Consider the following 49173-nt stretch of genomic DNA (forward strand, 5'->3'; position numbering starts at 1 on the left):
ATTTCGTGGGGATTCGTCAGACTCAGGTTCGCTTTTTTATTGGCAAAAAATACTGATTTGTATAGACAAACCGGACTATGTTGCCATTATAGGGCGCATTTGAATCCCCCATGAGTAATGATGACATCATGGCGGTTATTTGAATCGGGATGGCATATTTATTTAAAGAAAGACTAAAGAGGGTTTTATGAATTCCAAGATACTAATTAAGATAGTTTTTTGTTTGGGTTTAGTCAGTCTGGCAGGGTGTTTACGCACACCTGAATGGACACTATTTTATTATGCAGACGAAGCCCAAAAGCCTCAAAACCCAATAAACACAGATTATATAGCTGGTTATTATGACACCCTTGAACAATGTCAGTTAAAAGGGGACGGCATGTTACGTCTAAGCGGTAAAAGCTATGTTGCAATGGACAATAGCGCCCTTGAAAATGCGACTGCGATTCCAGTCGCCATCGAGAAAGGATATCAATGTGAACAGCTATGTGAAGTTAATGACGATAATGTCATTATCTGTAAATAGGCTGCCCTAGGGAAAGGCTTAATGCAGTTTAAACAAGATTTTTTTGAGCAACTAGAAGGGTTTTATTCGCAAGTTTACCCTTTGCCGATCAGTAATCCACACTGGTTAGCATGGAGTGATGATGCAGCAAAACTCATCGGGTTATCAGAGCCTAATGATGAGCTGCTAATGCAGTTATCAGCGAATCATGCCGTGCCCGGTGCCAGTTATTATGCCCAGGTTTATAGTGGTCATCAGTTTGGTGGCTATTCTCCTCGTTTAGGTGATGGTCGTTCAATTATTCTTGGAGAAGCATTCACAACCAAGCCAACAGGTGAACATAGCCTTGCTTGGGATGTTGCACTAAAAGGTGCAGGGCCAACACCATACTCCCGTCATGGTGATGGTAGAGCAGTAATGCGTTCGGCGGTGCGAGAGTTTTTAGCCTCAGAAGCATTGGCGGCGCTGTCGGTGCCGACAACTCGGGCACTCGCCGTTATCGGTTCAGATTTACCTGTATGGCGAGAGTCGCAAGAAACCGCAGCGATTACAGTCAGATTAGCTAAAACTCATATTCGATTTGGTCATTTTGAGTATTTTTGCCATAGCAATGAAGGTGGTAAGGATAAATTAATCAAGCTGCTTAACTTTACCATTGCTCAGCATTACCCGCATTTATCTCAGGACTATCAAGGTTACAAAGCCTGGTTTACTCAAGTTGTTAAAGATACAGCGGTGTTAATTGGACATTGGCAAGCCGTTGGTTTTGCTCATGGGGTGCTGAATACCGACAATATGTCGATTCTTGGTGACAGTTTTGACTTTGGTCCGTTTGCTTTTTTAGACACCTTTAAAGAAGACTTTATTTGCAACCACTCTGATCCGGAAGGGCGTTACGCCTTTGGCCAGCAGCCTGGTATTGGCCTTTGGAATCTGCAGCGTTTGGCGCAAGCATTAACCCCGGTGATAGAATCCGATGACCTCGTTGCAGCGCTTAATACTTATCAAGCGGAATTAGTGCAGCAATATTTATTACTGATGCGGGCTAAAATGGGTCTTGGACTCGGTGATTTAGCTGCAAACACAGTGGATAAAAGTACATCGAAATTAGCAGAGTTACAGGCAGCACAAGATAAAGCTGATTTAGACTTTATTGGCCGATTTTGCGCGGTTATGCAACATAATATGTTGGACTATACCCATACTTTTCGTGCACTTGGTCAGCTAGATATTGGGTGTAATAATCCTAATATTGCTGATGACATTATTGACCGACCTCAATTTGATACTTGGTTTAAAGATTACCAACAACGCGTTGTTGCAGGTAATAATGGCAAGATGGTCGAGATAGCCGCATGGCAAACAGACCGAAATAGCGTTAATCCAAAGTACATTTTGCGAAATTATTTAGCCCAAGAGGCCATTGTAGCGGTCGAAGAAGGTGATAATAGTAAGCTCGTTGAGCTGCACCAATTACTGACAACCCCTTATGCAGAGCATACAGATAAACAACATTATGCTGAGCGTCCTCCGCAATGGGGACAAGGTTTAATCATGTCTTGCAGTAGTTAATTATCATTACTTGTATAATAGTTAGTCATCGTTATTTGTATAATGGTTACGGTCATTGATAGTCATTAGTCGCCAATGGGCGCATGTAAATCAGCCCAATAAATCAGTTTACCAGCACACTTAAGGAAGATTATGAACTCAGGTTCATTTGAGAAAAAAGCGCCAAATTCAGTGGCAATTAAAAATGCCCAATTAGATGACGAAGCATTGAGTATCTTGATCTCTGCCAATATTGATTTTGAACGGTTCGAGGCGTTTGCAGACCCTTTAGCTTTGGCGTTAGATTGTGAGGTGCGTGAGCGCCAATGGGGCGCAGACCGCCACCAATGGCTACTAAATTTTGAAGGTAGTCAGCTATGGCTAAACTATGAGTTTTACGGTGATATTTGTTGGATATCCACAGAGACCCAAGCTGATTTGGAAGTGCTAGAGTATCTAATGACTTTGCTCGCGCCGCTGATAACGTCTCCGAATTCATCAATATGTACAGCACAAGATGCATCAAATAAGGCAAAGGACGATTTATGAGTAATCGCATAGAAGAGTCAGTCCCGCAGGTCACACTCACGCCAAACCAGCAGGATGCATCGTTTCATTACCAGGCGCTTACCCCTGATTTAATCCTCGATGCGATTGAAAGCCTTGGTGTATTCCCTGAAACCGGTTTGTTAGCGCTCAATAGTTACGAAAACCGTGTTTACCAGTTTCGATGTGATCGCGGTAATCGTTATGTGGTGAAGTTCTATCGTCCACATCGTTGGAGTGAGGCGCAAATTCAAGAAGAACATGATTATGCATTAGCGCTGGCAGCAGAAGATATCCCTATCGCAGTGCCATCAATCATCAATGGCAAAACATTGCACCATTATCAAGGTTATAAATTTACTTTGTTTCCTTCTATTGGTGGCCGTGCATTTGAAGTCGATAATTTAGATCAACTTGAATCTGTCGGACGTTTTATTGGCCGCATTCATCAATATGCGAGTAAGCAGCCTTTTCAATATCGAGAGCCACTTTCAAGCAAAATACTGGGCGATGATGCGCTGGCCTTTTTACAAGACTCTGGACAAGTTTCAGAAGGGATTAGCCAACAATTTTTTACTGTTGCTGAACAAGTACTGGATAAAGCCAAGGGCATTATTTCAGCCCATTCGTTTCCTACGATTCGTCTGCATGGGGATCTTCATGCCAGTAATATTTTGTGGACCCCAGATGGTCCAGGTTTTGTTGATTTAGATGATGCGCGCCAAGGTCCTGCTGTGCAAGATATTTGGATGATGCTGACAGGTGACCGACAGCAACGCTTATTACAGTTAGATGTGTTACTTGAAGGCTATCAGGAATTTTATGATTTTGACCAACGTGAGCTTAAGCTCGTTGAGCCTTTGCGCGCCTTAAGAATGCTGCATTACAACGCTTGGCTAACTAAAAGATGGCAAGATCCTGCATTTCCAATGAACTTTCCGTGGTTTGGTGATATCAAATACTGGGAACAACAAACGTTGGCATTTAAAGAGCAGTTAGCTGCGTTAGATGAAGCCCCTTTGAGTTTGATGGGATATTAGGCTTCTAAGATTCAATTGTAGATTGTTACAAATGATCTTGATAAGGTCTTGAGATACGAAGATAACCTACATTATGATACGGTTTAAGAAATTATAAATTTAGCTATGCATATTGGCTATATCGCTAATGGCATAAAACAGATGGCAAGTTTTAAATATTTTATTGTAAACAATATATTTTAAAGATTGCACACTAAAGGAAGCAAAATGAAAAAAGCACTATTAATGGCAGCAGCACTACTTTTAGCCCCAATGGCTGCAACTGCTGCAGATTATAAAGAAGGTGTGCATTACACCGTGATTAACGAAGGCCCAGCAACATCTAAGCCTGAAATCACCGAGTTTTTCTCATTCTTCTGTGGTCACTGTTATAACTTTTCAAAAACAGTGGTACCAAAAATTGAATCTACTTTGCCAGAAGGTGTGACATTCAACCAAGCGCACGTTGAGTTTATTGGCCGTGAAATGGGTACTGAAATGTCACGTGCATTTGCTATTGCTCATCAGTTAAACGTTGAAAAGAAAATTGAACATGCCATTTTCGTTGCGATTCATGACACCAAACAACGTTTCACCAGCCTAAAAGACATCCGTATGCTATTTATCGCCAACGGTGTTGATGGTAAAGATTTCGATGCGGCTGCAAATTCATTTATGGTGAATGCACAAATGTCTAAAATGAAGCGTGACACTGAGAATGCTAAATTATCAGGTGTACCAGCGTTAGTTGTTAACGGTAAATACCGTGTTGAGACGGGTTCAATCAAGTCTTACGATGAGTTATTAGAGATTGCTTACTACTTAACGTCTAAAGATAAGTAGTCGGTATTTTATTGGCGCGTTAATCGTCGATAACCAGCTAACGAAAGGAGCCTATAACGGCTCCTTTTTTATTGAGGCATTATTCATGAAGAGTGTGTAATGTGCTGAAAAAAAGCAAAAAAAAACCGTAGGTTTTAAAAATAGGATTTTAAAACGATACGGTGATGAGCCAATTGGCTCTTTATTTACCCTGAGTAACGTGGTTACTCTATCAAAGCGTCAAAAAAATGGCAAGTGTCATTTTTGTGTTGTTTTTAAATATCGATGATTTAATGGAAATAGTGTGGGTTATTTCATAGAAATTTAGATAAAAAATGTTTAATTTAATGAAACTCTGAAGGGCTTTATACTGTCCAATATAAGCCAATAAAGATAACAACCAAGCTTAGGAGTTCTCATGAGACGTTTCCCGGTTTATGCACCAAAGCTCATTGTAAAACACGCTAGAATTTTTGTGACAGGAGTGATTTGGGTTAAAGATTTAGGTTGTATTGAATTTAATCGTGGCCGTTTTGTGATGCCGAAAAAAAGCCTGCCAAAAGTGAAGCAGGCTGTTTCAGAACTTAATGAGCTACTTGCAGCTCAGCACCATGAAGCAAGTGCCGTTTAGCTTTCGCTGTTAAGCAAACCAACAAGACCGTTTACTTTGTCGTTCCATGAGTTTAGGTCTTGTTGCAGTTGTTGATTAGACTCAGTCAACTGAACATTCTTTTGCTTCTCTTCTTCAAGCTCCATTTTTAGTAGCTCAGCATTTTCAAGAGTAGCCTGGATTTTGGCTTCCAGTTGGGACAATAATTCAAGGCTCATATCGGGAGTCCTAATAGTTTCTGGATGGAATGCTGATTCTAGCAGTGACTGGGGTTTAAGGAATAGACAAATCTGTTAAGTGGTTAAAAAAAGTACCACTTTTACTACTATTTTCTAAGCTTTTATCATCCACTGGTTTATTTGCCCTGTTTTTTGTATTCAGACTGCAACAATTTACTTTTGTTGGGGGATTGTTCAGGGAAACCTTTTTAGCGTTATTCAATTTATTCCCTGTCTTTAATACGATATTGATTATTGTGCACTTCAATTGACGGTTAAATTTACTCCACATTGTCCATTTGCTTGACATTGCAACTGATGATTCATAGTCTGCAATCTCTGTTTTCAAGGTGGTATCAAATGGACATCAAATATAATTTAAAATCGTCACGCCGTACTGAGCAATTTCAACCTGAAGGTAATGTTGGCTTTGGTAATCTCAGAACTGATCATATGTTTTTAATGGACTATCGAGATGGCCAATGGTGCGACCCTCGCATCGAACCGTATGCTCCTTTTGAAATTGCCCCTGGTGCAATTTCACTGCATTACGGACAATCAATTTTTGAAGGCGCCAAAGCCTTTATGCATGATGATGGTGAAATCTATACTTTTAGATTAAATAAAAATGCCGAACGCTTAAACACCTCTGCAGACATCTTATGTATTCCTAACCTTGATGAAGATAAACAACTTGAAGCAATTAATGCATTAATCGATGTGGACCGTTTATGGTTCCCAATGCAAGACGGTGCATGTTTATATATTCGTCCATTTATTTTTGCAACAGAAGATAGATTGTCGGTTAGCCCTAGCTTGAATTTCACCTTCTGTGTCATTTTAAGCCCAAGTGGTGCTTATTATGCCGATGGCGTGAGCAAAGCGATTCGTTTGCTTATCAGTAAAAAATTCCATCGTGCGGTTTCTGGTGGTACTGGCGCATCTAAAGCCGCAGGTAACTACGCAGCGTCTTTACGTGCAGGCCAAGCGGCAGCTGAGTATGGTGCAGCGCAGGTGTTATACCTTGACGCTAACAACCAGCAGATTGAAGAAGTGGGCGCGATGAACCATTTCCATGTGTTAAAAGACGGTACGGTTGTTATTCCAACCTTCACCGACACGATCCTTAAGTCTATTACGTCTCAATCAATGCTTGAACTTGGGCATATCTTAGGTTGTGAAGTTCGCCAAGAAACGATCATGCTTGATAAGTTCATCGCCGATATTGAAGCGGGTGAAATTGTTGAAGCTGGCGGCTTTGGCACCGCAGCGGTAGTATCGCCTGTAGGATCATATATCTTTGAAGATGGCCGTGTTGTTACTGTTGGTGACGGCGAAGTGGGCCCGAGTATTAAACGTATTTACCAAATTTTCACTGAGTTACAAAATGGCCAACTTGAAGGCCCTGAAGGTTGGGTTAAACGCGTTGAGCGTGTTGCACCATAACTAGTTACAAGGTCATTAATAGCAGAGTTTGAGTCGCGAATAGCTAGCTCTTGGCATAACAAAAATGCGACCTCCTTACGTTATATTGATAACGTTATTTAGGAGGTCGTTTTTTATTGTGCGTATTCAAAGACGAATGATGGCAATAGGCACTAATGAATTCTTATCTCATTATGGCTTATTGCTCGCTGACGATATCCGTACTTTTTTCAAGCTTATCTTGCTTTAATTTCTTTAAGCAATCATCAGCTGTTAGCGGCTTACTTAATAGGAAACCCTGCACTTGATCGCAGCCTTCATATTTTAAGAAGTCGAGCTGCTCTTGAGTTTCAACACCTTCAGCGACAACATTAAGCTCTAAACTGTGGGCGAGGGTAATGATTGCGCTGGTAATTGCGGCATCATCGGGATCTTCAATAATATCACGGACGAATTCTCTATCGACTTTAAGGGTATCGATAGGGAAACGTTTTAAATAACTTAAGCTTGAATAGCCTGTACCAAAATCATCAATGGCAATAGTAAGCCCCAAGGCTTTTAACTGTGATAATACTTTCACAGAATCTTGTGGATTCCCCATAATCATCGACTCTGTTAGCTCAAGCTCTAGGGCACTTGCTGGTAGGCCAGATACCGCTAATGCCACTTCAATGGTTGAAATAATATCGGCTTTAAGCTGCCTTGCTGATAAGTTCACCGCAACCGAAATATCGTCGAAACCTAATTGATGCCAACTAGCTAGCTGGTTACATGCTTCATCAATTGCCCAGTGACCAATGGCATTAATCATCCCTGTTTCTTCAGCAAGCGGTATAAACTCAACAGGTGAGATAAAGCCTAGAGTCGGACTATTCCAGCGCAGTAGAGCTTCGACACCTAAAATGCGCTTGGTCTTGATATCGTATTTAGGTTGATAGACTAAATAAAGCTCATTATTTTGAATCGCCTCTTTAAGCCCTGCTTCGAGTTCAACGTGGCGTGTTGCGTATTGGTTTAACTCTTCGGTGTAGAATTGGAAGTTATTACGCCCCAAAGATTTAGCGTGATACATGGCTGTATCGGCATACTTAATTAACGAGGTGCTGTCATCTGCATCATTGGGGAACAGGCTAATCCCAATCGATGGAGACACAGTCATGTTTTTACCATCTAATAAAAAGGGTGCTTTAAAGGCATTAAGTACTTTTTCTGCAATGATGGTGGCAGCTTTGAGTTTGGCGACACCTTCAAGAATAATGGTAAATTCATCACCACCTAAACGGGCTACAGTATCACCATCGCGAATGGCGTTCTGTAGTCTTGATGCCACGGCTTTTAATAGTAAATCACCCACGTGATGACCCATAGAGTCATTGATATGTTTAAAGCGGTCTAAATCAAGGAATAGCAGCGCCACAATCGACTTAGAACGATGTGCTTTGGTGATTGCTTGATTTAATCTGTCCTGGAATAGGGTTCGGTTTGGTAAACCCGTTAACGGATCAAAGTTAGCTAAAATCCGTAGATCTTCTTCGGCTTTTTTACGCGATGTTATATCGGTGAACACAGCTACAAAGTGACTGGTTTCCCCTTTATTATCGATGACTTGGTTGATTTCAAGCCAAGCGAGAATGCCTTTTTTATCTTTGGTGCGGATGTTAATTTCACCGGCCCAGTGCTTTTTGCGCAGTAGTTGTAATTCAACATTATGGTAAAATTCTCTAGAACGTTTGCCATGAGCCAAATACAAAAAGTGTTTACCTGCAATGGCGTCATGATCAAAGCCTGTGATACGGCTAAACGCAGGATTGACTGTACGAACTCGATAATCTAGTTCACCGACGACTACCGCCTCATTCATACTGTGCAGTACTTGAGTAGACAGTTTAAGCTCGTTCTCGGTTTCTTTTCTGACCGTGATATCTTTATGGGTACCGGCCATTCTGACTGGACGTTCTTGTTGGTCCCACTCAACGACTTTTCCGCGATCAATCAACCAAACCCATTTTCCAGGTTGTTTTTCGACTCGGTATTCTGCTTCAAAAAACTCAATTTCGCCGTCTAAATGCTGATTGAGAATTTTGGCGACTCTGACTTTATCTTCTGGATGGATGTTATTAATCAATGCCTGGGTTTCGTCGCCTAGCATTAATGGCGGAACCATATCGGTGCGATAGACTTTATTTTCGCGAATGTTCCAATCCCACATGCCATCGCCTGAAGCCCAAAGTGCGAGTTTAAGTCGCTCTTCAGAGGCGCGAATACTCATTTCAAACTCACGTTGCTTTTCACGTTTGAGTTGTTTTAAGTAAACGATAAAGGTCAATATCAACATGATGGCAATACCATAGATGACGTAGGCGCCTTTACTGAGATATAAAGGTGGAACAACAGTAAACTTAATGCTTAATGGGGTTTGTTGATAGTTGTTGTCTGTTAACGTAAAACGAACTAATAGCTCATAATCTTTAGGTGAAAGATTGGAAAAGGCAATCTCATTGGTTTGATGTAAATCGACCCAGTTATCATTTTGGCCAAGCAGTTTATAGCTAAACTGGTGGAATCCAGGGTAATTAAATTCTAATGCACTGACATCAAATCGAATGATTTTGTCCTCATACGGCATAAATAGCTCTGGGGGAGACATGAGATCATATAATTGATGACGTTCTTCACCAAAGCTATAACTGGTGAGTGCTAACTTGGTATCTGGCCTAATGGCTGGCACATTTTCTGGCATGAACTGGTTTAGGCCGTTAATGCCGCCAAACCATAATTCTCCATCAGGATCTTTAAATTTAACACCACCGTTAAACTCATTGGCCTGTACGCCATCAAATTCATTAAAAGTGGTTAAGTCATGGCCTGCTAGGCGGATTAGCCCTGAATTTGTACTAAGCCATAAGTCGTGATTGTCATCTTCAAGAATGGCATAAATCGTATGCTGTTTTATTTGTTCATTTAGGGCTTGGAAATGGATAGAGCCATCTGCTGTTTCGATAATTTTATCGACGCCGCTATGAGTCGCCATCAGAAATTGATCATCACTGGTGACAATAAAATCTCTAATTCTGTTATCACTTAAGGTGGTGTCATCTGCGGGTTGACGCATTTTTAAGGTCAATTGCTGTTGGTCTGGCTTTAAGCGCACTAAGCCCGCCATAGTGCCTATCCATAAGCTGTCATTATGATATTTAAGTGACAGAATCGTTTGTTTATTCGGAGAGTAGTCAGGTTGGAAATCAAACTGATACTGATGTAATACACCTTCACCCGGTAAAACGAAATACAAGCCGTTGTTACTACCTATCCACAGGCGTTGCTGGTCATCTAAGGCTAAACTACGGATATGTAGAGTATTTGGTATTAAATGGTCAAATGCTGGGAGAAAGGTTAATTGCTGGTCAGTGCTTAATCTTGCTAAGCCATGGCTAGTGCCAAACCATAAATTACCATCTTGAGTTTGGGTGATAGCATGAACAGTTAGGCTTAGCTCATTTTCATTAAGGTTGAGCGCTTTAGCAAACAAATCATTGTAGTAATAAAATTGGCCTTGTTGTTCATCAAAGCTCTTAAGGCCAGCACTTTCAGTTCCTATCCATAAGCGTTGTTGTTTATCACGAAAAATAGCGCGGATCATATTGGCCATTTTCGGCTTTGACGGATGCATTTCGTATATATGATTGAAATAGATTTGATTCAGGTTGAGCTTGTTAATGCCTGAATAACGCGTGCCGAGCCACAGAGTACCATCATGGGCGAGCATGATGCTCTGCAAGTTATTCTCACTAATGGATTTACGGCTGTTAGGGTCATATTTATGGACTCTACTGCGCCATTGATTATCGATGTAATCCAGTTGAGTTAAGCCAGAATTAGCCCCAATTGCCCAAACTTGGCTACTGCTACTAATGACGAAATCTTTTATTTCATTAAATATTGTCGGCTGTTCATTAACCCAGATTGTTGTTTTAGCATGGGTCTCTAAATCGTATCGGATAAGTTTGTTCTCAATGGCTAACCAAACTGAGCCATCAAGTTTGTTATTCTGGATACTGTTTACTCTTAATTCAGACGGGATATCGAGTCGAATAATGGTGTTGCTATCAATAGCAAAAGTGCCGCTTTTTTCTGTGCCAACGAAAATGTATTTATCATCAACATTTGCGACACTGGTAATGTGCGGTTCCACATTATTACTGAGGCTTATTCTGGTTATTTTGTTGGATTTTAGCGATAAAGTGTATAAACCCGTTTTAGTACCGATCCATAAATAGTCACCAATAAGGGTGATTTTTGACACCCGTAAATCCGCTAAGCCCTGTTCGACACCATAATTGGTAAATTGGCCTGTTGTAAGGTCTAAACGGCTTAGCCCTTGGGAGTAGGTAGCAACCCATAAATTATCATCAGCGGACTGCAGTATATCTGTGATGTAATTTCCTACGATACTATTCGGGTTGTTGCTGTCATTCAGAAAAACATCAAATTGAATGCCGTTGTAACTGTGCAGACCATCTTGGGTACCCACCCACAGCATGCCGGCTTTATCCATGAATAATTTTGTGACTGAATTTTGGTTCAACTCATTAGAGGCTTCAAACTGTTCAAAAGACAGTAAGTGGTTATCGTTCTGGGGAGTGAAGGCAAAAACGGAAGCCGACATTGAGGTAAATAAAACCCAAATGAACAAGCATGCTCTCAACGTTTTGGATAAAGGTAAATTCAATCTGCACCTATTGTTATGGGTATGAGCATTGATAAAGCATCATGCTGGGCTGCATTTTGTTAGTTTTGGCAAACTCTTTTAACAATGATAGTAAGGCAGTCGCAAAATGGATCATTATCAAGTCAAATGTAAGTACCACGTTAACGGTATTTACAGCCAATAACCTCCATATTACGTAGCTATGTGTTTTATTTCAAATTAGATTTCAGTTTTTGATTCTAGTGAATGTTGTAAAATGGCGTAGTGATTAACAATGAGAAGAAGTGAGCCTGTAAAAACGAAAAAACACGCTATTTAGCGTGTTTTAAAATGAGATTAATGACTACTTTTTGTCTGTTGTATCAGCTATGTACTGTTTGAATATCTCGTCTAGTTGCTGATCTTTTTCTAGCCAAACATTATTGAGCCAGCGCTGAAACTCAACCCGTGTTTCAGCCTGCGAGAAATACACTTCTGAATCTACTACCGGGACAGGTAGTTGCTCAACTCGCACTACAATTCTTTTTACTCGACCAGACATGACTTGATAAAGCACACCTTCCTTTGCTTTGGCGTCCGCATCTGGATAGGCCAATGTCATATTGAGTAGACCAGTAAATTGCTCGCCCATTGCTGACAGGGTAAAAGCAATCCCGCCAGCTTTAGGGCGCAAAAGATGACGATAAGGTGATTGTTGACGACGATGCTTATCAAGCGTAAAACGGCTGCCTTCTACATAATTAATGATAGATGTAGGTGTGTTTTTAAACTTTTCGCAGGCTTTACGCGTTGTTTCTAAATCTTTGCCTTTTAATTTGGGATTCTTTTTAAGCTTCGCAGGACTAGTACGGTTCATAAATGGCATGCCAAGAGCCCAACAGCCTAAGCCTAAAAAGGGCACAAAAATAAGCTCTCTTTTTAAGAAAAACTTCAGCATTGGAATATTGTTTCGCAAGATATAAGTTTGCGCAGCAATATCAAAACCACTGACATGGTTACTGATAAGCAAATACCAACCATTTTGGTCTAACCCATCTAAACCTTGAATGTCCCACTCGACTTTAGCGATTAATGCCAAAATGCCGCCATTACATGTAGCCCAAGCCCACATAAAACGATTCATCAAGCTCAATAGTGCTTTACTAGGTCCTTGAAAAGGGATGAACAATTTAATGATGCCGCCAATACTGATTAAGCCTGCCCATAGAACAGTATTAATAATCAATAAGCAGGTACTAATGAAAAAAATAATTGGACCGGGTAAAAAATTTAGCATGGAGCTAAATACCTCTATTTATTGTTTTCAGCCATTGAGCTGATTTTATTGTCTTTTTCTAACCAGAGTTGATTCAATTGATTTTGAAACTCAATTTTAAACTCTCGGTCTTTACTGTAATCACCGCGCATAGCATCGGGGATATCTGTCACTTGAATATCAACATGCACTTCATCTAGGTCGTTGCAAATATACTCCCAATAAGAAGGTGTTTTACCTGGATAGTAAATGGTGACATTAACTAATTTATTAATTTGGCTGCCCATGGCATCAAGCGCAAAAGCCATTCCACCCGCTTTCGGTTTGAGTAGATGCTCAAACGGCGAGCTTTGCTTTTTATGTTTACCAGGATGGAACCGCGTCCCTTCAACAAAATTCATCACACTCACAGGCTTGTGCTTAAATTTTTCACAAGACTTACGGGTGATTTCGGTATCTTTGCCTTTCAGTTTAGGGTTTCTCTTTAACTGCGCTGTTGAATAGCGACGCATAAATGGGAAGTCTAATGCCCACCAAGCTAAACCCAAAATTGGGACATAAATGAGCTGTTGTTTTAAGAAAAACTTTAAAAATGGAATTTTTCTATTAAACACTCGCTGTAAAATTAAGATATCTACCCAAGATTGGTGATTGGCAATCACCATGTACCATTCTTTTTCTGAGAATTGGTTATCACCAGTCAACTTAATCTTCGTTGGATGAAAAATGGCTTCTATAATCCCATTCACACTGATCCAAGCGCTGGCGCAATTATCCAAAATATAGCTGCAAACCTTACGAATGAATATAATTGGCAAGACCTTGAATATACTGAAAATAAGTATAGGTGTTACCCAGAAGATAGTGTTTATGACATAGCAAATAAATGCTACAGATCCTTTAATTTTTGCGAACAGCGGCATCTAGCTCTCCTGTAAATGGAGGCTTATGTTACTCCGTGATAAGCATATCCTCAATCAGCAGAACAATAATATCGCATTTTTTACTAAAAAATTACCTGTCAGATAATCGGTATCGGGCTGAATTATCCGCTTTTTAATAATTTTTATCTCGGCACGGGCTTTTTATTGCTGGCTTAAACGATTCATCAGTCGATCCATTGCGCGATACCCCAGTGCTTGAGCAATATGACGTCGTTCTGTGGTGTTTGATTGTTGCAGATCGGCAATAGTGCGAGCGACTCTTTGTATACGATGAAAACTTCGCACAGATAAACCCAGTTGTTGAACACTTTGGTCGAGGAACTCTAAATCAGCCTGACTCATGGATAAATGTTGCTTCAACAAGGCTGGTGATAGCTCACTGTTAAGCATGCCTGCACGGGCAAACTGTCGTTGCCTAGCAAGATTAACGCGCTTGGCAATGCTTTCACTGCTCTCAGCTGTTTTTTGCGGTTGAGTCAGTGTGCCTGCAGGCAGTTTCGGAACTTCAATGGTTAAATCAAATCGATCTAAAAACGGGCCTGACAAACGGGATAAATAACGTTGAATTTGATCGGGAGTTGAACGTGCATTTTCAATATCACCACAAGGACTTGGGTTCATGGCTGCAATCAGTTGAAATCGACTCGAAAATTTAACCTTGGCTGCCGCGCGTGAAATAACGACTTCGCCAGACTCCATAGGTTCTCGCAGACAATCGAGTACTTTACGCGGAAACTCGGCTATTTCGTCTAAAAACAATACGCCTCTGTGGGCTAGTGAAATTTCACCTGGTTTAGGAATACTGCCGCCACCCACTAAAGAAATGGAAGAGCAAGTATGATGCGGTGCGCGAAACGGTCTTTCTAAAAAGGCATTAGGTTTTATGTTAAGCCCTGCAACGGAATGAATAGCTGCGACATCAATCGCTTCTTCATAGCTGAGCTTAGGTAGTAACGGAATAATACGATTGGCAAGCATACTCTTGCCAGTTCCTGGCGGCCCTAAAAATAAGGTGTTGTGTCCACCTGCAGCGGCGATTTCTAATCCTTGTTTAGCTTGATACTGGCCGATGACTTCACTTAAACACAATTCTGGTCCAGTGCTTAGCTCTTCAAACCATTGCGGCTGCTGATCCACTAAAGGCAGTTTAGCTTGGCCATGCATAAAAGATGCAAGGTGTTGTAAATGAGCGACAAAGTGAGTTTGTTGATAACCGACTAATTCAGCCTCTCTGCGGTTTTCTATGGGGATAAAGAGCTGATGCTGCTGATTTTTAGCGGCAATAATGGCAGGCAAAATCCCAATACAAGGACGCACTTCACCTGACAGGGCTAACTCACCAATGAATTCACTATGGGCTAACTTATCTGATGGCACTTGACCTGAAGCCGCTAAAATCCCTATTGCAATTGGGAGATCATAACGACCGCCTTGCTTGGGGAGATCTGCAGGGGCAAGGTTAACCGTAATGCGCTGCATTGGAAATTCAAAGCCTGCATTAATCAATGCACTACGAACACGCTCGCGAGCTTCTTTAACTGAGGTTTCAGGTAATCCAACTAAGTTAAATGCGGGTAATCCATTACTTAAATGCACTTCTACAGTGACTTTAGGGGCTTCAACCCCGCAGCAGGCACGGGTGATGACACAGGCAATCGCCATAAACAAATCCTTTTGTTTGCTAATTTTAACTAAAATAATCCATTAATCGCAGTTAAGTGTAGCAGCTAAAATGAAACATAGATTTGCGCAGGCTTTGTGCTAACGGTTTGTGCTAAAGAATTTCACTTCAGAATATAAGATGTCGTTATTATTAAATATGAGCTCACTAGTATTTAGCTATCATTGATTTTGTGAATATTTCTTTAATTCAGCCATGCGATCTTCAAGGTTAGGATGAGTACTGGCCCAGTCGGGAATATCTATTTGATGCTTTGATTGTAGTAGTTTGTATAGAGATACCAGCGAGTCAGTATTTTGATACCAGTTATGTAAGTGCTCGGCTGCAAAGTTATCGGCCTCGTGTTCGTGGTGACGCGAGTAGCTTAAACTGGTGCCTAATACCGTTACACTCATTAAGGTGTCGGCAATACCACTGGCTTCACCTACGATCATCGCAGCAGCTATCGATAAGATGGAGGATTGCACTATGCTGGTCATAATGTGTCTATGTCGAATATGGCCTAACTCATGCAAAAGCACAGCTTGAAGTTGACTATCGTTGTCTGCAAGTTCAATCATTTCGTCGGTAAGAATGATATGGCCGCCAGCCATGGCAAATGCATTAGCGCCCTCTTTGCTTGAGAAAATAAGTAACTGTGGTGGTTGTGAAAATAATTCTGCTTGTTGGGGGAGTTTGTTTACTGTGTCGCTAAATAGTAGTTGAAGTTCAGCTTGGCGGTCGCTAGTTAAACTTGACTCGCTAAATCCCATTTCTTCCACCAGTGACAAACTGTAGTCGCCGACTTGCTTTTCAACAGAGTGAGGTACCATATTGGCAATCAATTTTGACGCTGTTGGAACACCATAAACAATCGTACTGTAAGTCACTATAACGGTGACGATACAAGCTACAACAATTAAGCCTAAATGTTGTTCAAGCTTATTAATGACAGAGGGTTTACTGTGCTTAGTGAGCCATTGATTTAAATGCTGGCTTTGACTGGCTACAAATACGTGGCCGCTATTAAAGGTAATATTACGTGGTGTATTTCCAAGTGCTGCAGAGATTTCTGTGGTTTCAAGTTGATGTTGACCGCTAAAAGGTTCACTACTCACCGTTAGCATTCCATTTGCCCCTAATACCATTGAAGCTGGGTATTTGGTGGCATTTTTAGGTGCCAGAATGTGGCCGTCTATTTGTTCTATCACAGCATTCTCAACATGGTTTTTTGATTAAGGTGAGGTTGAATAAAACTTTCTCACAGCAAAGTGCTGTGAGAAAGATAATTACACTTGTCTTTATGAGTTGTCATTACAACTTATCAAGCGCTTGACTTACACAATACCTATGTTGATATCAAAGGCTCCCGCCACTTCATCAGCAATTGCTGCATCGCTTTGCTCGTTATGATCATGAGCGTGCACCAGTGACAAATCACCTTCAACTTCGGTTACTGAAGCCATGTATTTTGCGCTACGCACTTCTGCCCATGCGATACCAAAACCAAATGTGACGATGACTAATAAAAAGTTGGTGACAACTAATGCTAAAAAACTGCCTAGTGCCATGTTCGAACGCATCTGCAGTTCACCATCAAGCTTGGTCTCATTAAACATATAATTACGAGTGCAGACTTTGACATAAGCAGCTATCACCATACTCAGTGCAAGCATAAAGAAATAGCTAACGATTAACATCATATAGCCCATCGCTTGACCATCTTGCATAGCATCTGAGCCTTTGAAGCCATTTTTAATCAGTTCGACAATAGAATCCATAACACCAAACATAAAACCGAAAGCAAATGCAATTAAAGTGCTGGCCACCATAGCGCCCATAAATAAGGCCATCGCTTTTAATGCAATTTTCATATATTCACGGATGTTCAGTTCAGCTTGAAATGCTTTAGTACCGTAGCGGTAGCCATTAACCATATATTGAGCAATACCTGCCGAGACCCAGGCATAACAAAAAACCATAGCAGCAAAGAAAAACAGCACAGCAACGACAACACCGACACCAATAAGCTCATCAGATAAGAACTTTGACCCCGCTGCAATTGCCATCGGTCCAGCAATAACAATCAAGTAAGCGAGTAAAGGTTTAACTAATAATTGCAGGTAAGCCCCAGCGTACGATCCTTCAAAATTAAAGCGCACATTTCGAAAACGAGTCATGCGTGCATCAAAACGCATATTACGAACAGCCAGAAAAGGCGTGGCAAACATTAAGATAACGGCGAGTGCGATGGCAATAATGGGGTTAATAGCATTTAAAATCGCCCAGCCAATTAACAGCACAACAGCAATAATACGGCCAATTAAAATCTGCATTGGTGTGGCTAAATATTCAAAGCGGTCACCGCCAAGTTCCGTATTGCTGTAGAAATAACAGTGAGTACGGACTTTTGCCCAAGCTGAATAAATGCCGAAGGTCACCATGGTCAGGAGCATGTTGACGATCCATATGCCAAAGAATTCACCGCCAATGCCATGAAATTTAAAAGATGTTTTAGTTGAGGGGGTTATTGCATTAACTGAAGTGGCACTTGTGCCTTGTGCTGAGTCTAGATTGCTCATTTATATTTCCTTCCGTTGGAATTAAGCTGCATATTAGAGCGTTAAATGACAAATAAATCAATGTACTTAATCAGTTAATAACATTTGATGCATAAGTAGCTAATGTAAATACTGGCAAGAGTGAATGTTTTAATGCCATATTTCCAAATCCTGACGCTGAAAAAGAATTGTGTCGGAGTCATTTCATTTAGATGTAGTACTCGATCAAATGCCTGCTGGGGTAGTTAAAGCATTAAAAGAAACCGATAGAAACCCAGGTGAAGACGTTAAAGTTTCAACCATCAATCTGTCTGTATATTCTTATGCGTTATTAAAAAAGCTGAAGTCAACTCAGTGGGCGGCTCGTTTTTAGTCGTGCCTTGAACTAAATTTTCAACGTCACTTGTCAATTGATAGTTAGCTATTGATAGTCAGCAATTTTCGATCATTTTTGGATAACAATGGCAGGCTCTGTATCAACAAGAGGTGCTTGAGGTTTGCCAATCAAGCCCTAACTAAATCACATCTAAAAATGCTTTTAAAATGGGTTCTTGAATACGTTTTTCTTTACAGCAACACCCGAGTTTAAAAGGGGGAATAAGCTGCGGTGACTCAAGCTTCACTAAGCGCTCCCTCACAGGGCTATTTTCGACAACTACTTCAGGGCTGATGCTCACACCACATCCCAGTGCCACCATCGATGTAATGGCTTCTTGGCCTGACACTTGTGCATAAATATTGGGCTTAAACCCCATCGCTTTAAACCAATTATCGGCTCTACGACGACCTGGTCCATGATCAGGCACGATAAAGGGTAGTTGTGCCCAATTGATTGGCGTTTGATTGATCATCTGTTGGGCTTGGCAATGTATTGTTGGGGCGTAGACGTGCAAAGGTACTTGATCAATTTCTTCAAAATGTAGGCTGTTTGGAAGCGAATCAGGCAAGGCAATAATCGCAAAGTCGGCTCGATTGTGCTGGATCTCATCCACGGCATTGGCAGCATCACCAGTAATGAGAGTGATTTCAACTAAAGGATGCTCACGTCTGAAGCGATCTAACAATGCAGGCAAATGGCTATAAGCTGCAGTAACAGAACAATACAGATTAATACGCCCGTGAAGCAGGGGCTGGTCGGGGTCGATGCGACCTTTTAGATTAAGCCATTCTGATAATGTCTGCTCGGCGAAGCGCTTAAATTCATTACCTGCGTGGGTGATGCTGACACTGCGATTATCTCGTTCAAATAATTTGCAACCAACTTCTTCTTCTAAGCGTTGCAAGGCACGACTTAAGGTCGAAGGGCTGACATGGGTTTGTTCTGCTGTTTTGCCAAAATGCAGACTATCACATAGGTGTAAGTAGAGTTTTAACGCACGAATATCCATGAGATTGCCTTGTACAAGTCTTGGTTGTTTATTGAACGATATAAGGTTTTACCAGTATTGCATAAAATGAAACGTTATGTTCCGAATATATCATTTTAAGCAATAACAAGCATGCGCTATAGTGACTTCAATCACAACTTCTGAGCACTTTGACTGCCAGAATGTTGCGTCTCAAATTTCTGAATTAAAGGTGGTATCTCAGATGGCTAACTATTTTAACTCTCTGAATTTACGTCAACAATTAGCTCAATTGGCACAATGCCGCTTTATGGACCGTACCGAGTTTAGTGACGGTTGTAATTTTATCAAAGATTGGAACATTGTGATCTTAGGTTGTGGGGCACAAGGCCTAAACCAAGGTCTGAACATGCGTGACTCAGGTTTAAATATTTCTTTTGCGCTACGTCCACAAGCCATTGCTGAAAAGCGCGCTTCTTGGAAGCAAGCAACCGACAACGGTTTCAAAGTAGGTACGTTCGAAGAATTAATTCCTGATGCAGATTTAGTGTTGAACTTAACCCCAGATAAGCAACATTCAAACGTTGTCAATGCGGTTATGCCATTAATGAAGCAAGGTTCAACATTATCTTATTCACACGGTTTTAATATCGTTGAAGAAGGCATGCAGGTTCGCCCTGACATCACTGTTGTGATGGTTGCACCTAAGTGTCCTGGTACTGAAGTACGTGAAGAATATAAGCGTGGTTTTGGTGTACCAACGCTAATCGCTGTTCACCCTGAAAACGACCCTAAAGGTGATGGTCTTGCCATTGCTAAAGCCTATGCAAGTGCTACAGGTGGCGATCGTGCAGGTGTTTTACTGTCTTCATTTGTCGCTGAAGTTAAGTCTGACTTGATGGGTGAGCAAACGATTCTTTGTGGCATGTTACAAACTGGTGCCATTCTTGGTTACGAGAAAATGGTTGCAGACGGTGTTGAGCCAGGCTACGCAGGAAAGTTAATCCAACAAGGTTGGGAAACGGTTACTGAAGCGCTTAAACATGGCGGCATCACTAACATGATGGACCGTTTATCAAACCCAGGCAAAGTGAAAGCTTTTGAAGTTGCTGAAGAATTAAAAGTGATTCTTAAGCCACTATTTGAAAAGCACATGGATGACATCATCAGCGGTGAGTTTTCTCGTACCATGATGGCAGACTGGGCTAATGACGATGCAAACTTATTGCGTTGGAGAGCAGAAACCAACGAAACGGCATTTGAAAACTCACCTGTATCTGACGAGTACATTGATGAACAAACTTACTTTGATAAAGGCATTTTCTTAGTTGCTATGATCAAAGCGGGTGTGGAATTAGCATTCGATACAATGGTTGCTGCCGGCATCATCGAAGAGTCAGCTTATTATGAGTCTTTGCATGAAACGCCACTTATTGCGAACACTATTGCACGTAAACGTTTATACGAAATGAACGTCGTGATCTCTGATACTGCAGAATATGGTTGTTACTTATTCAACCACGCAGCTGTGCCATTACTGACTGATTACGTTAAGTCAATGTCATCTGAGTTACTTGGCGCTGGCCTTAAAGAAGGCTCAAACAGTGTTGATAACAAGCGTTTAATTGAAGTGAATGAAGCGATTCGTCATACCGATGTTGAGTTTATTGGTGCAGAGTTACGCGGTTACATGACTGATATGAAAGGTATTGTTGAAGCTAGCTAATATTTGTTGATTGTGTTGTGAAGTACCTGTTCAGCTAGGCTGTCGAGCAGGCATCAAATCTACTTTCAATGAATGATAAGTAGAAACAATCTATTGAAAATTAGGGGGGTAATTTAAGTTCACCGATGAATTTAAACTTACCTTCATAGCTTTAGATTTTTGTTGTTGTTTGCATTGTCTCGGCAGGGAAGCTGAATTTTTTTTACAACACAGGATTTTTTGTTGTGTTTATAAATCACTTTATGGTACTCCTATAGAGGATGAATTATAAACAAGTCTGGCACTGAGCCTGACTTAACAGAAAAGTTAACAAATATTTTTTAGGACTCAGTTATTTATGTTTAACCAAGCTGCCCAGCTCATTATTGTGATTATTACCGTCGTGATTATTAAGTCACCGCGGGGGTGGCGTTTGGCAACGAGACTGAGTTAATAGTCAGAATTTGCAAAAACCCCCGCTCCGAAAGGACCGGGGGTTTTTTGTTTTATGGGATTTAACAATCACTGTGACTATGTCGCTTTATCAAAAAATATTTAATTTTAAACGCAGATCAATGACGAGAGTATCAATATGGAATCAGGGCAGAAAATGCGTGGTGCAGACGCAGTCATCAAAGTTTTAGCCGCACACGGTGTGACCACGGTATTTGGTTATCCTGGTGGCGCAATTATGCCGATTTACGATGCACTCTATGGTCACCCAGTAGAACACCTTTTGAGTCGCCATGAACAAGGCGCTGCATTTGCCGCAGTCGGTTATGCTAGAGCAAGTGGTAAAACAGGGGTGTGTTTCGCGACATCAGGACCCGGTGCCACTAACCTTATTACCTCTTTGTCTGATGCGCTATTGGACTCAGTGCCTGTTGTTGCGATAACTGGCCAAGTCTCTACCGCCGTAATTGGTACCGATGCCTTTCAAGAAATCGATGTATTGGGGATGTCATTATCATGCACCAAACACAGCTTTATGGTCACCGATATTAATGAATTAATTCCAACCTTATATAAAGCGTTTGAAATCGCGGCTTCAGGCCGCCCAGGTCCAGTATTAGTTGATATACCTAAAGACATCCAAATAGCTGAGCTTGAGTATAAAACACCATTACTGACTGTCACTGAAGAGCCAGCACCTAAAGTCACAGCCATAGATGCTGCACGTGAATTATTACAGCAAGCAAAGAAACCCATTTTATATGTTGGTGGTGGCGTAGGCATGGCTGGCGCGGTCGATCATTTGCGTCAGTTTATTGATAAAACAGGTATTCCATCTGTTGCCACATTGAAAGGCTTAGGCGCCATTGCTCATGGCACTAAAGGTTACCTTGGTATGTTAGGCATGCATGGTGGCAAAGCGGCAAATTTAGCGGTGCAGTCATGCGATCTATTGATTGTTGTCGGTGCACGTTTTGATGATCGGGTGACTGGGCGTTTAGCCACTTTTGCTGGAAACGCCAAAGTATTGCACCTTGATATCGATATTGCCGAAATTAACAAGCTACGTCAGGCTGATGTAGCGATTTCAGCAGATTTCCGTCAAGTGTTACCCGCCCTTGCAGCATCATTAGATATGCAAACTGAATTGACCCAATGGCAACAAGAAGTGGAAGACTTATACCGTGAGCATCAATGGGATTATCAACACCCTGGCGATCTTATCTATGCTCCAGCAATGTTACGCCGCTTAGCTAATAAATTACCAGAAGACAGTGTCGTGAGTTGTGATGTTGGGCAGCACCAAATGTGGGTGGCGCAGCACATGTGGTTCCGCCGTCCTGAGGACCATTTATCTAGTGCGGGTTTAGGCACTATGGGGTTTGGCTTACCAGCAGCAATTGGCGCTCAAGTTGCTCGACCTGATGCGACCGTTGTAACGGTATCCGGTGATGGCTCATTCATGATGAATGTACAAGAACTTACCACCATCAAACGTCGTAAATTACCCGTAAAAATACTGCTTATTGATAACCAAAAATTAGGCATGGTAAAGCAATGGCAGCAATTGTTTTTTGAGCAACGTTATAGCGAAACTGATTTATCCGATAATCCTGATTTTGTATTAATGGCATCAGCGTTTGATATTCCAGGCCGCACCATTCATCGCGCTGAAGAAGTAGAAGCCGCGCTTGATGAAATGCTCGCAACCCCAGGGCCTTTTATGCTGCATGTCGCTATTGATGATGCGTTTAATGTATGGCCGTTAGTCCCACCAGGGGCATGTAACAGTGACATGATGGACCAAATGGAGAAGCAAACATGATGCATGCAGTTGAATTAAGATTAAAGCCGCAGCCTGAGGTGCTAGAGCGTGTTTTACGTGTGACACGTCATCGCGGCTTTACCGTGACAGAATTAACCATGACCGTAAATGAAGACAGTACATTAAAAGTGAATTTTGATGTCGAAAGTGAGCGAGTGATTGGATTGTTAACACATCAACTGACTAAGTTATTTGATGTGCTTGATTGCCAAGTGCTCACAAGCTCAACAGTGCCAGTTGGAGCTGAAACACCAGCTTCAGTAAGCGCTTAACCATTCATCAATATTCAACAAGGAAAACATTATGGCTGCGACACAATCAGAACTCATTTGGTTTAATGGTGAAATCATGCCTTGGCAGAACGCCAAAGTACACGTGATGACTCACGCAATGCATTACGGCACGTCAGTATTTGAAGGCATTCGTATTTATGATACTCACCTTGGCCCAGCGGGTTTTCGGTTAACAGATCATGTGCAGCGTCTGTTTGATTCAGCCAAAATTTACCGGATGAATGTGCCTTATAGTTTTGATCAAGTGATGCAAGCCTGTAATGACTCAGTCATGAGTAATAACTTACCGAGCGCGTATATTCGTCCGTTAATATTTTTAGGGGATGTAGGCATGGGGATCACCCCGCCAATTGATGCCCAATGTGATATGGTCGTAGCGGCTTTTGCATGGGGAGCATACCTAGGTGAAGACAGCATGGATGCAGGTGTTGATGTCGCGGTCACTTCATGGCAACGCTTGGCGCCAAATACGATTCCTACAGGCGCTAAAGCGGGGGGGAATTATTTATCTTCACTGCAAATTTCGACCGAAGCAAAACGTAATGGCTTTGATGAAGGAATTGCACTTGATACCAACGGTTTAGTCAGTGAAGGCGCAGGGGCTAACTTATTTGTGGTTAAAAACAATAAGATTTATACCCCGCCAGCAACAGCGGCCATTTTGAAAGGGATCACCCGAGATACCATCATGGTATTAGCTAAAGACTTAGGCTATGAAGTGATTGAAGAAGCAATGGCACGTGAGTTTTTGTACGTTGCAGACGAGATTTTTATGACAGGCACAGCAGCTGAAATTGTCCCTGTCAGAAGTGTTGATCGTATCGAAGTGGGCGCGGGTAAACGCGGCCCAGTGACCAAACAAGTTCAGAGCAGTTTTTTTGGCCTCTTTAATGGTGAAACCGAAGATAAATGGGGCTGGCTAGAACCGCTTAAAAAGTCAGTATAAAACTGGCTACAAATAATAATGAAAAATCCTGTGAGTAGTCTATTAACTACCAAAACATGACCATATTTGACCAATTCCATCGAAAATAATGGAATGACAAAGGAAGGAAAAAACAATGCCTAAACTACGCTCAGCAACCAGTACCGAAGGTCGCAACATGGCAGGAGCACGCGCGTTATGGCGTGCAACTGGTGTAAAAGAAAAGGATTTTGGTAAACCAATTATTGCCATTTCAAACTCGTTTACTCAATTTGTTCCGGGGCATGTGCATTTAAAAGATATGGGCCAATTGGTTGCAGGCGCAATTGAAGAAGCGGGTGGTATTGCTAAAGAGTTCAATACCATTGCAGTCGATGATGGTATTGCTATGGGTCACGGCGGCATGCTTTACAGCCTACCTTCTCGCGAGCTTATTGCCGACAGTGTTGAATACATGGTGAATGCGCATTGTGCTGATGCATTAGTGTGTATTTCTAACTGTGACAAAATTACTCCTGGCATGTTAATGGCGGCGTTAAGACTGAATATTCCCGTCGTTTTTGTGTCAGGTGGCCCAATGGAAGCGGGTAAAACTAAGCTTTCAGATCAAATCATTAAACTCGATTTAGTCGATGCAATGGTGGCAGGTGCAGATACTAATGTCAGTGATGAAGACAGCAAGCAAATTGAACGAAGCGCTTGTCCAACATGTGGTTCTTGTTCAGGTATGTTCACTGCGAACTCAATGAACTGCTTAACTGAAGCATTAGGTCTGTCTTTGCCTGGTAATGGTTCTCTTCTTGCCACACACGCAGCTCGTCGTAACCTATTTTTAGAAGCCGGTCGCCGCGTTATGGATCTTGCGACCCGTTATTATCGTGATGACGATGACAGTGTTTTGCCACGTAATATCGCTTCATTTAAGTCATTCGAAAACGCGATGGCATTGGATATCGCTATGGGTGGTTCATCTAATACCGTTTTACATTTGATTGCTGCAGCGCAAGAAGGTGAAGTCGATTTCACCATGGATGACATTGATAGAATGTCTCGCTTGGTGCCACATTTATGTAAAGTCGCTCCTTCAACACCAAAATATCATATGGAAGATGTGCATCGTGCTGGTGGTGTGATGGGCATTTTAGGTGAATTAGACCGAGCCGGTTTATTACATACCGACGTACCGCATGTTGCTGCTGATAACGGTGGAAACTTAAAGTCAGTGTTAGCCAAATATGATATTGCTCAAACTCAAGATGCAGATGTAAGACGCTTTTACAGTGCAGGTCCTGCAGGTATCCCTACCCAAACGGCATTCAGTCAAGACTGTTACTGGGATAGCGTAGATGATGATCGTCAAGAAGGCTGTATTCGTACTCGTGAAAACGCTTTTAGCCAAGAAGGTGGCTTAGCGGTGTTATCGGGTAACGTGGCTGAAAATGGTTGTATCGTTAAAACCGCGGGTGTCGATGAAGAAAACCTCACCTTTACGGGTAGTGCAAGAATATACGAAAGCCAAGACGATGCTGTTGATGGCATTTTAGGTGGTGAAGTGGTTGCCGGTGATGTGGTTGTTATCCGTTATGAAGGCCCTAAAGGTGGCCCTGGAATGCAAGAAATGTTGTATCCAACCACTTATCTTAAATCCCGTGGTTTAGGTAAAGCATGCGCACTTATCACCGATGGTCGTTTTTCAGGTGGGACTTCTGGATTATCAATTGGCCATATCTCACCAGAAGCAGCGGCTGGTGGCACCATTGCGTTAGTTGAAAATGGCGATCAAATTGAGATTGATATTCCATCTCGTAGTATCAAATTAGCCGTTTCGGATGCTGAGCTGGCTAAGCGTAAAGCGGCAATGGATGCCAAAGGTCCATTAGCGTGGAAACCTGTTAGCCGTGAGCGTTATGTGTCATTAGCACTTAAAGCGTATGCTTTATTGGCAACCAGTGCCGATAAAGGCGCGATTCGCGACCGCAGTAAGTTAGAAGGCTAAGCGAATAGATTAAGCTTATTATCAGCACATTCTTATTATCCTAAACCTTATGTTCTTATGTAAAGGTATTAAGAATGTGCGCATTTGAAATATAACCAACACTGATGGAATTAAGCCTATGTCTTTAGCACAAGAGTATTTGCAAAAAACGCTGCTGTCATCAGTTTACGACGTAGCGAAAGTCACGCCGCTGTCGAGTTTAAATAAATTATCGGCTCGCTTAGGTAGTCAGGTTTATCTTAAGCGTGAAGATATGCAACCAGTGCATTCGTTTAAATTGCGTGGTGCATATAACCGTATGTCACAGCTATCGCCGCAGCAATGTAAAGACGGTGTGGTGTGCGCTTCTGCGGGCAACCATGCTCAAGGTGTGGCAATGTCAGCAGCCAGTAGAGGCATTGATGCAGTCATTGTTATGCCTAGCACGACCCCAGAAATTAAAATCGATGCTGTAAAAAGACTCGGTGGCAATGTGGTGTTATTTGGTGAAGCGTTTGATCAAGCAAACGAGCATGCTAAGCAATTAGCCGAAACGGAAAATCGCACATATATAGCCCCGTTTGATGACGAAGCTGTGATAGCAGGTCAAGGCACAATTGCCCAAGAAATGCTGCAGCAACAACGCGACCTTGATACCGTATTTGTACCAGTAGGTGGTGGTGGATTAATTGCAGGTATTGCAGCTTATTACAAAGCGGTGATGCCTCAAGTTAAAATTGTCGGTGTTGAACCTGAAGATGCCGCTTGTTTAAAAGCGGCCATGGAAGCTGGAGAGCCAGTGACATTATCGCAAGTTGGCTTATTTGCTGATGGCGTAGCAGTAAAACGCATTGGTGAGGAACCTTTCAGAGTCGCGAAAGATTATGTCGATGAGGTCATAACGGTAACATCAGATGAAATCTGCGCAGCGGTTAAAGATATTTTTGAAGATACCCGCGCTATATCAGAACCCGCAGGTGCATTGTCTGTTGCTGGGCTTAAAAAATACATACAGCAGCATCCAAAAGAAGCGGGCAAAGGTGAGAAGGTTGCGGCGATATTAAGTGGCGCCAATGTCAACTTTCATAGTTTACGTTATGTGTCTGAGCGCTGTGAGTTGGGTGAACAAAAAGAAGCCGTGTTAGCAGTAAAAGTGCCTGAAAAACCGGGCAGCTTTTTACGTTTTTGCCAGATTCTCAATAAACGGGCAATGACAGAGTTTAACTATCGTTTTAATAGTCGTGACAGCGCAGTGGTGTTTGCAGGTATTCGCATTAGCCAAGGCCAAGCTGAGTTAGATGAGATTATTACCAACTTAGAAGCTGAAGGTTTTCAGGTTCAGGATTTATCTGAAGATGAAACCGCCAAGCTTCATGTGCGCTATATGGTCGGTGGTCGCCCACCTGAGCCGTTAAATGAGCGCTTGTTTAGCTTTGAGTTTCCAGAGCACCCAGGGGCGTTACTTAAGTTTTTAACCACGCTTCAAAGCCAATGGAATATCAGCTTATTCCATTACCGTAATCATGGCGCAGCATTTGGTCGTGTATTGGCGGGGTTTGAAGTACCCGCTTCAGATGAGGCGGCATTCGCCCAGTTTTTGACTGATTTAGGTTTTGTTTATCAAGAAGAAACTCATAGCCCTGCTTATCAGCTCTTTTTAAGTTCAGGTCAGCATTAGTCTCACCTTTTTCATCATCTTGACTCATCAAAATAGCTTCTTCGGGAAGCTATTTTTATTTGGGGTGAGATAAGTACTAAAAAGGCTTTTTAGCTAATAAATTTCATGTGGATAGCGCCTTTTGGCCTATCTGTGTGTTATTGTCATTTCAGCCCAAAGAGGCAATAGCCACAAACGAGATAATATTCGGTGGCGTTAAATAAAATTAAAAATGTAGGTTTCATTGAGCTATTACAAATTGACCTCGAGCCAAGGAGACTTTGATGTTATCTGTACCAACAATTTCTGCACCAAGTATTAATGCTTTTAATCCACCACGTCGCACGCTAATGGGGCCAGGCCCTTCTGACGTGTATCCAGAAGTACTTGCTGCACAAGCTAAGCCCACCATCGGTCATTTAGACCCATTATTTGTCGCAATGATGGATGAGTTAAAGTCCCTTATTCAATACGCCTTTCAAACTGAAAACGAAATGACCTTAGCCGTGTCTGCACCTGGCAGTGCGGGAATGGAAACGTGTTTTGTTAACTTGGTTGAAGCTGGCGAAAAAGTCATTGTTTGTCGTAATGGTGTCTTTGGCGAGCGTATGCGCCAAAACGTTGAACGTGTGGGTGCCACTGCTGTTGTCGTCGATAACGAGTGGGGCGAACCCGTTTCTGTCGAGGCCGTAGAAGCAGCGCTGAAAGCGAACCCTGATGCTAAGTTTCTCGCATTTGTGCATGCTGAAACCTCAACCGGCGCATTATCTGACGCTAAAAGCTTATGTGCTTTAGCGCAGCAACATGATTGTATTTCAATCGTTGATGCTGTGACCTCGCTAGGTGGTGTTGAGCTACGTGTTGATGAATGGGGCATTGACGCCATATATTCTGGTAGTCAGAAGTGTCTTTCATGTGTACCAGGTATTTCACCTGTGTCATTTTCTGATAAAGCCGTCGCGAAAATCAAAAGTCGAACTACGCCTGTGCAAAGTTGGTTTTTAGATCAAACTTTAGTGATGGGCTATTGGGGTAATAAAGACAGCGGTGCTAAACGAAGCTACCACCATACTGCGCCAGTGAATGCACTATATGCATTGCATGAGTCATTACGACTACTCGCCACTGAAGGCTTAGAAAATGCATGGCAGCGTCATGCTGATATGCATCAATTATTACGCAGTGGCCTTGAACAATTAGGATTGAATTTTGTTGTTGATGAGTCGTGTCGTTTACCACAGCTGAACGCAGTATACATTCCACAGGGCGCAGATGATGCGTTAGTGAGAAAGCAATTACTGGAAAATTATAATCTTGAAATCGGTGCAGGATTGGGTGCTCTGGCTGGTAAAGCTTGGCGAATCGGTTTGATGGGGTATGCTGCCCGTCGCGAAAACGTCGCTTTATGTTTGCGCGCATTAGATGAAGTGCTTAATTAGCACTTCATCTGCACTTAATTAGAGATTAACTTCGCTAAGTGAGCATAAAAAAATGGCATCCTAGGATGCCATTTTTGTTTTATCGTTAATTGAATCTACTATCAGCTGGAGTTATGCGTCAGCTGAAAGCTTTTTTTCTAATTCTTCAACTTGAGCTTGTAATGCTTCGAGTTTTTCACGGGTTTTTAGTAACACGTGCTGCTGAACTTCAAACTCTTCACGAGAAACGACATCTAATTTCATTAGTTGGCTTTGTAAAACTTGCTTTGAACGCTCTTCGAATTCGCCTGCAAATTGCTTTACACCACTAGGAAGGTTATCACTCAGCTGCTTAGCAACTTCTTCAAGTTTTTTTGGATTAATCATCGTCAATACCATCTTCAATTAGGTTTCTTGTTTATGAGTTAATTGTACCTGAGCCCGTCTGCATGTCCAAAGTTATCGCTCAGCTTGTGTGATGGTTCTAACATTGCAGGGGAGAGCTTGATAATCAATACGCTTGCTATGCCGCTTTCGATCGAATCGCCTTAAGGGTTAACCGAATAGTGATATCGTTGAATTTAATCATTGTCGATCGCTGCTTTCTGGTATGATCGCACTCCGTTTATTTTCGTTATTGGTAAAGTCGACAGCATGAAGTTAAATCCTGGGCAAAATGATGCCGTTCACTATGTTTCTGGACCTTGTTTAGTATTAGCAGGGGCAGGCAGTGGTAAAACTCGGGTAATTATTAACAAAATTGAATACTTAGTCGAAAAGTGTGGCTACAAGGCGCGCAATATTGCCGCTGTGACTTTTACCAATAAAGCTGCGCGTGAAATGAAAGAGCGTGTTTCACAATCGATGGGACGCAAAGAAGCTCGTGGATTATGGATCTCTACATTCCATACGCTGGGGTTAGAGATCATCAAGCGTGAGCATAAAGTGGTCGGTTTAAAAGCAGGCTTTTCGCTGTTTGATGATCAAGATACCTTTGCACTGCTTAAAGAGCTTACTGAAGATGAGCTTGAAGAAGATAAAGATCTCATTAAAGCCCTTGCCAGTGCCATTTCTAATTGGAAAGGCGACTTAGTCATTCCTGATCAAGCGCTTAAACGTGGCGGTGATGAACAAACGCAATTATTTGCTAAATTATATCAACGCTACGCTCAGCACATGAAAGCTTACAATGCGCTAGATTTTGATGATCTTATTTTGCTGCCGACATTATTATTACGTAACAATGAAGAAGTGCGCACTCGTTGGCAAACTCGTTTTCAGTACTTGCTTGTGGATGAATATCAAGATACCAATACCAGCCAATATGAATTGGTGAAGCTATTAGTGGGTGAACGAGCTCGTTTTACCGTGGTAGGTGATGATGACCAATCCATTTATTCGTGGCGTGGTGCTAAACCACAAAACTTGGTGTTATTGGGCAAAGACTTCCCGCAATTACGCTTAATCAAGTTAGAGCAAAATTACCGTTCTAGCCAACGAATTTTGCGTGCAGCGAATATCCTGATTGCTAACAACCCCCATGTTTACGATAAAAAACTGTTCAGTGAACTCGCTTACGGTGAGCCGCTCAGAGTGCTGTTTGCCGCCAATGAAGAGCAAGAGGCCGAACGTGTTATCGCTGAGATAGTTCGTCATAAGTTTATGGGCAAAACTAAATTTGGTGATTATGCGATCTTGTATCGAGGTAACCATCAATCAAGGCTGTTAGAGCGCGCCTTAATGACCAACCGGATCCCTTACAAGTTATCTGGTGGTACGTCGTTTTTCGCCCGCGCAGAAATTAAAGACATCATGGCTTACTTACGTTTAGTAGTGAACCCTGATGATGACAATGCATTTTTACGTGTGGTAAATTTGCCTAAGCGTGGTATTGGCCCCGCAACGCTTGAGCGTCTTGGTAATTACGCCAATCAAAAACAAATCTCGATGTTTGAAGCGATTTTTCAGGCAGAGCTTAATCATCATTTAGCGCCAGCGGCAATGGCCTCCCTGTATCAGTTCGGTAAGTTTATTGTTGATACCGGTGAAATTGCCACTCGCGGTGAACCTGTAGATGCAATTAAACAGCTTATTCGTAAGATAAATTACGAAGATTACCTATATGAAACCAGTACCAGTGCCAAAGCGGCTGAAATGCGAATGAAAAATATTTCAGAGTTATACCGTTGGGTGACTGAAATGCTGGAAGGTGATGAATTAGATGAGCCGATGACATTACCAGAAGTGGTAACGCGCCTTACTTTACGTGACATGATGGAACGCAACCAAGAAGATGAAGGTGGCGATCAAGTTCAATTGATGACACTGCATGCTTCAAAAGGCTTGGAGTACCCATATGTGTTTATGGTGGGTACTGAAGAGCGTATTTTACCGCATCAATCGAGCATCGATGAGGATAATGTTGATGAAGAGCGCCGTTTAGCTTATGTGGGCATTACACGTGCACAAAAAGAGTTATGGTTTACTATGTGCCGCGAACGTCGCCAGTTTGGTGAAACCATGCGCTGCGAACCCAGCAGATTTTTGCTGGAATTACCGCAAGATGATTTGATTTGGGAAAACCGTAAGCCAAAACAAACTGAGCAAGAAAAAGCGCAATCCGCTAAAACCAATATTGCTAATATTCGAGATATGTTTAAAAAATAGCAATATCTCTTCAATACTCGCCTTATGGCTTATGGCTTATGGCTTATGGCTTATGAGTTGTGCTATTGGTTAAAAAATGAGTCTTGGCTCAATCAGCTTAGCAAGCAACGTAATGCATTAAGCTTGGGTTAACTCAGCGATATCGACCCCTTCGCTATGTTGAGTTAACACTAAGTTTACCAGTGAAAATACCTGACCTTGACCCTGAATGTAACCTAACTCTTCTAATATCTGTTTTTGCTTTTGAGTGTCTACACCTTCTGCAAAAATCTTAAAGCCCAATGTTGTTGCAATCAGCTGGTAGGCTTTTGCTAGCTGCAATTGCTTATCGTTGACTAAGTGTTGGCTGATATCGGCATCGAGTTTTAAGGCTTTAATTGGTAAGAAGCTCAAACTACTTAATGAGCTATATCCGGTGCCGTAGCCATTAATGCCAATATTGATACCAAGTTCTGATAGTGATTCGAAGGCGCTAATATGGTTGGTGCTGTCTTGAACAAAGGCTTTCTCGTTAAAAAACACCCACAGTTTAGATGCACAAATTTTGCTGCGCTTGATGGTATTCCGTAAGCTGCGCAGTCCATATTTATGCTTAATATGCTGACTTGAAAGCGGCATATGTATTTGTATTTTGTCACCTAGACCATTGGCGAGAGCCTGATAATGTTCATCGATATACTTAAAAATATAATCATCTAACATCGTCATGGTTTGAGTTTGGTTAGCAAGTGAAGTGAGTTGCTCGTTATCGATTATGCCTTGAGAAGGATGCTGCCAATAACTAATAGGCTCATAAGCTATGATCTCTTTGTCATCAAAAGACACTACAGGGGTTAATTCAACCACAATGTCATTTTGTTCTATGGCATTTAAAAAATCTTGCTCTAATTCAATGCGTTGATTGAAATGATATTCAGTTTGTCTATCAAATATCACGTAACAACCTTTGCCTTTTGATTTTGCTTGATACATTGCCGTATCTGCATTTCTTAAGATAGATTCGCTAGTATCTGATGAAGCCACACAACTGAATGCAACCCCAATACTGGCACCTGAAATCACTTGCTGCTGCGCTAAAGTGTATGGTTCTGAAATGGTCTCTAATATTCGCTCGCAGACATCTTCTGCATCTTTATGCTGGTGGATTGAATCTAATAGAATGACAAATTCATCGCCACCGAGACGCGCTAAGGTATCGTTTTCGCGAATACATAACTTAAGGCGCGTAGAGGTTTCGATTAAGAACCTGTCGCCTTCTAAATGGCCTAGAGTGTCATTGATTTGCTTAAACCCATCTAAATCAATAAAGAGTAAGGCAAACTGTTCTTTTGGGTGGCGACGTATATGTTTGATGGCTTGAGTTAATCGTTCCATAAAGAAGCTACGATTAGGTAAACCAGTTAAGTTATCGTGTTTAGCATCGTATACCAGTTGCGCTTCCATTTTTTTTCGCTGCATGATTTGACGTTGTAAATTGTCATTCATTTCAGCGATGGCCTTGGTGCGTTTTTCTACTTTATCTTCTAATAATTCATGGCTACGTTTTAATTGTTCAACAGCGAATTTACGTTCAATGGCATTGGCAATATGTTGAGAGACAAATGTCAGCAGTTCTAAATCTCTTGCTGCATAAGAGTTCTGATCTGTCAGGCTGTAAATAGTTAAGCCGCCAGCAACCTCGCCATGGATAAATAATGGAATACCAATCCATTGTTTCATGGTTTGAGTATGGTTTAGCGCTGGATTGGTGCCATAGATCTCACCCGCATGGATCATGTCTTGAATATCTTGTTGGCTAAGAAGTTTGGGTTGTTTGTGTTTTAAAATAAATTCGGTTAAACCATCTTGCATCGCCCTAGGCTTTGGCGGCTCACTACTCATTTGCGAGACATAAAAAGGAAAAGACAAGGTTTGTGAGGCTTTATGCACGAGTGAGATAAAGCAGTTCTCTGCCGGAAGTAATTGGCTAATGACTTGATGGATTTTGGGGTAAAAGTCAGCTTCACTGACATCTGATGCTGAAAGGTCGGCTATTTGGAATAACGACTTTTGTAACTTTTCCGCTTTCATTCTTTCTTGAACTTCGAGCTTCACTTTATCGTACGCTTTGCTCAGTTCTTTGGTGCGCTGAACAATGGCGATTTCAAGCTCTTCGTTATGGCGCAAGCGTTCCATCACCCCAGAAATATGGTGACAAATAAATCCCATCAATTCGAGCTCAAGTTCGCCGTAACTAATATCGTTACTGTAACTTTGAACTACGAGTACACCTGAGACAATATTATTATGTTTGATTGGTACCCCAAGCCACTGCAAACAAGCAGAGCCGAGGTCATCAATGAAACCTTGTGACACCAGCTGATCAAATCGCTGGGCATCACAAAAGAGTGGCTCACCTGTTTTTAAGACATAACCGGTGATCCCGCGCTCTAATAGAGAAGATAATTCCTCATCAGGATACAGTTCAGAAGGGTGGGAGTCTTTTTCATCGGCAAAAAAAGGTAAAGTGATGTTACCTGTTTCACGATCTATTGAAGCAATAAAAAAATTATCAGCAGGAATTAAACTTTGCAGATGATTGTGGACACCTTGATAAAAAGCATCAAGTGAAACCACATGGGTCGCAATGTTGGAAATCTCTAATAAGGCATTTTGAATGATTTCAGCGCGTTTATACTTTGTTGCTAAGCGCCTAAGCCTCGATACCCTTCTTTGAAGGTGCTCGATATTTTTACAACTATTAGAAGGGAGTCTTCCCTTTTCCATGATGCTCCCTCAATCCTTTCGAGAAATATAACCATCTTTGAGTATATGAAAGTTCCTCGATAAAGGGAACTATCAAGAGTTTAAAATGAAAAATGCTTAAAAACATCACAATTTACTCAAAACTTGAGCAAACGAACAAAAAAGTTATAAACAAAGGTGGACGTGAAGGTGATTTATCCCTATTATGTGCGTCGCTAACCAAGGCGAGCGCCCATAGCTCAGCTGGATAGAGCGTACCCCTCCGGAGGGTAAGGCCGAAGGTTCGAATCCTTCTGGGCGCACCATTCGGTAACGTTCGTTAGCAAGATTGAAATCAGTGGTGATTGTAGCTCAGTTGGTAGAGCCCCGGATTGTGATTCCGGTTGTCGTGGGTTCGAGCCCCATCAGTCACCCCATTCAATCTACATTCTATTTATAGAATATCTCGGTGATTAGCGCAGCCCGGTAGCGCATCTCGTTTGGGACGAGAGGGTCAGAGGTTCGAATCCTCTATCACCGACCAAATTTTAGTAATCCAATTAGTGATTTATTTTGATCCTATCAAATTGGCCTACCGTATAAATGTTACATCCAGTGAATAACGTCATTTGATAACGTTTCACTCACTCTTTCAGAGTGGAGCAGAGGATTTCCTCTTAAGACTCAAATATCAGAGCAGATTTTCGGTGATTAGCGCAGCCCGGTAGCGCATCTCGTTTGGGACGAGAGGGTCAGAGGTTCGAATCCTCTATCACCGACCACATAAACAAAAAAGCCACTCAATGAGTGGCTTTTTTGTGTCTGAAATTTAATGTTTGTTACTGCGTTTCTTAAAGTTAACTTGGTTTTATTTCATAGGATGAGCTGAAGTATTGCTTTGTCGCATGGGTTCTTCATCTATAAATTCTTTATCCATAAAAAACCACGCAATTGCGTGGTTTTCTTTTATTCTCTTGCTTTAAATTCTCTCGCGTTAAAATGTAATTGCGATAGGCGGAGCGATAAAGCCTTGGTAGGCATCTAGACGCATTGATGCAAAACGATCCAACTGCGTTTGTTGTTGAATACCGGTGACAATCACTTGAATGTCTAACCCCTTAGCGACATTGGCAAGGGCGCGACATAGTTCAGTATTGTGCTGATCGTCTTCCATATAAGCAAAGGATTGATCGAGTTTCACATAACTTGGTCTTAAGCTTTGTAAGTAGCTCATAGAACCAAATTGGCGACCGAAGTGGTCAATACCAAATTTAGCTCCATTATCTCTAATAATATTGCAGAGGCTTTCGCAGTTTTCTAAATCACTATAGACACTGGCTTCAGGAATTTCAAAGCATATCCGTTCAGGGAAGTGGCTATTTCGCAGAAGGTTTTGCAACCAAGAGTGGAAATGAGGATCACTGATACTTTGGAAGGTTAGATTAATGGCTAACGGTTCATAATTTCGCTCAAGCAATCGGTTTTCAATGACGGTTTCGATTAAACATTGATCTAATAAGGTGCCTAATGAAAGCAGCTCAACATAAGGCATAAATTGGCCTGCATGCTGAAGCTTATCGTTCACCTGAAGCTGGCAATATACTTCTCGTTGGCAAACTTCTTCATTTTCGGTAAGCAATACAGGCTGCCATCTAAATTGGAATTTCTTGTTCTGAATAGCATCAGTTAAATTATCACGCCATTGTTCACGGCTAAATAATTGATGTTCAGTGGTTTCAAACCAGTGGAAGACTTTATTGTCGGTAAGTGACTTTTGTAGTGCGTTATCTGCTTGAGCTAAAATATCACTCACTGTCATATGACCACTTCGCTCAGCGACTCCTATCGCAAAACCTTCATTTGGTTTACAGCCTGCTTTAGAAATTTCCTTGTTTAAGGTTCTAAGTAAGGTTTGTAGATATTTAGTCAGTTGATCGTGTTCAACATCTGAGATTAAGAATGCAAATTCATACGCTGCAATTCTGGCAATCACTGAAGGGGCGACTTCATCCAAATAATGTTCGAGTTTTTGTGACAGTAGTTTGATGGTTTCATCACGAACTTGATAGCCGTACTTGCTGTGTACTTCTTCTAACCAGTCAAATTTAGCGAGGAAAATAGCGCCACTGCTAGGCTCTGCTAACCAACCATTGATTCGACTGACCATATATTGTCGATTAGGAAGGCCAGAGACTTGATCTACGAGGTTTTTCTTACGTAATGCCGATACTTCTTCATCTAATGAATTAAACACCTGCTTAAGTTGAGCTGACATGCTGTTAAATGCGCTAACAAGTTCTTTTAACTCTTTGGTTTTAGGCGCTGGCATGTCAGGGCCAAATTGACGATTAGCAATTTGTTGAGCATGTCTAGACAGTGAATTGAGTGGTTTTAATATATAACTCAGGCCGAAACGCGCACACACTATGGCGAGTAAAAAAAGAATTGAAAATATAATGATGGTATTTGAAATAATGCGCCAAAGTTCATGGTAGCCAAACCCTGGGTGAGCGGTTATTTCAATTTTAGCCAGTTGTAACCAGCCTGAAGTGATAACACTTTCTTTAGTGATAGTGTTAAATAGGTTTAAATCGATGAACCATTGAGGCACACCTTCAATTCGAATGGCATTGTTCCATGCTTGTTGCTTACCATCGACGAGCCATGTGAGTTTGATTTGCTGGTAGTAACCCCCCTCAAATATCACGTTGACTAAAGTTTCAGCTGCGACATCATCACCATTCTCTAGAGCGGGAACCAGCATAATGCCTAGCGAGTGACTGGCATTGTTTAAGTCTGATTCCATTTGCTTGATGAGAAAACTTTGAGTTTCAGTAAACTGTACATAACCTAAGCTGGTTACGACGAGTAAAAATAAACCAAAAAGCAACGCATAGATTTGACGAAAAAGGGTCATCTTGGCCACTACTCCATTTTTTGCTTGGGTTGACGCAATCTGTCGATACCCAACCTAAGTTGTAAATCATTCCATTTTTCAAGACGTGAGGAGGAACCCGCGATTACACCTCTGCCTTTCTCTTTATTGAGCCATAACTGTTTACCATTAAAACTATAAACAGGTAATAAATCGCTTCTTTTAGTTGCAGGCTTAATCACTGGATCAAGGTTATCCAATACTAAAGGCACAGAACCGGGTGTTTCATAGTATGCCAACACCATATGATACTGATTAACTGAGGTCGCTTTAACCATTGTTATCCTGAGCTTTTCTTCAGGAATGCCCACTTGTAACAAGGTGAAGTACTTTGCGATAGAAAAATCTTCGCAATCGCCAGCGCTAACGCCGATAAACTCCATTGGTGAAGCCCAGTAATTAGACTCTCCCCAAAGTACGCTATCATCGACAAACTTAAATAAATTAAAAAAGCCGTTCACTTTTTCAAGCTTGGTAATATCATCAAGTTGTTGAGCATCATTAACGATTTTAAACCAAGCTTTAGCTCGTTTACCTGCGCGTTCACCATATTGATTCGATAAGGCGCTAATGGTTTTTTGAGCATCAATTTGTGCAGGGGCTGCTGCAAAAAGACCTGATACGATAAATACCGATGCCAACAAAGGGTACCGGTAGATATGTTTTACTCCGACCAGGAATTTCCGACCCTTACCCTGCAAAAATGAGCTCCTTTTAGTGACAGGTTTTATTGATCAACGCTATAAATATGCCACTTCATATCGGTTTTTGTATCATCACCTGTCACTTCTGCCATGACTCTTCTATTGGCTTCATTAGCCTCAGGGGTTTCACTGGGAACAATAGGTTTATCATAGCTGTAACCAGTGGCACTTAGGCGTGAAGCTTCAATTCCAAAGGTTTCTGTAAGCACACTAACCACATTGTCAGCCCGAGCTTGTGATAATGCTAAGTTATGCTCATAGGATCCAGTTTTACTGCAATGTCCCTCTATAGCGACGATGCTATTGGGGTACATTTTCATCAGTTGTGCTACTTTTTCTATCTGTTGATAGTAGCGTGGATTAATATCAGCAGAGTCATTATCAAATAGAATTTGCAGTTCTTGTCGTTCGTTAATATCACTGACAGTAGGACAGCCATAATTATCTATGTCAGCACCGATGACGGTTTCTACACAGCGTTCTCTTGCCATGATAACGCCATCACTGTCATTGTCATTAAGATCAAACTCTTGCTGAGTTTGTGTGTCCATTGAAACAATATGGCGCATCGAGCAACCAAAAGTCAGTGATATTGTGAGCAGTAAAAGTACATATTTCATTATTTTACTCCCCCTTCATATTCACGTTCCCCTTGCCAAATATCCGGGCGAGTAACTCTTAATGAATCAAGTAATCTCCCTGTAGCATTCAATAAACGGTATTTAGCAATGGTTTCATCGAATTCAGTTTGTAAGTAGTCTTTACGGGCTTGAAACAACTCATTTTCAGTATCAAGCAGATCTAATAAGCTGCGTTGACCTAAGTTAAACTGCTGCGCGTAAGCGACTTGGGTATCTTTTGAAGCGATAACATGGTCTCGAATATATTGCTTTTGGGGTGCAAGCATCTCATAAGCATTCCAAGACAAATGTACACCTTCGACAACTTGGCGATGTGCACGCTGGCGGATTTCTTTTGCTTCATTAATTTTGTAAGCGGCTTCCTTTTCTCGAGCTAAATCTTTACCGCCCGAAAATAAGTTGTACTTAACTCTAACCATACCGACAAGGTCATTACTGTAACCATTGACGTAAGGATCTAATGTAGTGCCAGTACCATAACCATCCTCACCATCGACATCGTTATTCCAATTACCATTTAGCTCTAATGAGAATTTAGGGTAATAGTTAGATTGTGCCGAACTACGCTCTCTATCTGCTGCTTTAATATCGCTACTAGCAGATTTAAGAATAGGGTGATTATCTTGTGCCATAACAACACTTTCTGCGACATTCTGCGGCAGTAAATCCATATCAGGTACTGGAGTCACTAAATTGTCAGGTGTTGATTCTACAATGCGAATATACTGAGCTTTAGCATCAGATAAGTTATTTCTAGCTGCTATTACATTGGCATTGGCTCGCGCTAAACGACCTGAGATCTGAGATAAGTCTGCAATTGAACCAAGACCAGAGTCAGTGCGTTCTTTAATTTGCGCATAAATATCTTGATGACTTTTCAGATTTTTTTCAGACAGAACTAATAGTTGTTCTGCTTTTATGAAGTTCATATAAACTTTGCTGACTTCAAGTGCAATATCTTCTGCAGCAGCGAATAAAGCCCACTGCTCTGAGCTTGCCTCAAAAGAGTAGCGATCGACTTCACTACTGGTATAGAAACCATCAAACAGCATTTGTTTGATACTAAAACCAGCTTCTCCTCGTTCAAGCTCCATGACGCCTTCATCTAGGTTTTCATTACCTGGTTGTCTTTTACGACGCGTTGAAGGACTATCAGTTTGTTCCCATCCATAGGCCCCTGTTAAATCTACAGTTGGCATATAACCAGCAATGGCTTGATTGACTTGCTCTTCGCGAGCTTTGAAGCGATTAAACGCTATTCTAAGCTCTGGATTGGTATCCAAAGTATGTGCAACAGCCTGCTCTAACGACTGAGCGTTAAGCATGGGTGCGACAAATATTGCTGACATTGCCAATGCTATTATGTTTAAGCTTTTGCATTGGTTAATGTTGATTCTCATGTAAAAAACCCTCCCGGCTTTTTGGCTAATTCTCTCTAAGTGCTGTCTCTTTTGCCCGTAAAATCGGGTTCAATATATACTCAAGGATAGTTCTTTTCCCGGTGATTACATCTACTGACGTGAGCATTCCCGGAATAATTGGCATCTTTGTGCCATCATTTTTTATTAAATTTGACTCAGCAGTTCTTACTCTAATTGTGTAAAAACTGTTGCCTTCTTCATCTTGACTGGTATCGGCACTGATATGTTCAACTGTGCCCTTTAGGCCGCCATAACGCGTGAAATCATAAGCAGTTACTTTAACTATAGCGGGCAGGCCAGGGTGCAAAAATGCGATATCCTGTGGGGTGATTTTAGTTTCAATTAGCAACTTATCTTCTGAAGGAACAATTTCAATGATTTCTTCACCAGGCTGGACGACTCCGCCTAAGGTATTCATATGCAGAGTTTTAATCGTACCGTTTACTGGTGATGTTATTATCGATTTACTAATTTTATCGAATGCACCGATTTGAGCTTGGTTCATACGTGATAATTTTGTTTGCATCTCATTAAGTTGAGCGCGTAAATCTGCCGCATAAACAAATACGGCTTCACGGCGCTTGAGGATCGCTTCATCCATGGTCGCTTTTAATTTAGGTCGCAGTAATCGTAACGTCTTTAGCTCGCCTTGAATGTCGTTTACCGTGCGTTCTAATTTTAATAGTTCGACTTCAGGTACAATACCTTTTTGGGCTAATGGCTTGGTCAATTCAAGTTCACGTGAAATCAGTTGGTAGCTTTTAGTTAGTGTCGTAATTTTTGATGACAGCTCTTCTGTTTCTTGTTGTCGCTGTTGTATTTGTCGCACTAATATTTCTAATTGGTTACTGAGGTTGTCTAAACGGCCTGAGTATTCTGCTTGTTGGTTCTTGACTAAGTTAGGTTCACCTTCGATGATTTCATCAGGGAAAATCAAAGGTTGTTTGGTTATTTTTACCTGCTCACGCCAGTTTGAAGTCATATCTGAAATCACGATACTGTCTAATTCAGATCGCAAGCGTATGACATTGGTTTGTAGGCTATAGACTTCTTGTTCTTGTTGAGCAAAATCAGAACGAAAGCGAATATCATCAATTTTAACTAAAGGCTGACCTTTAGTGACAATCATGCCTTCTTGTATATAAATTTCTTGGAGTACACCGCCATCTAAACTATCAATAAGTTGTACTTGAGAAGATGGGATGACTTTGCCCATGCCAGAGGTGACTTGATCAAGTTCAGAGAAATAAGCCCAGATGAAAAAACAGATCGTCATCGCAGTAAGAGACCATATGATTAACCGATGGCCGCTAGGTGCATCGGTCATAATGGCGCCATAAACATCATCTACCATTTCTAAGTCATGGCTTGAGAGCTTGTTCGACATTAAGTTCGCCCTCCCGCCAATAACCCATTATTGATCTTTTCAAGGACACTATCTTTAGGTCCGTCAGCAACAACATGACCTTTATCCAAAACAATAATACGGTCAACCAAACGTAATAGGTGCATTTTATGGGTTATGAGTAATAGCGTTCTATCTTTACTTACATGCTCCATCGAGCGAATAAATTGTTTTTCAGCGCGAGCATCCAGGCTGGCAGTAGGCTCGTCCATTAGTAATATAGGTGGATCATTTAGCGTTGCTCTGGCTAATGCGACTGTTTGTCGCTGCCCGCGGCTTAATGCTAAACCACCTTCACCCACTTGTTGATCCAATCCTTCAGCTTCAAGATTGGTGAACATACTCACACCTGATAACTGTACAGCTCTAATTAATTGGTGTTCAGTTACTTGGCGAGTACCAAAAAGAATATTATCTTTGATCGAGCCATGAAACAGAGTCACATCTTGTGGCAAGTAGCCAAAGTTCTTACGTAAATCACTAGGGTGTATTTGCCCAGTGTCTAAGCCGTCATAGCGAAGGCTACCTTGTGTTGGCTTGTATAAACTCACTAATAGCTTTGCTAAGGTACTTTTACCTGAACCATTTCTACCAATGATGGCAACTCGTTCACCTGGTTTAATGTGTATTGATAGTGGGTGCAGAACTGGCTTTTCAGCTTCAGGGAAACTAAAGGCGACGTTATCAGCATCAATTTTACCGTGTAGACGTTGTTTGCTGACTAAGTGGCCTTTATTCTCAAATTCTTCTTCTTGATTCATCACTTCATCAAGTTGGCGAAGTGAACTGGCTGTTTGGTTTCCGCGAGTAATGAGTCCAGCAAGTTGCGCCATCGGCGATATCGCACGGCTAGAAAGCATCACCGCAGCGATAATCCCACCCATCGAAATTTCATTTTCTGCAACGCGATATACACCTAAAATCACCACGCAAACCACGGTGAACTGCACCACAAAATTCGCCACATTACTGACTGCATTTGAGAGTTTTTTCGACTTTAGTTGCCAGTTAGCGGTATGACCGATCATTTGTTGCCAACTCTTTTGAACTAACCCTTCAGCACCATTGGCTTTAATTGACTCTAGTGCGGTAAGGCTTTCAATGAGATGGCCATGTTTAAGGCTAGAAAAACGATTGCTTTCTTCGATGGCGGCTTTTAAGCGTGGTTGGATATAAAGGGTAAATCCGATGATGATGATGCCAGCAATAATAGGAATAATCGCTAAGTCACCCGCGACAATATAGATAATTGTGACGAATAAGAGTGCAAAAGGGAGGTCGACTAGTGTTGTGATAGTCGCAGACGTTAATATTTCTCGAATACTATCAAATTCACTCAGTTGTCGAGCCATGCCACCGACACTGGGCGAACGCTTAGATAATGGGATACCAATAGCTTTAGCAAAGAGTTTCGATGAGACGATTATATCGACTTTCTTGCCTGCAACATCAATTAGATAGCTACGTAATTGACGCAAAATGAGGTCGAATAAATAGGCAATACTTGCACCAATAGCTAAAACCCATAGCGATTCAAAGGCTAAATTAGGTACAACTTTATCATAGACATTCATGATAAATAGCGGTGAAACCAATGCAAATAAATTGACCAATACAGAAGCAATTAAAGCATCGCGATAAATAGGTGCTGAATCTTTAATACTTTGCAGTAACCAATGAGTTTTATTGTCATGGATATGTACATCAAAACTATTATCACCGCGAAATTCTTGCTTCACTAAAAATAGGTAGCCAACATAGAGCGTTTCTAACTCTTCTATTGTTAACGATTCTTGTCCACCCGTTTCAGGTAACTGAATAACCGCTTTATCGGCATCAATATCAATGCTGCGTAAAATACAGGCTTTTTTATCCTTTAATAACAGAATGCATGGCATCAAAATATTAGAGATTTGATTAAGATCTTTGCGGGTTAATTTTGCCGACAAACCGCCTCGAGCTGCAGCTTGTGGCAGCAACTCTGGTGTGATGACGGAACTGGTCAATGGTAAGCCTGCCGCAAGTGAATCACTTGAGCATGGAGAACCAAAATGTTCTGTCATTAAGACTAAACAATCAAGTAATGGATCCACAGTGGTACGTTGAGACGCTGAAATCGTCCACTGTTCTTGATTGTTTGATGCAGTTGCTGGCACCTAATATAGATCCTTCATATTTATAATTATTAACAATCTCTTTGATTGACGCTTACATATTACTACGTAGCGTCAACAAAGTGTTGTATTTAAGGAATAATATTACCATCTGGGGCGTTATCTAACGGGTCAAAAGCCGAACTCTGGGCTGAGACGGCTGGTTCGGTGTCGACAATGAGCGCACCATCATCAAGCAGACCGTTAATTATTACGCCGTCATCGGTTGTGGAATAATTATTAGCATCAGATAAATCAACCCCATTCAATACAATGACTTGATCTACAACATTATCGTTGTCTGCATCTATTGAAATAGTGGTATTACCGTCTGCAAATGAAAGACTTAAGAAATCAGAGAGGTTATCGGTATTTTCACCTTGCAATAAATCACTCAAATCTAACGTATCAGAATTGATATCAAAGCCTTCTATAACGTCATTACCCATTTCACTTGCTAACCAGGTATAGGTATCGTTACCGTCGCCACCGATGAGTAAATCATCTCCTAAACCACCGATTAATAGGTCATCACCTTCACCGCCAATGAGTAAATCATTACCATCGCCAGCAATTAAGACGTCATCACCAGCACCGCCATCTAGAACACTGTCAGAAAAATAGACCTGACCTGAAGATCCACTTTGCCCATCATCAACATAGGTTGCAGTTTGGCTGCTTCCATCGCTTAGGGTTATGGTGAAGGTGACAAATTGTGCCGCTAAGTCGCTACCGACATCATTACCTAGACTATCTGTGTCAAAGGCAAACCAGAAAGAGTCTCCAGAGCTAAAGTCACCATCAGTAAAGTTCATGGTTAATACTGAATTGTCAGATGTCATCGCTGCAAAAATGTCACTTGCAGAATCTGTAATACCAACAGAGTCACTACCTACAGCTATTGTCGTGTCACTAATATCGAAGGTAGCATTGCCATCTGTCCCAGCTCGTAAATCAATTTGAATTTGAGTGACAGATAAGCCTGCTGCAAGCGCCGCAACTTCAAAGCCAAATTGGTTGGTAGCATTATAGGTGTTACCTGATTTTACTGTAGCATTAACAATTGCTTGCGTTCCACTCTGAGTAGACTTACCTATAATTATATCGTTTTCATGAGTACCAGTAAGCGTGGTAGATGTTTGGTAGTCAACAGTGACTTCAGCACTATCTGACGCACCATTACCTTCAAGGGTGTAGTTGAACGAATCACCATCATTAGCGTTATCAAGCGTTACAACGCCGTTAGCTAAAGTCGCGCCACCGTCAACAGAGGTAATCGCTGCTGAATCAGGTGTCGCATCACCGTGAGTTAAGTAAGCAGCATCAATATTGAGTGTTGAGCCATCAGCTTGGTTAGTAATGATGTTATTAACGTTGGCATCAAGACCCGCATAGTAATCAAGTTCGATTATTAATGATAATGACCCAGTATCACCGTCATTATCAACAACTTGAACTTCTATCGTTTCCTGTTCGTTGATAATGTTCTTGTTAACTTCAATGAAATAGTTGTACTCACCCGTTTCAAAGTTAATGGTAAATATTCCACCAAAGTCAGTCGTTAATATTTGCTCAGGATTTGCTGGGTCATAGGTATACGTCACACCGTCTATTATGACAGTATCAACACGGCCACCATCTGCACCAATTAATACACCAGTTGTACTATTGCCTGCAAGCAGCCCCAAATCACCTACAATCGTACTGTTATCGAAGTAGTTTAAAATGGTACTGGTAAGGTCATCTGCGTCGTCTACGACAATGGCATATTCTTCATTTCCGTCAACTTCAGGGAAAGAAATTGGCAGTAAGGCATCTAAGACAGCATTTCCGATACCGATACCAAAAGAAATATCATAATTATCTTGAACGTAAGTTTGCCATTCACTTTGTAAATCTGTGTCTACTGATTGACCACCAGTTGGTACGCCATCAGAAATAAAGTAGACAAAATCTTGATCTGAGCCAGTGGGTATATCCCCGCTATTCATTACAGTATTAATTGCAGCTGCATAGTTAGTACCACCACCTGCGACTAAACTGTTTAAGTAATTAATCGCACCATCAATATCATCGAGTAACCAACCTGAATTAGCCGTACCACTTGAATATGTGATGATTTGTATATTTACGTTACCGGTTTTATCTACTTCATTAATCAGTGCAGTTAACGATTCTACGGCTGTTTCAAGGTAAGTTTTACCATTACCTGCATTGCCATCCATACTGCCAGACACATCGAGTACGAAGGTTAAATTGGTTGCTATAGGTGCTGATATCGTTTGTAGATTTTGTGTCACATCATTGGCAATTGGCATATCATCAACGATGGTTATATCAAGGTTAGCATTACTCGAATCACCACTGCTATTTTCGATAATATAGTTAAAGCTTTCGAGTAAATCAGTACTTGTGTTATTAGTGTTCGTGAGTTCGTACTGGTAGTCACCTGCACGTATACCAGCACCATCTTCGGTATAAACGGTTAACGTGCCATTGGCGGTATTAATAGTTATGATACCGTTAGTCGCACTTTGACCATCTATAGATGTGATTGAAGTTGAAGCACTAACTCCTGAGTCATTATCTAATAAGTTACCTGTAGCAATATGGGAATTGCTGCCTTCCTCTGTACCTTCAACCAGTCCAGCTTCTGACACAGTTTGACTGTCAGTGTCAGCTATAGGGGTTGAATCCTGGTTGACGGTTAATGTCGCTTCAGAAGTGTCTCCATCAATATCTTCAAGAATGTAGTTAAAGTCTTCTGAACTTAATACGCCATCTCCGACAGATGTCGCAGTTAAGCTGTTTAAGCCATAACTGCCATTGCCAGCGGTTAAGACAATATACTGGAATGCTGTATTACTAATAATGTTGATACTATTGTTAGTCGTGCTTCCTGTTGCCACCACGGTAGTACCATCCGCAGCATAGGCTGTCCAAGTCGCTACGTCAGAACCATTGACCCCATTCAATCCAATCGTCGCTTCAGTAAAGTTGTCGTCAGTACCTAAATCAATAATCATAGCTTCTGAGTTATTGATTACATTACCACCAACGCCCAAACGACTTCCATTGCTACCAATATTTGTACCAGGTGCGTCTAAATTGGTTAAATCTAGGCTGTTAACATCATTGATGCCACTTAATGAAATACCGTTACTATTGAGTAGGTCGTTGTAATCAAAACTTTCTGCAATAGTATCTGTTTGAGTCGACTCATAGGTATAACTGCCGTCCTGATTGACAATCAAAATACCCTTGTCGGTCACGATTGTAAGATTGCCATCAGCATCAAAATTGGAGTAGGTAGTATTATCAAATGACACGCTCTTAACCGTAGTAGCATCAGCTCCGATAGTATCGACGCCAGAACCATCAGTTCCAGCTCCTGTTATTACATTGCCATAAGCAGTTCCACCAAAACCAATACTATCTAGATCGTCTACAGCGGTTGGCGCAGTATCTGTTACATCAATAGTGATGGCTGTCCAGCTTGAATTGCCTGTACCATCAGTGACTTGATAGTAGAACGTATCAACGATTACATCACCGGCGTTATGAACTAAGCTAGGCGCTTGGTAGCTATAAGTGCCATCTGCATTGATGGTGATAGTGCCGCCTAATGCGGTTGTGAATGAGGCGCCACCCTCGTTTGCATCAATCATACTTGTATCTGATGCATCAGGAGCAAAACCACTGACGGTCAAAGTATCATTTTCAGCATCGTTATCATTGTTAATCAGATCGTCGGTTGTGAATGTTAAAAGCTCATTTTCAATAATGGCAAAATTGTCAGTAACAGGCTCTGGCGCATTATTGACTCCAACAATATTTATAGTGACAGTAGCAGTATCTACAGCACCATATTGGTCTGTAATAGTGTAAGTGAAAGTATCTGTATCCAATTCACCTGCAGTTAAGGAGTCAAAAGCACCATTTACGTCATAAGTATAAGTACCGTTAGCATTAATTGTGACGATTGCGCCACTGGTTAATGTGACCGCTTGTCCTGGTGTGAATGTTGTTCCATTGATATGACTGATATTGAAACTATGACCTTGTGCATCGGTATCATTTGCTAATAAGCCATCAGCAATATCAGTTATAACTAAAGTTTGATCTTCTTGAACCACAAATGCATCAACTAGCGCAGGACCTGTAACCGTGACGGAATCAAGATAATAATCAGAAGAGTCAGCTAATGGAGAACCACCATTTTCTTCACTGATTGTAGGTGCGGCTTCAAAAACTAACTGATCAAAGACTATGTTTCCGGTATTGATAGTAAAGGTACCGGTAGTGCCCTCTGTTGTTGTAAATGTCTCGGAGGCGACGAGTTGACCATTGTAATAAGCATACCAAGTACCTTGCTCGCCACTATTTTCGTCAGCAAACATTTTAGATACGGTAAATGTAGCTTCATTAACTAAGCCATTAAAGTCGATGACAATGGCTTCTGAAGTGCCAGTAGCAGAATCGTACTCAATTTGATCTGCAATTTGTCCTGAGGCTCTTGGAGAGCCATCAACACCAAGTTGATTTGTTCCTTCGTTGTAAGTTAGAACCCCCGTAGTACCATCAGCATTTCTTGCGCTAATTACAAAGTCAGCCTCACCATCTGCGTTTACTGGGCTAATCCAATTGTTAGCTGAGTCTGCAGCAGTAGAGAATATAGTACCTACAACATCATCAACAGCATCAACAGTGTTGTCAGCAATAGTAAGTGATTCACTATCTCCTGAACCGAGATTTCCTGATAAATCGGTATAGGTATCATCATTAACAGTGATGCTCGCTGAACCACTGTAACCATCAGTTGGCGTAAATGTAGCAGTCCAAGTTTCACCGCCATCGTTACTCACAAGTCCACTTAATGTGCCTCCGTTAACAATGATATCGTCCGTTAGGTTAAAGTTTGTGACTTTTTCGCTAAATGTAAATGTAACGAGAGTGCTCTCGCCAAACTCTAAACTTGCGTCGGCAATAGTAATATCTAATGTCGGCGCAGTGGCATCCAGATTGTCGATGGCATCAGCTACAACGGTATTACCATTCCTATCTTCTGCTGAGGCGTCTACCGTAATGTCACCATCAACTAA

33 protein-coding genes and 4 tRNA genes are annotated in these 49173 nt (G+C 41.5%); 20 read left to right on the forward strand and 17 right to left on the reverse strand.

The features are described 5' to 3' along the window. Positions 1-187: 187 nt before the first annotated feature. From AB4153_RS20360 to AB4153_RS20385, 6 genes are all read left to right on the forward strand, one after another. On the forward strand, positions 188-526 hold the full coding sequence (locus tag AB4153_RS20360) for a hypothetical protein (RefSeq protein ID WP_303517930.1): 339 nt from the start codon (positions 188-190) through the stop codon (positions 524-526). A gap of 21 nt (positions 527-547) precedes the next feature. Next, complete coding sequence (locus tag AB4153_RS20365) at positions 548-2077, forward strand: YdiU family protein (protein ID WP_229372231.1); 1530 nt, start codon at positions 548-550, stop codon at positions 2075-2077. A 132-nt stretch (positions 2078-2209) separates the two neighbouring features. After that, a complete protein-coding gene (locus AB4153_RS20370) occupies positions 2210-2605 on the forward strand; it encodes a DUF3630 family protein (protein ID WP_229372228.1) in 396 nt (131 codons plus the stop codon). Further along, on the forward strand, positions 2602-3642 hold the full coding sequence (locus AB4153_RS20375; RefSeq protein ID WP_229372226.1) for a serine/threonine protein kinase: 1041 nt from the start codon (positions 2602-2604) through the stop codon (positions 3640-3642). Before AB4153_RS20370 ends, AB4153_RS20375 begins: the two co-directional genes overlap by 4 nt. A 207-nt stretch (positions 3643-3849) precedes the next feature. Continuing rightward, complete coding sequence (locus AB4153_RS20380; protein WP_102529569.1) at positions 3850-4464, forward strand: thiol:disulfide interchange protein DsbA/DsbL; 615 nt, start codon at positions 3850-3852, stop codon at positions 4462-4464. Positions 4465-4861: 397 nt separating this feature from the next. Continuing rightward, complete coding sequence (locus tag AB4153_RS20385) at positions 4862-5074, forward strand: DUF1107 family protein (RefSeq protein ID WP_102529568.1); 213 nt, start codon at positions 4862-4864, stop codon at positions 5072-5074. Here AB4153_RS20385 and zapB read toward each other — a convergent pair. Continuing rightward, entirely contained in the window at positions 5071-5271 is a 201-nt protein-coding gene (gene zapB / locus AB4153_RS20390; RefSeq protein WP_102529567.1) for a cell division protein ZapB, read from the reverse strand. The genes AB4153_RS20385 and zapB overlap by 4 nt on opposite strands. A 360-nt stretch (positions 5272-5631) precedes the next feature. Here zapB and AB4153_RS20395 point away from each other — a divergent pair, with 360 nt between their 5' ends. Then, positions 5632-6717 (forward strand): branched-chain amino acid aminotransferase, encoded by a 1086-nt coding sequence (locus tag AB4153_RS20395; RefSeq protein ID WP_229372224.1) that lies wholly within the window; start codon positions 5632-5634, stop codon positions 6715-6717. A gap of 178 nt (positions 6718-6895) precedes the next feature. Here the strand turns inward: AB4153_RS20395 and AB4153_RS20400 are convergent, their stop codons facing one another. The 6 genes from AB4153_RS20400 to AB4153_RS20425 form a co-directional block, all read right to left on the reverse strand. Further along, positions 6896-11362: an EAL domain-containing protein gene (locus AB4153_RS20400; RefSeq protein ID WP_371998509.1), complete on the reverse strand. Its 4467-nt coding sequence runs from the start codon at positions 11360-11362 to the stop codon at positions 6896-6898. Between the two features lie 385 nt (positions 11363-11747). Next, a complete protein-coding gene (locus tag AB4153_RS20405; RefSeq protein WP_102529565.1) occupies positions 11748-12680 on the reverse strand; it encodes an acyltransferase in 933 nt (310 codons plus the stop codon). Positions 12681-12694: 14 nt separating this feature from the next. Beyond that, on the reverse strand, positions 12695-13582 hold the full coding sequence (locus tag AB4153_RS20410; protein WP_371998510.1) for an acyltransferase: 888 nt from the start codon (positions 13580-13582) through the stop codon (positions 12695-12697). Between the two features lie 162 nt (positions 13583-13744). Continuing rightward, a complete protein-coding gene (locus AB4153_RS20415) occupies positions 13745-15265 on the reverse strand; it encodes a YifB family Mg chelatase-like AAA ATPase (RefSeq protein ID WP_371998511.1) in 1521 nt (506 codons plus the stop codon). Positions 15266-15445: 180 nt separating this feature from the next. Then, positions 15446-16474, reverse strand: a complete 1029-nt coding sequence (locus AB4153_RS20420; protein WP_371998512.1) for a M48 family metallopeptidase — start codon at positions 16472-16474, stop codon at positions 15446-15448. A 126-nt stretch (positions 16475-16600) separates the two neighbouring features. Further along, the gene (locus AB4153_RS20425; protein ID WP_248956462.1) at positions 16601-17845 is read right to left on the reverse strand and encodes a YjgN family protein; all 1245 of its coding nucleotides are present in this window, start codon (positions 17843-17845) and stop codon (positions 16601-16603) included. Positions 17846-18014: 169 nt separating this feature from the next. Here AB4153_RS20425 and AB4153_RS20430 point away from each other — a divergent pair, with 169 nt between their 5' ends. After that, positions 18015-18197, forward strand: a complete 183-nt coding sequence (locus tag AB4153_RS20430) for a hypothetical protein (RefSeq protein ID WP_303517906.1) — start codon at positions 18015-18017, stop codon at positions 18195-18197. Positions 18198-18339: 142 nt separating this feature from the next. Here AB4153_RS20430 and ilvY read toward each other — a convergent pair whose 3' ends face one another. Further along, entirely contained in the window at positions 18340-19212 is an 873-nt protein-coding gene (ilvY, locus tag AB4153_RS20435) for an HTH-type transcriptional activator IlvY (RefSeq protein ID WP_102529559.1), read from the reverse strand. A 202-nt stretch (positions 19213-19414) separates the two neighbouring features. Between ilvY and ilvC the strand changes: the two genes are divergently transcribed. The 7 genes from ilvC (at position 19415) to AB4153_RS20470 (ending at position 29442) form a co-directional block, all read left to right on the forward strand. Then, positions 19415-20896, forward strand: coding sequence for a ketol-acid reductoisomerase (gene ilvC / locus AB4153_RS20440; protein ID WP_229372212.1), 1482 nt, complete (start codon positions 19415-19417; stop codon positions 20894-20896). 571 nt (positions 20897-21467) lie between these two features. Next, entirely contained in the window at positions 21468-23153 is a 1686-nt protein-coding gene (gene ilvG / locus AB4153_RS20445) for an acetolactate synthase 2 catalytic subunit (protein WP_371998513.1), read from the forward strand. Beyond that, entirely contained in the window at positions 23150-23425 is a 276-nt protein-coding gene (gene ilvM, locus AB4153_RS20450; protein WP_229372208.1) for an acetolactate synthase 2 small subunit, read from the forward strand. The genes ilvG and ilvM overlap by 4 nt, the downstream gene beginning before the upstream one ends. A 31-nt stretch (positions 23426-23456) precedes the next feature. Continuing rightward, complete coding sequence (locus tag AB4153_RS20455) at positions 23457-24392, forward strand: branched-chain amino acid transaminase (protein WP_102529554.1); 936 nt, start codon at positions 23457-23459, stop codon at positions 24390-24392. A 115-nt stretch (positions 24393-24507) separates the two neighbouring features. After that, on the forward strand, positions 24508-26367 hold the full coding sequence (ilvD, locus tag AB4153_RS20460; protein WP_229372205.1) for a dihydroxy-acid dehydratase: 1860 nt from the start codon (positions 24508-24510) through the stop codon (positions 26365-26367). Positions 26368-26485: 118 nt separating this feature from the next. After that, entirely contained in the window at positions 26486-28024 is a 1539-nt protein-coding gene (ilvA, locus tag AB4153_RS20465) for a threonine ammonia-lyase, biosynthetic (RefSeq protein WP_371998514.1), read from the forward strand. Positions 28025-28287: 263 nt separating this feature from the next. Then, positions 28288-29442, forward strand: coding sequence for an alanine--glyoxylate aminotransferase family protein (locus AB4153_RS20470; protein ID WP_102529551.1), 1155 nt, complete (start codon positions 28288-28290; stop codon positions 29440-29442). Between the two features lie 111 nt (positions 29443-29553). Here AB4153_RS20470 and ubiK read toward each other — a convergent pair whose 3' ends face one another. Beyond that, a complete protein-coding gene (ubiK, locus tag AB4153_RS20475; RefSeq protein WP_102529550.1) occupies positions 29554-29808 on the reverse strand; it encodes a ubiquinone biosynthesis accessory factor UbiK in 255 nt (84 codons plus the stop codon). 267 nt (positions 29809-30075) lie between these two features. On the opposite strand from ubiK, the gene rep reads away from it, so the two are divergent. Next, the gene (rep, locus tag AB4153_RS20480) at positions 30076-32088 is read left to right on the forward strand and encodes a DNA helicase Rep (RefSeq protein ID WP_102529579.1); all 2013 of its coding nucleotides are present in this window, start codon (positions 30076-30078) and stop codon (positions 32086-32088) included. Between the two features lie 117 nt (positions 32089-32205). Here the strand turns inward: rep and AB4153_RS20485 are convergent, their stop codons facing one another. Beyond that, on the reverse strand, positions 32206-34854 hold the full coding sequence (locus AB4153_RS20485; RefSeq protein ID WP_371998515.1) for a diguanylate cyclase domain-containing protein: 2649 nt from the start codon (positions 34852-34854) through the stop codon (positions 32206-32208). 207 nt (positions 34855-35061) lie between these two features. Between AB4153_RS20485 and AB4153_RS20490 the strand changes: the two genes are divergently transcribed. From AB4153_RS20490 to AB4153_RS20505, 4 genes are all read left to right on the forward strand, one after another. After that, positions 35062-35138 (forward strand) — tRNA-Arg (locus AB4153_RS20490). A gap of 35 nt (positions 35139-35173) precedes the next feature. Further along, positions 35174-35249: transfer RNA gene (locus AB4153_RS20495), tRNA-His, on the forward strand. Positions 35250-35279: 30 nt separating this feature from the next. Beyond that, a tRNA-Pro gene (locus AB4153_RS20500) sits at positions 35280-35356 on the forward strand. A gap of 161 nt (positions 35357-35517) precedes the next feature. Continuing rightward, positions 35518-35594 (forward strand) — tRNA-Pro (locus tag AB4153_RS20505). Positions 35595-35806: 212 nt separating this feature from the next. Here AB4153_RS20505 and AB4153_RS20510 read toward each other — a convergent pair. The 7 genes from AB4153_RS20510 to AB4153_RS20540 all read right to left on the reverse strand — a co-directional run. After that, entirely contained in the window at positions 35807-37729 is a 1923-nt protein-coding gene (locus tag AB4153_RS20510) for an EAL domain-containing protein (RefSeq protein ID WP_102529548.1), read from the reverse strand. An 8-nt stretch (positions 37730-37737) separates the two neighbouring features. Then, entirely contained in the window at positions 37738-38424 is a 687-nt protein-coding gene (locus AB4153_RS20515) for a transglutaminase-like cysteine peptidase (RefSeq protein ID WP_371998519.1), read from the reverse strand. Between the two features lie 50 nt (positions 38425-38474). Further along, positions 38475-39071 (reverse strand): OmpA family protein, encoded by a 597-nt coding sequence (locus tag AB4153_RS20520; protein ID WP_371998516.1) that lies wholly within the window; start codon positions 39069-39071, stop codon positions 38475-38477. Beyond that, on the reverse strand, positions 39071-40441 hold the full coding sequence (locus tag AB4153_RS20525; protein ID WP_371998517.1) for a TolC family outer membrane protein: 1371 nt from the start codon (positions 40439-40441) through the stop codon (positions 39071-39073). Before AB4153_RS20525 ends, AB4153_RS20520 begins: the two co-directional genes overlap by 1 nt. 76 nt (positions 40442-40517) lie before the next feature. Further along, complete coding sequence (locus AB4153_RS20530) at positions 40518-41900, reverse strand: HlyD family type I secretion periplasmic adaptor subunit (protein ID WP_102529544.1); 1383 nt, start codon at positions 41898-41900, stop codon at positions 40518-40520. Further along, the gene (locus tag AB4153_RS20535; RefSeq protein WP_102529543.1) at positions 41900-44074 is read right to left on the reverse strand and encodes a type I secretion system permease/ATPase; all 2175 of its coding nucleotides are present in this window, start codon (positions 44072-44074) and stop codon (positions 41900-41902) included. The genes AB4153_RS20530 and AB4153_RS20535 overlap by 1 nt, the downstream gene beginning before the upstream one ends. 89 nt (positions 44075-44163) lie before the next feature. After that, the coding region (locus AB4153_RS20540) for an Ig-like domain-containing protein (RefSeq protein ID WP_371998518.1) at positions 44164-49173 on the reverse strand (5010 nt) is incomplete at its 5' end.

It is taken from the genome of Shewanella sp. 10N.286.52.E4, from assembly GCF_041468785.1.
Taxonomy (GTDB): domain Bacteria; phylum Pseudomonadota; class Gammaproteobacteria; order Enterobacterales; family Shewanellaceae; genus Shewanella; species Shewanella electrodiphila.

Coding starts and splice junctions, on each gene's coding strand:
- ilvM (WP_229372208.1), top strand. CDS start 23,150: ATGATGCATGCAGTTGAATTAAGATTAAAGCCGCAGCCTGAGGTGCTA.
- AB4153_RS20530 (WP_102529544.1), bottom strand. CDS start 41,900: ATGTCGAACAAGCTCTCAAGCCATGACTTAGAAATGGTAGATGATGTT.
- ilvD (WP_229372205.1), top strand. CDS start 24,508: ATGCCTAAACTACGCTCAGCAACCAGTACCGAAGGTCGCAACATGGCA.
- AB4153_RS20485 (WP_371998515.1), bottom strand. CDS start 34,854: ATGGAAAAGGGAAGACTCCCTTCTAATAGTTGTAAAAATATCGAGCAC.
- AB4153_RS20425 (WP_248956462.1), bottom strand. CDS start 17,845: ATGAGCAATCTAGACTCAGCACAAGGCACAAGTGCCACTTCAGTTAAT.
- ilvC (WP_229372212.1), top strand. CDS start 19,415: ATGGCTAACTATTTTAACTCTCTGAATTTACGTCAACAATTAGCTCAA.
- AB4153_RS20520 (WP_371998516.1), bottom strand. CDS start 39,071: ATGAAATATGTACTTTTACTGCTCACAATATCACTGACTTTTGGTTGC.
- AB4153_RS20405 (WP_102529565.1), bottom strand. CDS start 12,680: ATGCTAAATTTTTTACCCGGTCCAATTATTTTTTTCATTAGTACCTGC.
- AB4153_RS20380 (WP_102529569.1), top strand. CDS start 3,850: ATGAAAAAAGCACTATTAATGGCAGCAGCACTACTTTTAGCCCCAATG.
- AB4153_RS20395 (WP_229372224.1), top strand. CDS start 5,632: ATGGACATCAAATATAATTTAAAATCGTCACGCCGTACTGAGCAATTT.
- AB4153_RS20360 (WP_303517930.1), top strand. CDS start 188: ATGAATTCCAAGATACTAATTAAGATAGTTTTTTGTTTGGGTTTAGTC.
- AB4153_RS20410 (WP_371998510.1), bottom strand. CDS start 13,582: ATGCCGCTGTTCGCAAAAATTAAAGGATCTGTAGCATTTATTTGCTAT.
- AB4153_RS20470 (WP_102529551.1), top strand. CDS start 28,288: ATGTTATCTGTACCAACAATTTCTGCACCAAGTATTAATGCTTTTAAT.
- ilvA (WP_371998514.1), top strand. CDS start 26,486: ATGTCTTTAGCACAAGAGTATTTGCAAAAAACGCTGCTGTCATCAGTT.
- ilvY (WP_102529559.1), bottom strand. CDS start 19,212: ATGGATATTCGTGCGTTAAAACTCTACTTACACCTATGTGATAGTCTG.
- AB4153_RS20525 (WP_371998517.1), bottom strand. CDS start 40,441: ATGTCAGCAATATTTGTCGCACCCATGCTTAACGCTCAGTCGTTAGAG.
- ilvG (WP_371998513.1), top strand. CDS start 21,468: ATGGAATCAGGGCAGAAAATGCGTGGTGCAGACGCAGTCATCAAAGTT.
- AB4153_RS20455 (WP_102529554.1), top strand. CDS start 23,457: ATGGCTGCGACACAATCAGAACTCATTTGGTTTAATGGTGAAATCATG.
- AB4153_RS20375 (WP_229372226.1), top strand. CDS start 2,602: ATGAGTAATCGCATAGAAGAGTCAGTCCCGCAGGTCACACTCACGCCA.
- zapB (WP_102529567.1), bottom strand. CDS start 5,271: ATGAGCCTTGAATTATTGTCCCAACTGGAAGCCAAAATCCAGGCTACT.
- AB4153_RS20365 (WP_229372231.1), top strand. CDS start 548: ATGCAGTTTAAACAAGATTTTTTTGAGCAACTAGAAGGGTTTTATTCG.
- AB4153_RS20385 (WP_102529568.1), top strand. CDS start 4,862: ATGAGACGTTTCCCGGTTTATGCACCAAAGCTCATTGTAAAACACGCT.
- AB4153_RS20510 (WP_102529548.1), bottom strand. CDS start 37,729: ATGACCCTTTTTCGTCAAATCTATGCGTTGCTTTTTGGTTTATTTTTA.
- rep (WP_102529579.1), top strand. CDS start 30,076: ATGAAGTTAAATCCTGGGCAAAATGATGCCGTTCACTATGTTTCTGGA.
- AB4153_RS20370 (WP_229372228.1), top strand. CDS start 2,210: ATGAACTCAGGTTCATTTGAGAAAAAAGCGCCAAATTCAGTGGCAATT.
- AB4153_RS20415 (WP_371998511.1), bottom strand. CDS start 15,265: ATGGCGATTGCCTGTGTCATCACCCGTGCCTGCTGCGGGGTTGAAGCC.
- AB4153_RS20400 (WP_371998509.1), bottom strand. CDS start 11,362: ATGTCGGCTTCCGTTTTTGCCTTCACTCCCCAGAACGATAACCACTTA.
- ubiK (WP_102529550.1), bottom strand. CDS start 29,808: ATGATTAATCCAAAAAAACTTGAAGAAGTTGCTAAGCAGCTGAGTGAT.